Annotated in this window: 53 protein-coding genes, 2 tRNA genes, 1 pseudogene and 1 riboswitch (2 of these 57 only partly in view); of the genes and pseudogenes, 29 read left to right on the forward strand and 27 right to left on the reverse strand. The window is 60.2% G+C overall.

Annotated features, from left to right (window positions below; all coding sequences use genetic code 11):
• The 3 genes from HQ912_RS23820 to HQ912_RS23830 form a co-directional block, all read right to left on the reverse strand.
• A protein-coding gene (locus HQ912_RS23820; RefSeq protein WP_047229432.1) for a DUF1302 domain-containing protein crosses the window boundary here: on the reverse strand, positions 1-639 show its 5' portion. The gene continues 1,227 nt to the left of window position 1, outside the view; only the first 639 of its 1,866 coding nucleotides appear in the window; it begins with the start codon at positions 637-639; its stop codon lies off the left edge, out of view.
• A gap of 335 nt (positions 640-974) precedes the next feature.
• Positions 975-2,657, reverse strand: coding sequence for a fatty acid--CoA ligase (locus tag HQ912_RS23825; protein WP_076386273.1), 1,683 nt, complete (start codon positions 2,655-2,657; stop codon positions 975-977).
• A gap of 153 nt (positions 2,658-2,810) precedes the next feature.
• On the reverse strand, positions 2,811-3,440 hold the full coding sequence (locus tag HQ912_RS23830) for a LysE family translocator (protein ID WP_173407377.1): 630 nt from the start codon (positions 3,438-3,440) through the stop codon (positions 2,811-2,813).
• A gap of 140 nt (positions 3,441-3,580) precedes the next feature.
• On the opposite strand from HQ912_RS23830, the gene HQ912_RS23835 reads away from it, so the two are divergent.
• From HQ912_RS23835 to HQ912_RS23845, 3 genes are all read left to right on the forward strand, one after another.
• Complete coding sequence (locus HQ912_RS23835; RefSeq protein WP_173407378.1) at positions 3,581-4,546, forward strand: 2-hydroxyacid dehydrogenase; 966 nt, start codon at positions 3,581-3,583, stop codon at positions 4,544-4,546.
• 33 nt (positions 4,547-4,579) lie between these two features.
• Entirely contained in the window at positions 4,580-5,578 is a 999-nt protein-coding gene (locus tag HQ912_RS23840; protein ID WP_173407379.1) for a class I SAM-dependent methyltransferase, read from the forward strand.
• 51 nt (positions 5,579-5,629) lie between these two features.
• Positions 5,630-5,750: riboswitch (yybP-ykoY riboswitch) on the forward strand.
• A 90-nt stretch (positions 5,751-5,840) separates the two neighbouring features.
• Positions 5,841-6,425 (forward strand): TMEM165/GDT1 family protein, encoded by a 585-nt coding sequence (locus tag HQ912_RS23845; RefSeq protein ID WP_047229427.1) that lies wholly within the window; start codon positions 5,841-5,843, stop codon positions 6,423-6,425.
• Between the two features lie 195 nt (positions 6,426-6,620).
• On the opposite strand, the gene HQ912_RS23850 is transcribed toward HQ912_RS23845, so the two are convergent.
• On the reverse strand, positions 6,621-7,436 hold the full coding sequence (locus HQ912_RS23850) for a M48 family metallopeptidase (RefSeq protein WP_047229426.1): 816 nt from the start codon (positions 7,434-7,436) through the stop codon (positions 6,621-6,623).
• Positions 7,437-8,739: 1,303 nt separating this feature from the next.
• Here HQ912_RS23850 and HQ912_RS28215 point away from each other — a divergent pair.
• Positions 8,740-8,934, forward strand: a pseudogene (locus HQ912_RS28215) (HAMP domain-containing protein); the annotation flags it as partial.
• Positions 8,935-9,048: 114 nt separating this feature from the next.
• Positions 9,049-9,792 (forward strand): methyl-accepting chemotaxis protein, encoded by a 744-nt coding sequence (locus HQ912_RS28220; protein ID WP_372241397.1) that lies wholly within the window; start codon positions 9,049-9,051, stop codon positions 9,790-9,792.
• Positions 9,793-9,922: 130 nt separating this feature from the next.
• On the opposite strand, the gene HQ912_RS23860 is transcribed toward HQ912_RS28220, so the two are convergent.
• Genes HQ912_RS23860 through HQ912_RS23870 form a run of 3 tightly spaced genes read right to left on the reverse strand, consistent with a single transcriptional unit; the run spans position 9,923 to position 11,037 of the window.
• Positions 9,923-10,546, reverse strand: a complete 624-nt coding sequence (locus HQ912_RS23860) for an SOS response-associated peptidase (protein ID WP_047229424.1) — start codon at positions 10,544-10,546, stop codon at positions 9,923-9,925.
• A gap of 35 nt (positions 10,547-10,581) precedes the next feature.
• A complete protein-coding gene (locus HQ912_RS23865) occupies positions 10,582-10,842 on the reverse strand; it encodes a putative signal transducing protein (protein ID WP_014340166.1) in 261 nt (86 codons plus the stop codon).
• A 12-nt stretch (positions 10,843-10,854) separates the two neighbouring features.
• On the reverse strand, positions 10,855-11,037 hold the full coding sequence (locus tag HQ912_RS23870) for a CPXCG motif-containing cysteine-rich protein (protein WP_047229423.1): 183 nt from the start codon (positions 11,035-11,037) through the stop codon (positions 10,855-10,857).
• 139 nt (positions 11,038-11,176) lie between these two features.
• On the opposite strand from HQ912_RS23870, the gene HQ912_RS23875 reads away from it, so the two are divergent.
• Positions 11,177-12,343 carry a 1-acyl-sn-glycerol-3-phosphate acyltransferase gene (locus HQ912_RS23875; protein ID WP_047229422.1) on the forward strand — a complete coding sequence of 389 codons (1,167 nt, stop codon included), beginning with the start codon at positions 11,177-11,179 and terminating at the stop codon, positions 12,341-12,343.
• A 99-nt stretch (positions 12,344-12,442) separates the two neighbouring features.
• Here HQ912_RS23875 and HQ912_RS23880 read toward each other — a convergent pair whose 3' ends face one another.
• The gene (locus HQ912_RS23880; protein ID WP_047229421.1) at positions 12,443-12,724 is read right to left on the reverse strand and encodes a hypothetical protein; all 282 of its coding nucleotides are present in this window, start codon (positions 12,722-12,724) and stop codon (positions 12,443-12,445) included.
• A 332-nt stretch (positions 12,725-13,056) separates the two neighbouring features.
• Between HQ912_RS23880 and HQ912_RS23885 the strand changes: the two genes are divergently transcribed.
• On the forward strand, positions 13,057-13,263 hold the full coding sequence (locus tag HQ912_RS23885) for a hypothetical protein (RefSeq protein ID WP_047229420.1): 207 nt from the start codon (positions 13,057-13,059) through the stop codon (positions 13,261-13,263).
• Positions 13,264-13,391: 128 nt separating this feature from the next.
• Here HQ912_RS23885 and HQ912_RS23890 read toward each other — a convergent pair whose 3' ends face one another.
• Positions 13,392-13,976, reverse strand: a complete 585-nt coding sequence (locus tag HQ912_RS23890; RefSeq protein ID WP_047229419.1) for a YajG family lipoprotein — start codon at positions 13,974-13,976, stop codon at positions 13,392-13,394.
• Between the two features lie 205 nt (positions 13,977-14,181).
• On the opposite strand from HQ912_RS23890, the gene HQ912_RS23895 reads away from it, so the two are divergent.
• Both HQ912_RS23895 and mqo read left to right on the forward strand, forming a co-directional pair.
• Positions 14,182-14,415 carry a hypothetical protein gene (locus tag HQ912_RS23895; protein ID WP_047229418.1) on the forward strand — a complete coding sequence of 78 codons (234 nt, stop codon included), beginning with the start codon at positions 14,182-14,184 and terminating at the stop codon, positions 14,413-14,415.
• 737 nt (positions 14,416-15,152) lie between these two features.
• Complete coding sequence (gene mqo, locus HQ912_RS23900; RefSeq protein ID WP_047229417.1) at positions 15,153-16,661, forward strand: malate dehydrogenase (quinone); 1,509 nt, start codon at positions 15,153-15,155, stop codon at positions 16,659-16,661.
• A 117-nt stretch (positions 16,662-16,778) separates the two neighbouring features.
• Here mqo and HQ912_RS23905 read toward each other — a convergent pair whose 3' ends face one another.
• Both HQ912_RS23905 and HQ912_RS23910 read right to left on the reverse strand, forming a co-directional pair.
• Positions 16,779-17,066 (reverse strand): PA4642 family protein, encoded by a 288-nt coding sequence (locus HQ912_RS23905; protein ID WP_047229416.1) that lies wholly within the window; start codon positions 17,064-17,066, stop codon positions 16,779-16,781.
• 63 nt (positions 17,067-17,129) lie between these two features.
• Positions 17,130-17,615 (reverse strand): hypothetical protein, encoded by a 486-nt coding sequence (locus HQ912_RS23910; RefSeq protein ID WP_047229415.1) that lies wholly within the window; start codon positions 17,613-17,615, stop codon positions 17,130-17,132.
• A 297-nt stretch (positions 17,616-17,912) separates the two neighbouring features.
• Here HQ912_RS23910 and dauA point away from each other — a divergent pair, with 297 nt between their 5' ends.
• Positions 17,913-19,652 (forward strand): C4-dicarboxylic acid transporter DauA, encoded by a 1,740-nt coding sequence (gene dauA, locus HQ912_RS23915; RefSeq protein ID WP_047229414.1) that lies wholly within the window; start codon positions 17,913-17,915, stop codon positions 19,650-19,652.
• Positions 19,653-19,780: 128 nt separating this feature from the next.
• Here dauA and HQ912_RS23920 read toward each other — a convergent pair whose 3' ends face one another.
• Positions 19,781-20,254, reverse strand: a complete 474-nt coding sequence (locus HQ912_RS23920) for a WbuC family cupin fold metalloprotein (protein ID WP_173407380.1) — start codon at positions 20,252-20,254, stop codon at positions 19,781-19,783.
• 3 nt (positions 20,255-20,257) lie between these two features.
• Complete coding sequence (locus HQ912_RS23925) at positions 20,258-20,815, reverse strand: hypoxanthine-guanine phosphoribosyltransferase (RefSeq protein ID WP_047229412.1); 558 nt, start codon at positions 20,813-20,815, stop codon at positions 20,258-20,260.
• A gap of 175 nt (positions 20,816-20,990) precedes the next feature.
• On the opposite strand from HQ912_RS23925, the gene upp reads away from it, so the two are divergent.
• Together upp and HQ912_RS23935 are read left to right on the forward strand one after the other, a co-directional pair.
• Positions 20,991-21,629 carry a uracil phosphoribosyltransferase gene (gene upp / locus HQ912_RS23930; RefSeq protein WP_030138594.1) on the forward strand — a complete coding sequence of 213 codons (639 nt, stop codon included), beginning with the start codon at positions 20,991-20,993 and terminating at the stop codon, positions 21,627-21,629.
• 2 nt (positions 21,630-21,631) lie between these two features.
• The gene (locus HQ912_RS23935; RefSeq protein ID WP_076386292.1) at positions 21,632-22,906 is read left to right on the forward strand and encodes a uracil-xanthine permease family protein; all 1,275 of its coding nucleotides are present in this window, start codon (positions 21,632-21,634) and stop codon (positions 22,904-22,906) included.
• A gap of 129 nt (positions 22,907-23,035) precedes the next feature.
• Here the strand turns inward: HQ912_RS23935 and hemH are convergent, their stop codons facing one another.
• Both hemH and HQ912_RS23945 read right to left on the reverse strand, forming a co-directional pair.
• A complete protein-coding gene (gene hemH, locus HQ912_RS23940) occupies positions 23,036-24,061 on the reverse strand; it encodes a ferrochelatase (protein ID WP_047229410.1) in 1,026 nt (341 codons plus the stop codon).
• 13 nt (positions 24,062-24,074) lie between these two features.
• On the reverse strand, positions 24,075-24,974 hold the full coding sequence (locus tag HQ912_RS23945; RefSeq protein WP_173407381.1) for a TIGR01777 family oxidoreductase: 900 nt from the start codon (positions 24,972-24,974) through the stop codon (positions 24,075-24,077).
• Positions 24,975-25,170: 196 nt separating this feature from the next.
• Between HQ912_RS23945 and HQ912_RS23950 the strand changes: the two genes are divergently transcribed.
• The 6 genes from HQ912_RS23950 to HQ912_RS23975 all read left to right on the forward strand — a co-directional run bounded on the left by HQ912_RS23950 (position 25,171) and on the right by HQ912_RS23975 (position 30,896).
• Positions 25,171-26,157, forward strand: a complete 987-nt coding sequence (locus HQ912_RS23950) for an NAD(P)/FAD-dependent oxidoreductase (RefSeq protein WP_047229408.1) — start codon at positions 25,171-25,173, stop codon at positions 26,155-26,157.
• A 170-nt stretch (positions 26,158-26,327) separates the two neighbouring features.
• On the forward strand, positions 26,328-27,290 hold the full coding sequence (locus tag HQ912_RS23955) for a YbgA family protein (protein ID WP_047229407.1): 963 nt from the start codon (positions 26,328-26,330) through the stop codon (positions 27,288-27,290).
• Positions 27,290-28,228, forward strand: coding sequence for a MerR family transcriptional regulator (locus HQ912_RS23960; RefSeq protein WP_047229406.1), 939 nt, complete (start codon positions 27,290-27,292; stop codon positions 28,226-28,228). Before HQ912_RS23955 ends, HQ912_RS23960 begins: the two co-directional genes overlap by 1 nt.
• Entirely contained in the window at positions 28,229-29,662 is a 1,434-nt protein-coding gene (gene phrB, locus HQ912_RS23965; RefSeq protein ID WP_076386296.1) for a deoxyribodipyrimidine photo-lyase, read from the forward strand.
• A 126-nt stretch (positions 29,663-29,788) separates the two neighbouring features.
• Entirely contained in the window at positions 29,789-30,562 is a 774-nt protein-coding gene (locus HQ912_RS23970) for an SDR family NAD(P)-dependent oxidoreductase (RefSeq protein ID WP_173407382.1), read from the forward strand.
• 28 nt (positions 30,563-30,590) lie between these two features.
• Positions 30,591-30,896 (forward strand): YkgJ family cysteine cluster protein, encoded by a 306-nt coding sequence (locus HQ912_RS23975; RefSeq protein ID WP_076386300.1) that lies wholly within the window; start codon positions 30,591-30,593, stop codon positions 30,894-30,896.
• A gap of 99 nt (positions 30,897-30,995) precedes the next feature.
• On the opposite strand, the gene HQ912_RS23980 is transcribed toward HQ912_RS23975, so the two are convergent.
• The 6 genes from HQ912_RS23980 to hemA all read right to left on the reverse strand — a co-directional run bounded on the left by HQ912_RS23980 (position 30,996) and on the right by hemA (position 36,377).
• Positions 30,996-31,514 carry an acyloxyacyl hydrolase gene (locus HQ912_RS23980; protein ID WP_047229402.1) on the reverse strand — a complete coding sequence of 173 codons (519 nt, stop codon included), beginning with the start codon at positions 31,512-31,514 and terminating at the stop codon, positions 30,996-30,998.
• Between the two features lie 113 nt (positions 31,515-31,627).
• Positions 31,628-32,419 (reverse strand): glutamate racemase, encoded by a 792-nt coding sequence (murI, locus tag HQ912_RS23985; protein WP_139051144.1) that lies wholly within the window; start codon positions 32,417-32,419, stop codon positions 31,628-31,630.
• Positions 32,412-33,170: a molybdopterin-synthase adenylyltransferase MoeB gene (locus HQ912_RS23990; protein WP_047229400.1), complete on the reverse strand. Its 759-nt coding sequence runs from the start codon at positions 33,168-33,170 to the stop codon at positions 32,412-32,414. Before HQ912_RS23990 ends, murI begins: the two co-directional genes overlap by 8 nt.
• A complete protein-coding gene (gene prmC / locus HQ912_RS23995) occupies positions 33,164-33,994 on the reverse strand; it encodes a peptide chain release factor N(5)-glutamine methyltransferase (protein WP_076386306.1) in 831 nt (276 codons plus the stop codon). The genes HQ912_RS23990 and prmC overlap by 7 nt, the downstream gene beginning before the upstream one ends.
• A 14-nt stretch (positions 33,995-34,008) precedes the next feature.
• The gene (gene prfA / locus HQ912_RS24000; protein ID WP_047229398.1) at positions 34,009-35,091 is read right to left on the reverse strand and encodes a peptide chain release factor 1; all 1,083 of its coding nucleotides are present in this window, start codon (positions 35,089-35,091) and stop codon (positions 34,009-34,011) included.
• Positions 35,088-36,377, reverse strand: a complete 1,290-nt coding sequence (gene hemA, locus HQ912_RS24005; protein WP_047229397.1) for a glutamyl-tRNA reductase — start codon at positions 36,375-36,377, stop codon at positions 35,088-35,090. The genes prfA and hemA overlap by 4 nt, the downstream gene beginning before the upstream one ends.
• A gap of 171 nt (positions 36,378-36,548) precedes the next feature.
• Here hemA and HQ912_RS24010 point away from each other — a divergent pair, with 171 nt between their 5' ends.
• From HQ912_RS24010 to ychF, 8 genes are all read left to right on the forward strand, one after another.
• The gene (locus HQ912_RS24010; protein ID WP_047229396.1) at positions 36,549-38,273 is read left to right on the forward strand and encodes a tetratricopeptide repeat protein; all 1,725 of its coding nucleotides are present in this window, start codon (positions 36,549-36,551) and stop codon (positions 38,271-38,273) included.
• 4 nt (positions 38,274-38,277) lie between these two features.
• Complete coding sequence (gene lolB, locus HQ912_RS24015; protein WP_047229395.1) at positions 38,278-38,895, forward strand: lipoprotein insertase outer membrane protein LolB; 618 nt, start codon at positions 38,278-38,280, stop codon at positions 38,893-38,895.
• Position 38,896: 1 nt separating this feature from the next.
• Complete coding sequence (gene ispE / locus HQ912_RS24020) at positions 38,897-39,748, forward strand: 4-(cytidine 5'-diphospho)-2-C-methyl-D-erythritol kinase (RefSeq protein ID WP_107322926.1); 852 nt, start codon at positions 38,897-38,899, stop codon at positions 39,746-39,748.
• A gap of 36 nt (positions 39,749-39,784) precedes the next feature.
• Positions 39,785-39,859: transfer RNA gene (locus tag HQ912_RS24025), tRNA-Gln, on the forward strand.
• 47 nt (positions 39,860-39,906) lie between these two features.
• A complete protein-coding gene (locus HQ912_RS24030; RefSeq protein ID WP_003171603.1) occupies positions 39,907-40,848 on the forward strand; it encodes a ribose-phosphate pyrophosphokinase in 942 nt (313 codons plus the stop codon).
• A gap of 143 nt (positions 40,849-40,991) precedes the next feature.
• Complete coding sequence (locus HQ912_RS24035) at positions 40,992-41,594, forward strand: 50S ribosomal protein L25/general stress protein Ctc (RefSeq protein ID WP_076386312.1); 603 nt, start codon at positions 40,992-40,994, stop codon at positions 41,592-41,594.
• Positions 41,595-41,761: 167 nt separating this feature from the next.
• Complete coding sequence (pth, locus tag HQ912_RS24040; protein ID WP_003185374.1) at positions 41,762-42,346, forward strand: aminoacyl-tRNA hydrolase; 585 nt, start codon at positions 41,762-41,764, stop codon at positions 42,344-42,346.
• A gap of 22 nt (positions 42,347-42,368) precedes the next feature.
• Positions 42,369-43,469, forward strand: coding sequence for a redox-regulated ATPase YchF (gene ychF / locus HQ912_RS24045; protein WP_047229391.1), 1,101 nt, complete (start codon positions 42,369-42,371; stop codon positions 43,467-43,469).
• Positions 43,470-43,628: 159 nt separating this feature from the next.
• Here ychF and HQ912_RS24050 read toward each other — a convergent pair whose 3' ends face one another.
• From HQ912_RS24050 to HQ912_RS24075, 6 genes are all read right to left on the reverse strand, one after another.
• Positions 43,629-45,176: a TerC family protein gene (locus tag HQ912_RS24050; RefSeq protein WP_047229390.1), complete on the reverse strand. Its 1,548-nt coding sequence runs from the start codon at positions 45,174-45,176 to the stop codon at positions 43,629-43,631.
• Positions 45,177-45,550: 374 nt separating this feature from the next.
• Positions 45,551-46,576, reverse strand: coding sequence for a sensor histidine kinase (locus HQ912_RS24055; RefSeq protein WP_173407383.1), 1,026 nt, complete (start codon positions 46,574-46,576; stop codon positions 45,551-45,553).
• 9 nt (positions 46,577-46,585) lie between these two features.
• Positions 46,586-48,046, reverse strand: a complete 1,461-nt coding sequence (locus tag HQ912_RS24060; RefSeq protein WP_173407384.1) for an ATPase domain-containing protein — start codon at positions 48,044-48,046, stop codon at positions 46,586-46,588.
• Positions 48,043-48,477 (reverse strand): hypothetical protein, encoded by a 435-nt coding sequence (locus HQ912_RS24065; protein ID WP_260990053.1) that lies wholly within the window; start codon positions 48,475-48,477, stop codon positions 48,043-48,045. The genes HQ912_RS24060 and HQ912_RS24065 overlap by 4 nt, the downstream gene beginning before the upstream one ends.
• A gap of 174 nt (positions 48,478-48,651) precedes the next feature.
• A complete protein-coding gene (locus tag HQ912_RS24070) occupies positions 48,652-50,814 on the reverse strand; it encodes a methyl-accepting chemotaxis protein (RefSeq protein WP_076386320.1) in 2,163 nt (720 codons plus the stop codon).
• 533 nt (positions 50,815-51,347) lie between these two features.
• The gene (locus tag HQ912_RS24075; RefSeq protein WP_076386322.1) at positions 51,348-52,565 is read right to left on the reverse strand and encodes an MFS transporter; all 1,218 of its coding nucleotides are present in this window, start codon (positions 52,563-52,565) and stop codon (positions 51,348-51,350) included.
• A 327-nt stretch (positions 52,566-52,892) separates the two neighbouring features.
• Here HQ912_RS24075 and HQ912_RS24080 point away from each other — a divergent pair, with 327 nt between their 5' ends.
• The 3 genes from HQ912_RS24080 to ggt form a co-directional block, all read left to right on the forward strand.
• Positions 52,893-54,950 (forward strand): methyl-accepting chemotaxis protein, encoded by a 2,058-nt coding sequence (locus HQ912_RS24080; protein ID WP_173407385.1) that lies wholly within the window; start codon positions 52,893-52,895, stop codon positions 54,948-54,950.
• Positions 54,951-55,053: 103 nt separating this feature from the next.
• Positions 55,054-55,130 (forward strand) — tRNA-Met (locus HQ912_RS24085).
• A gap of 143 nt (positions 55,131-55,273) precedes the next feature.
• Positions 55,274-56,332, forward strand: the 5' portion of a protein-coding gene (gene ggt, locus HQ912_RS24090) for a gamma-glutamyltransferase (protein ID WP_047229384.1). 783 nt of this gene lie beyond the right edge of the window; only the first 1,059 of its 1,842 coding nucleotides appear in the window; the start codon lies at positions 55,274-55,276; the stop codon falls past the right edge of the window.

Genomic DNA, 56,332 nt, shown 5'->3' on the forward strand with positions numbered 1-56,332 from the left:
CTGGGACACATAGAACATGTTGACCGGAATCAGGCCTTCCTTGACCTCGGCACCAGGACGACGGAACGCCGACACGTCGACCGGGTTGATCGAGTTGATCCCGCCCTGGATGAAGGTACTTTCACCCCAGCTGACCACCTGTTTACCCAGACGAACCGAACCCGGCTGATCGCCAATGGCGTAGTTGTGGTAGATGAAGGCATCGAGGATCTGCCCGCCGGAAGACTGGGCGCCTTCCTTGCGGTTAGTGTCGCTGATGTCCTTGTACAGGCGATGTTCGTCCTTGAGTTCGAAGTCGTACCAGTACTTGCCGCGCACAAACACGCCGGTATCGCCGTACTTGAGTTCCAGGTCGTGGATACCCTTGAAGATCTTCGAAAAGGTTTCCCCGCGCTTGAAGTTCAGGTGACCGTCGTCGGAGGTCTGGGACAGGCCCTTGCCGCCGTTGTTGACGCCGATCAGGTCCCTGTTGGCCTTGGCCGTGGACCAGCTTGCGCCGACCGACAGGGACGAGTCGAACTGGCCCTCGATTTCACCGATGTTGAAACTGACGCCGAATGCTGGCCCGGCGAGCGAAGAGGCGAGACTGACCGCCAGAGGCAGTTTTGCCCGGCGCCAGAACGTGTTTGCTGAGGTCATCGACGCTACTCCATGTGCTTTTATTTTTATGGCAGTCAGTATTTTCCAAGAACACTTTCAACGGCTGGGAATGGCAACGTTCCACCCCGTTCAAAGTCGCATCGCCCGTTTAGTGCGTGCGCCCCGTTCTTGAAAATCCTTAAACGGACTATAGCCAGCAGGTAGTACGGCTTGATCCCTCTAAAGTGTGATTTGCAGCCCGCGACCACTCTGGAACAGTCCTTTCGCCAGGCCGACAGATGTCGGCACGGCAAGGATGGCTGAAATTTTCGGTTTGACAAGGCAAGCGCTTGCTTGGTGGGGCTGCCGTGCCCTTTTGGACACGGCAAAAACGTTTAAAGCGTCGACAGGAAGGTGCTGTTATTGCTCTGCCATTCGGTGACGTCGATGCGGATACGCTTCTTGTCGAGCTTGCCGACGCTGGTCTTGGGAATTTCCGTAACAAGGGCGATCTGGCTCGGGATCGCCCACTTGCTCAGGTGCCCCAATTCGACGAACGGCTTGAGATGTTCCTTGAGCTCGCGAGCCCCGATCTGATGCCCTTCGCGGATGACCAGCAAGGCAAATGGGCGCTCGCCCCACTGCGGATCGGGAATCCCCACCACTGCTACTTCGCGTACCGCCACGTGACGGCTGATGAGGTCTTCCAGGTCCAGGGACGAGATCCATTCACCGCCAGTCTTGATCACGTCCTTGATGCGGTCGCGAATATCGATCACGCCCATGCTGTCCAGCGTGGCGACATCGCCGGTGTGCAGCCAGCCGCCGGCCCAGAGCTCGGCGCCCTTCTGCGGCTCGTTGAAATAACCCTCGGTGAGCCACGGTGCGCGCAGCACCAGCTCGCCCTGGGTCTCGCCGTCAGCGGGCAGGAAATGCCCCTCGGCGTCGACAATCGCCGCTTCCACCAATGGCCCTGGTACGCCGGCCTTGATCCGGTAGGTGATGCGTTCGTCTTCGCTGCCGGCCATCAATTCGTCGTTGAGGTGGGCGCAGGACACCAGCGGGCCGGTTTCCGACATGCCATAGGCGGCGGTGAGCTGGATGCCCCTGGCCTTGGCCGCTTCATACAGGCTGCGGTTCAGGGCGCTGCCGCCGATGACGATTTTCCAGCCAGCGAAATCGGTGTCCTGGGCGCCCTTGGCATTGAGGACCATTTGCAGAATGGTCGGCACGCAGTGGGAAAAGGTGACTTTCTCCTTGCGCCACAACTGGACCAGGAATTCGGGGTCATAACGGCCGGGGTAGACCTGCTTGAGCCCGAGCATGGTCGCCACGTACGGCAGGCCCCAGGCATGGACATGGAACATCGGCGTAATCGGCATGTACACGTCGTTGGTGCCCAGCAACCGCACACTGTCGATGGCGCCCATGATGGTCGACACGCCCATGGTGTGCAGCACCAGTTGCCGATGGGTGAAATACACGCCCTTGGGGTTGCCGGTGGTGCCGGTGGTATAGAACGTGGTGGCGACCGAGTTTTCGTCGAAGTCCTGGAAATCGTAGGCGGGGCTGGCGGCGGCGAGCAGTTGTTCGTATTCGCCCACCAGGTTCGGCAGGTCGGCGGTTTTTTCAGGCAGGTCGGTCAGCAGGAGGGTTTTTTCTACGGTCGTCAGGTGTCCGGCAATCGCCTGGTACAAACCGACGAACTCGCTGTTGACCAGCACGAAGCGGTCTTCAGCGTGATTCATGGTGTAGAGGATCTGTTCCGGTGACAGGCGCACGTTGATGGTGTGGATCACCGCGCCGATCATCGGGATCGCAAACATGCATTCCAGGTAGCGATGGCTGTCCCAGTCCATCACCGCCACGGTATCACCGGCCTTGACCCCGGCCTCGGTCAGCACATTGGCCAGCCGCGCGACGCGTTCGATCAGGGTCGGATAGCTGTAGCGCAACTGGTCGCGGTAAATGATCTCGCGGGTTTTCTCGTAACGCGCACCGGACATCAGCAGCCGCTTGATCAGCAGCGGGTATTGATAAGCGCCTTCGGCTGGAGGAATAACGCGAGTCTGCAACATAAGAGTCCCTTTTCTGACTGCACGGTCTTGGCTGGAAGTAAGCACTGTAGAGCGCCGGTACGCGGATCAAATCAGCCAAAGGAATGATTTGATCCGCCCGCAAATACTAGCCTTGAGCCATATACCGTCACCTGCAGTCAGGAGTCGGGGCGATCAACGCATCTCGGTAAACGCCAATTTGACGCCAATGGCAACGAGTACCGCGCCCATGGTCCGGTCGAACCAGTGGCCCATGCGGGCGAACCCGGCGCGCACTCGCTGCTGGCTGAACAGCATGGCCACCAGACAGAACCACACTGCCGTCGCCGCCGCCAGGTAAACGCCGTAGCCGGCCTGGATTGCCAGGGGGGTATGAGGGTTGATGACCACGGTGAACAGCGACAGGAAAAACAGCGTCGCCTTGGGGTTCAGGCCGTTGGTGACGAAGCCCGAGGTGAACGCGCCACGGGCGGTACGTTGGCCGGCCTCCTCGTGCAGGTTGTCAGCCGTCGGCTTGACCGGTTGCGCCCGCAACGCCTTGAAGCCGATGTACAGCAGGTAGGCGGCGGCGGCCCATTTCAGCGCGTTGAACAGCACGATCGATTGCGACACGATCAGGCCAATGCCCAGCAGCGAATACCCCACATGCAGGAAAATCGCCGTGCCCACACCCAGCGCAGTCCAGGTTCCGGCGCGGCGACCATGGGTCACGCTCTCGCGCACCACCACGGCAAAATCCGGCCCGGGGCTGGCCACGGCCAACAGGTGGATCAGGGCGACGGTGAGGAATTCGGTGAGGTACATGGGGACTCCTTGGCTAGCTCAATCTCAAGACAAACATCAACTGTGAGTGAGGGGCTGTGTGGGAGCAAAGCTTGCTCCCACACACATCTGATAGGCTCGCCACATTACGCCTTCGATTCCAGCGATAAAAGGTACAGCTGATGACGAACAACGGCCGCGCAGTTTTCCTCGACCACCCTTCCCTGGACCTCGGCGATCTGGACCTGGGACCACTGCGCAACTGCTTCAGTGAACTGCAACTGTTCGCCCGCACGAGCCGGGATGAAGTGAGCGAGCGGCTCAAGGGCGCCACGGTGGCGATCACCAACAAGGTCGTGATCGATGCGACCGCCATGGCCGCCAACCCCGAGCTGAAGCTGATCCTGATCAGCGCCACCGGCACCAATAACGTCGACCTGGACGCCGCGCGCCAACACGGCATAACAGTGTGCAACTGTCAGGGCTACGGCACGCCGTCGGTGGCCCAGCACACGATCATGCTGCTCTTGAATCTGGCGACGCGCCTGGGTGATTACCAAAAAGCAGTCGGCGCAGGTCGGTGGCAGCAGGCTTCGCAGTTTTGCCTGCTGGACTATCCCATTGTCGAACTGGAAGGCAAAACCCTCGGGCTGTTGGGTCATGGTGAACTGGGCAGCGCCGTCGGACGACTGGCCGAGGCCTTTGGCATGCGCGTGCTGCTGGGGCAGATCCCCGGACGCCCTGCCCGCCCCGACCGCTTGCCTCTGGATCAACTGTTGCCGCAGATCGATGCCCTGACCTTGCACTGTCCTCTCAACGAACACACGCGCAACTTCATCGGTGCCCGGCAACTGGCGCAGCTCAAACCCGGCGCCTTTGTGCTCAACACCGCCCGCGGCGGCCTGATCGACGAACAGGCCCTGGCCGATGCCTTGCGCAGCGGCCATTTGGGCGGCGCGGCCACCGATGTGCTGAGCGTGGAGCCACCGACCCAGGGCAATCCGCTGCTGGCCACCGACATTCCTCGCTTGATCGTCACGCCCCATAACGCCTGGGGCAGCCGCGAGGCGCGGCAACGGATCGTTGGCCAACTGACGGAAAACGCCCAAGGTTTTTTCAGCGGTACAGCGCGGCGAGTCGTCAGTTGATAAACTGCCGCACTTTTTTTCAAGGAGCAGACCATGGATCCGCGCAGTGAAGTACTGCTTCGTCAGGCCGAGTTATTTCAGGGTTCGGTCCTGCTGGCCGGCCTGCCCGCCGACGATCTGCTCGGTCGCTTGCCCCAAGCCCATGGCTGGTGCTGGCACGCCGGTGATCAGGCCGCGCTGGATGCCCGTTTCCCCGAGCGCAGCGACTTTGGCGTGAACGTGCCGGCCCGTGAGTTCGAGACCGCCGTGGTGTTCCTGCCCAAGGCCAAGGACCTGACCGACTACATCCTCAACGCCGTGGCCTCGCGCCTGGCCGGTCGCGAGGTGTATCTGGTGGGGGAAAAGCGCAGCGGCATCGAAGGCGCGTCCAAGCAGCTCAATGCCTTCGGCAAGCCGCGCAAGCTCGACAGCGCGCGCCATTGTCAGCTATGGCAGGTCACCGTGGCCGACGCCCCCGAGGCCAAGCCTTTGGAAAGCCTCGCCCAGACCTACGAGCTGCCCCTGGCCGAAGGCGCACTGAAGGTCATCAGCCTGCCGGGGGTGTTCAGCCACGGTCGCCTGGATCGCGGCAGTGCGCTGTTGCTGGAACACCTGGATAAACTGCCCAGCGGCCACCTGCTGGACTTCGGTTGTGGCGCCGGGGTGCTGGGGGCAGTGGTCAAGCGTCGCTATCCGCACAACACCGTCACGCTACTGGACGTGGATGCGTTCGCTGCCGCCAGCAGCCGCCTGACCCTGGCCGCCAATGGTCTGGAGGCCGAGGTGCTGACCGGCGACGGTATCGACGCCGCGCCCATGGGATTAAGCGCGATTCTGAGCAACCCGCCGTTCCATGTCGGCGTGCACACCGACTACCACGCCACAGAAAATCTGCTGCGAAAAGCAGCGAAACATCTGAAAAACGGCGGCGAACTGCGCTTGGTGGCAAACAGTTTCCTCAAGTATCAGCCGCTGATCGAAGAGCATCTGGGCGTGTGCGCGATCAAGGCCGAAGGCCAGGGTTTTCGCATCTACCGGGCCAAGCGCGGCTGAAGCAAATTTAAGAAACAGCACTTGCCCAATCGGATTTGCCTAGGCAGAATCCGCTCCGTCCTAGGGGAGTAGTCTCCCGCGAGCGCCACGCTCGCCCGGCATACGTCAACATACTTGGTCAGCAGACCATGGCGTATGCGGCCCAAGCGTCCACGCAGATGGTCGCTGGGTTTGACAAGACCTATGACACGCACACCTTACCCGGGGCGGGAAGGCTGTACGTGTCATAGCCGTGTCGACCCGCCCCTCTAGGAATCACCTGATGCTGGACTCTTTCCTCGTACCTACCGCTATCGTTGCGCTGGCCGAAATCGGCGACAAGACGCAACTGCTCGCGCTTATTCTCGCGGCTCGCTTTCGCAAACCCTGGCCCATCATTGCCGGCATCGTTGCCGCGACCTTGGCCAACCATGCGGCAGCCGGCGCGGTGGGAGCCTGGGTCGGTAGTATTTTCTCGGACGCGGTCCTGCACTGGATCCTGGCGGTGAGCTTTGCCGCCACGGCGCTGTGGACGTTGGTGCCGGACAAACTGGACGATGACGAAGCCAGTACGGCCCGCAAGTTCGGGCCTTTCCTGACCACGCTGATCGCGTTCTTCCTGGCAGAAATCGGCGACAAGACCCAGATCGCCACAGTGATGCTCGCCGCGCAGTACCCGGAACTGTGGCTGGTGATCATCGGCACCACCGTGGGCATGCTGATTGCCAACGTGCCGGTGGTCCTGGCCGGTAACTTCGCCGCTGAAAAGCTCCCCCTGACGCTGATCCGCCGCCTGGCCGCCTCGGCGTTCTTGGTCCTGGCGATCGTGGCGGTGTACAAGGCGATGCAGAGCAGTGGGTGGGTTTGATCGGGTAGGTGAGTAATACCGCGTTATCGTTCATCGCGAGCAGGCTCGCTCCCACACTGGCTGCGGGTACTCACAAGAATATCGAACACGGTAAATCCCTTGTGGGAGCGAGCCTGCTCGCGATGAACGATAACGCGCTCAGATTGAAGTCTGCGTCGCCTCTGTCGCGAGCAAGCTTTGCTCCCACAACGATGGTTACTTTCTGGCCTGCTGATACAGCGGCATCACCTTCGGAATCGCCGCCTGCAACGAAGCGATCCGGCTGCTGGAGGACGGGTGGGTGCTCATGAATTCCGGCGGCGCGCCTTCCGAAGCCTTGGCCATCTTGTTCCACAACGTGATCGCGGCATTCGGGTCGTAGCCGGCGCGAGCGGCCAGTTCCAGGCCGATCAGGTCGGCTTCGTTCTCATTGCCGCGACTGTTGGGCAGGGTCATGCCGTAGTTGGCCACGGTATCGGCCAGTGCCAGGCTGTCCTGGCCCAGACCGAACAATGCACCGGCGCCCTGCTTGGCCATTTCGATGCCGTAGGCCTTGGACATCGCTTCGCGGCCGTGCTCGCGCAAGGCGTGAGCGATTTCGTGGCCGATGATCGCGGCAATTTCATCGTCAGTGAGCTTGAGCTTGTTGATCAAGCCGGTATAGAAAATGATTTTGCCGCCGGGGCCGCAACTGGCGTTGAGCTCATCGCTCTTGATCAGGTTCACTTCCCAGTTCCATTGCGCCGAATCCGGGCGGAACACAGGTGCCTGAGCAATCAGCCGACTGGAGATGGCCTGGACGCGCTTGGCATCGCTACTCGTCTTGTCCAATACACCCTTGGCGCTCGCTTCGCCCATGGTCTTTTGGTAGGACTGGGCATACATCTGATTGACCTGGTCGGTGGACAGCATGCTGAACATGTATTGCTTGCGCTCCACGCCCACGGCTCCGCCGCTGGTAGTGTTGACCGACTGGCAACCGGCAAGCAGCAAGCCCACACTCAGTGCACTCACCATCAATATCTTGTTCATGTAAGAAGCTCCCTGGAAACGTGGGCGTATCCTAGGCGCTGATTTGTATCGGCGCCAGATACATAGCGTGGGATTACAGTTTTTTCAGACAGACCCTACTCCAGTCCATTTACGACACCCACAAAGCCAAAACAGTCATCCGACGAACAGCACCTCATGCTGGGCCAAAGAATCGCCGATACAGGCTTCAGACGTCATTCCCGCGTCCGGAGCCTTTATGAAATTCAAATCGATCCAGTTTTCCGTGGCCGCTCTGGCCGGCGCCATCATCCTCAGTGTGGTCGGTGCCCTGGTGCTGTACGCGCTGTTTGCCGGCGCCCGCACCCAGGACATGGTGCAACAGCGGACCAAGGCGCAGTTCGAGCATCTGATCGAACAACGCCTCGACGCGCTCGCCCGCACCCAGGCCAGCCTGATCCAGCGAGAACTGGAGGCACCGCTGTTGCTTGCCCGGGGCCTGGCGACCACCAATGCCTTGATGGGCATGAACGGCCCGGACGGCAACGCACAACTGAAGGTGCCCCGCGAGCAGATGATCAGCCTGCTGCGCGAAACCGTGGTGCGCAACCCGAAGATTCTCGGCGCCTACATCGCCTGGGAACCGAACGCTATTGACCACGACGACGCCAATTACGTGAACAGCCCGGTGCTGGGCATGGAAACCGACGGGCGCTTCCTGCCATGGTGGTTTCGCAACCAGGACGGCACCCTGGGCCTGGAAAAGCTCGCCGATGTGACGGACCAGAAACTGCTGTCCACCGGTATTCGCGCCAGTGAGTACTACCTGTGCTCCCGGGACAGCAAGAAAGCCTGCGTGATCGACCCGGCGCCTTATCGCGTTGGCAACACCATGACCATGCTCGCCTCGTTCATCGAGCCGATCATGGTCGATGGCAAGTTCCAGGGCATCGTCGGCGCCGACCTGTCGGTGAACTTCATCCAGGACATGCTCGTCGCTGCCGACCGCGAGCTGTATGAGGGCGCCGGGGAAATGGCGTTGCTCTCCAGCAACAACCGCTTGGTGGCCTTCACGAAGGACCCGTCCAAACTGGGAGAAAAGGCCAGCGACCTGCTGGACGCCAATGAACTGGACAACCTGTCCAAGCTCAGCGTCGGCCAGGTACGTTACGACGTCGATGAAGCCCATGGGCATATCGAGGTGTACATGCCGTTCGGCATCGGTGAAACCCAAGCCCGTTGGACGCTGATGCTGCAACTGCCACTGGATGCGGTGATGGCCGAACTGCAAGCGTTGCAAAAAGACCTGGATGCGCAACGCCAGACCGACATCTTCGGCATGGCCATGGTGGGCCTGGTGATTGCCGGCATCGGCCTGCTGGTGATCTGGCTGGTGGCCCACGGCATTGCCCGTCCCCTCAAGCAAATGGTGGCGATGCTCGATGACATCGCCCAGGGCGAAGGCGACCTGACCCGTCGCCTGGTGAGCGACCGCGCGGATGAACTGGGTGCGATCGCCAAGGGCTTCAATACCTTCCTGAGCAAGTTGCAAGGGATGATCACCCAGGTCGTCACCTCGGTGCAGAGCGTCAGCGATTCCTCGGAGCACACTGCCGACATCGCCATCCGCACCAACCAGGGCGTGCACAAGCAAATGGTGGAGATCGATCAGGTCGCCACCGCCGTGCACGAGATGACCGCCACCGCCCAGGACGTGGCCCGCAACGCGACCCAGGCCGCCCAAGCCGCTGGTCACGCAGACCAGGCTGCCAGCCAGGGCATGCAGATCGTGCGGGACACTTCCACCTCCATCGGCGCCCTGGCCGTGGAAATCGGCAAGGCCGTGGGCGTGGTGCAGGCTCTGGCCAAGGACAGCGAGAACATCAACGCGATTCTCACCGCCATCCGCGGGATCGCCGAACAGACCAACCTGCTGGCCCTCAACGCGGCCATCGAAGCAGCTCGCGCCGGTGAACAGGGACGTGGATTTGCGGTGGTGGCCGATGAGGTGCGCAATCTGGCGCAGAAAACGCAGCAGGCCACTGAAGAAATCCAGACGATGATCCAACAGTTGCAACAAGGCACCCGGGATGTGGTGCGGGTGATGGAAGACAGCCAGCACCGCACCGATGAAAGCGTGCAACACGCAGCGAAAGCGGCCCAGGCCCTGGAGACCATCACCCAGGCGGTATCGGTGATCAACGACATGAACACCCAGATCGCCAGCGCCGCCGAGGAACAAAGCGCGGTGGCCGATGACATCAACCGTAACGTGATCAACATCGGGCAAGTGGCAAATGAAGTGGCGGGCGGCGCGGACGAATCCAGCGCGGCCAGTGCGGATCTGACCAAACTGGCGGAGCAGCAGCGGCGGTTGATCAATCAGTTCAAGGTTTGATCCTAGGGCCCCATCGCGAGCAGGCTCGCTCCCACAGGGGGCGGGGGGGTGAACACCATTTCTGTGTATCCCCCAGTCCAATGTGGGAGCGAGCCTGCTCGCGATGGGGCCAGCACAGGCGCCTCAACACTCAAGCCGGAGTCAGGCACTCCGGCCCGTTGAGCTTCGGATCATTGACCATGTTGGCCAGTACCCGCTCGCGCAGTGCCGCCGGTTCACTGGCCAGCAAGCCTTGCAATACATGCAGTGGCGTCTCGGGATCGAGCCACAGGCGCTGGCCCTCTTCATCGAGGATCAACGGCCGACGCTGCCCTGCCGCCGGCTGGGTGATGACTGCGGTGCTCAGCCACACCTGTTCCTGCACGGGATAGGCTTCCCAGATCGCGGCGAAAAACAACGAAGAGCCCTCACCCGGCGTCAACCAGTAAGGGCGTTTGCGCGTGCCACCGCGCCATTCATAGAAGCCGTTGGCCGGCAGCAGGCAGCGGCGCAGGCGCAGGGCCTCACGAAACATCGGCTGCTCGGCCACGGTTTCGGCCCGGGCGTGGGCCGGGGTACGGGACAGGTCGGTCAGCCAGGGCGGCGTGAGGCCCCAGCGGGCCCGGGCCAGTTCGCGCTGCCCCTCAGCGCCGGCGCGCAGCATCAGCACCGAATCGTTGGGCGAAATATTCCACTGGGCCTTCTGGTCGGCGGGGAAGCCGGGCAAGGCCGCAAAGGCGGGGTTCCAGCGAAACAGGGCATAACGTCCACACATGGGGCAACACGACTCTTGATCAAACGGTCGCCAGCCTAACAGACCAATGTGCCGGGGTAACTGTCCGGCTCATCGCCGGGCAATGGCAACGCGGCATTGTAGGCGGCGATCAGCTCCCGGGCGTATTGCGCCTGGTCGTCCTCCACCGCCAGTCCCAGCAGGCCATACATCGGCAACTCGCCGGCGCCGCCCACCAGGTCACGGCCCACCAGGTGGGCGGTGATGCCTTCGCTGGCGAGCATGCCCTGGAGCAGTTCACCTTCCATCAGGTTTTCCAGCTCGTAGATTCGCTGCATGGACGTCCCCCATCATTCGTTTTCACTGAAGACTTCCAGATGCCATTCTTCATCGTGGACCTGCAGGACAAATGTTATCGGTCGGCAACAGACCTGACAGTCCTCGATATAGGTCTGATCACCGCCGGACAGGTCCACCAGCGTTTCCACTTCCTCACCACAATACGGACATTCATACGGAGCGGTTTCCAGCATCGCGGTCTCCCAGGTGACTTGTGCGTATAATCGCCGGTCTATTTGCAGGGCTATTTTTGTCTGGCGGATCTTCCAGGCCGTGCCCTGTCGGTTTTTCGATCGAACCTTTACTTACCCTAGCCGTTTCCTACAAGAGAGCATGATGGGCGAATTCGATGCCATCCGACCTTACGACGACAGCGAAGTCCCAGCGGTGCTGGCACGGCTGCTCGGCGACAAGGCGTTTCTAGATATCCTCACCCACTTCCGCTTCCCACGCCTGGCCGGGGCTTTCGGCTGGATGCTCAAGCCTCTTATAGCGCAAAGGTTGCGTCGTGAGTTCGCCGGCGTGACATCGGTCGCCACTTTGCAGGACAAAGTGGAGTTCTATGTCGACCACACGATCGAGCGTGCCACCGATGGCGTGACCTACACCGGGGTGGAGCAATTCAAATCCGGTAGCGCGTACCTGTTCATCGCCAACCACCGCGACATCGTGATGGACCCGGCCTTCGTCAACTACGCCGTGTACCACGCCGGCTTGCCGACGCCACGCATCGCCATCGGCGACAACCTGCTGCAGAAGCCCTTTGTCAGCGATCTGATGCGTCTGAACAAAAGCTTCATCGTGCACCGCTCCATCACCGGACGGCGGGAAAAAATGGCCGCGTACCAGTTGCTCTCGGCCTATATCAATCACTCGATCCGCAACGACTGCGCCTCGATCTGGATTGCCCAGGCCGAGGGTCGGGCCAAGGACGGTGACGACCGCACCGAATCGGCGATCCTCAAGATGTTCCACATGAGCCGCAAGGACGAACCCTTCGGCGAGGTCATCCAGTCGCTGAACCTCACGCCGGTGTCCATCAGCTACGAATACGACCCGTGCGACCAGGCCAAGGCCCGCGAGCTGTACATCCGCGCCACCACCGGCACCTACACCAAGGCACCGGGCGAAGACGACGTGAGCATCGCCAAGGGCATTACCGGCTACAAGGGGCGGGTCCACGTGAACTTCGCCGCGCCGATCACCGAGCTGTTCGAGGACACCAAGCAACTGGCCCAGGAAATGGACCGGCAGATTCTCGGCGGCTACCGCCTGTTCCCGGTGCATTACCTGGCTTACGCCCAATGGGCCGACGCCGACCCGCAGTTGCAGGTGCCGACAGCGGCCGAGGTGTTTGGCGCCGATGAACTGGCCAAGGCCCAGGAAGAATGGCAGCGCCGGCTGGACGCTTGCCCGCCGGAGCACCGCCCATTCCTGGTGCTGCAATACGCGACACCGGTGCGTAATCAGTATCGGGTCAAGGCGGGATTGGCGCTTTAAGCGACGCCTGTCAAAAAGATCGCAGCCTTCGCCAGCGCCTACATGAATCGATTGTTCATCTTGTAGGCGATGGCGAAGGCTGCGATCTTTTTTTATCCATCAGAACTGGGTGCTGACCCACGACACCAGCAGTGCCAGGCCCAGGCAGGCAAAGCCGAAACGGTAGAAAAACCGGTTCATGCGCTGGGTCGCCAGGTCCAGCAAGGCTTCGAATCGCTCGTCGCCGTCGCTCTTGCGCGCCTCAAGGCAGGCCCGCGCCCGTTGTTCACGGCGGCGCGTGGCATGCAGCACCCAACCGCCCGGGCAGGCAAACAACAATGCGAGCAGGTTGATCAGTTTGGCGGGGTGAGCAGCGAACAACGAAAACAAATGCAGCGACATCACAAACCTCAAGCAATAAACGGACAGGACGCGCCCGGGACCTACGATCGGCGTGAATTCTACCGAAAGCGCCCTCGCCTACTGCACTTTTTCCGACCAATAACGATCAGTTGGGGCGATGGCGCGCAGACTTTGTGGCGAGGGGATTTATCCCCGCTCGAGTGCGCAGCGCTCGCAAACGCTTAAGCAAGGCAGACGTCCCAGGGGCCGCTTCGCGACCCAGCGGGGATAAATCCCCTCGCCACAGGTTCAATCCGGCTAATTCCAGGCGTCACGGTTTCGTCATCTGAATAGGCCACCCTGTCGCCCTTCAAACCTGCCCGGAACCCACCATGCTCCACGCCGAAAACCAGGATCGTCTCTATCTCATCAGCCCGAGCGACGAACAACAGAACCTCGTCGGCAGCCTGTCCTTCAACGTACAGGATCGGCATTGGCTGGTGTATTGCGCCCTTGGCGGCCATCAACACGCCGACCTTCCGGAGACCGATCTGCTGACCGGTATCAGTGTGCTGGAGCTGTATTCCCAGGCTGCATGAAGGTTTCTTGCTTGCAAAAAACTGTGGGAGCGAGCCTGCTCGCGATAGCGGAGTGTCAGTCACCTCAATGTTGACTGATCCGCCATCGCGAGCAGGCTCGCTCCCACAGGGGTTACGGAACGTCCTACTTACTCAGCCAGCACCTGACCAATGGTCGGGTCCTTGAACAGGCGTGTCAGGGCGTCGCTCAACACGTCGCTGACCAGCTTGGTGTTGGTGTCCTGGTTAGGCGCCATGCCGAAGCGCTGGTCCAGCGAGGCACCGTAACGACCGCTGTAACGACGATTGGCGTTCTGCACCTCGGAGCGGAAGGTCGCGCCGATGGTGGCTTCGGTCACATACATACCTTCCTTGGGCGACTGGTACTTCAACTCGGCCAGGGTGACGGTCAGTTGCGGTGCATTCATCGCGTTGGCGGTAGGGGTGAAGCCCAGCAAACGTACCGCCGCTTCGGCCTGGGCCTGCAGCTTGGGCAAAATCTGCGCGCCCTGCACCGTGATCACACTGGTTTCCGGGTACAGCCCGCCGCGGGTGCCGAGGGTCGGCGACGGACGACCGTCCACCACCCGTACCACCACCGGCTGGCCGCGGCCCACGGGCGCCAGCTGGGCGTTGAGCTTGGGCTCCGGGTTAAGTTGTTGCGGGCTGTGGGCGCAGCCGACGAGGGCCAGACTGGTCACAGCGATCAAACCGAACAACAGGCGTTGCAACATGCTCTTCTCTCCAGAATCGGGCACAAACAGGCCAGCAGTATAGCGGTGCGCCATGGCGGTGAACTAGCGCTGCACGATGAATACTCAAATGTCTGACACTCCATGGGAAAACCGGTTCGTGTCATGCCATTGTCATGATCCTTACACCGGCATGTCATGGCCTCCTGTCAGCCTTGGCACAAGCTCCCCGACACGGTGTCCGACCATGCGTTTTCTCATTTCCCTGTTCACCCCGCGCCCACAGCACCGCTGCTTCGCCCTGCTGGACCGCAACGGCCGTTGCCAGGCATTCAAGCAATGCAACCTGCAGCCCATGGGTGAAGGTTGGGTGGAAATCGAAGAGATTCGCTTGAACTGGCTGCACCAGCCATTGCCCGCCAGCGCCCGCGTGCAAACCCTTGGCGCTCGCCCACGCAACCGTCAACTGTTGGCCGTCTGACCGGATGGCTAATAAAAGTCATTAAACACGACCATTTCCCTGCGTTTCTTCGATACAATCTGCCCCCGATTATAAGGACGTCTCCTGATCGGGCCTCGCAACACCGCTAATGCGCTTGTATTGGCACCCCGCACCGCCCACAGAGAGCCGCCCACACAGATCGAGTGAAGCTGGCGCGCTTGCTGTTTTTCAAGCAAATCACCACTTTTCGCGAATCTGCAGAGCTGTCATTACGCTCGGTCACTGAGCTGTCTGCCCGTTTTGCCTGTCATGTATTACATGGGGGCAAACCAAACCGGGCGCGGTGCCAGGCTGGGACAGCCCTTTTTTGAGGTTCACGTCTTCAAAAGAGCGTGAAAAAACGGGTTTTCACAACTTCACGAGAGTGTGGCGAGCAAATGAATAGTTTTGCGTCTGAACAAGCACCATTAGCGTCTGAAACAGCCCAACGACACAGGACCGCCTATCGTTCAAGAACCGGCGCCTGAAGCCTGTCCGCTACGGATTTGGTTGCACGAACGGATGTCTCGGCCATAAGTCGAATTGCCTGCCCGGCGCTTAAATGAGTTCATGGGACTCTGAGGCCAGGCTGCATGCATCCGCAGTAGTTGCGAAAAATTGCGAAGATTCGGACATGGCGATCCTGGCCATGGATACCTGGGGCGCAACTGACCTGCCCCGCCACTCCTGGCCGCCATGCCGACAATTTGGTGCTGCAGATTTTGGAGACGCGTTAAATGGCGCATAACGAAGCAGTCGATGTAGTTCTGGTAGGGGCCGGCATCATGAGTGCCACCCTGGCCGTGCTGCTCAAGGAACTCGACCCCGCGATCTCGCTGGAAGTCGTCGAGTTGATGGATTCCGGTGCCGCGGAGAGTTCCAACCCGTGGAACAACGCCGGCACCGGCCACGCCGGGCTGTGTGAGCTGAACTACACGCCCCAGGCGGCCGATGGCAGTGTCGACATCAAGAAAGCCGTGCACATCAACACCCAGTTCGAGGTGTCGAAGCAGTTCTGGACGTACCTGACCAAAAAAGGCACGTTCGGCTCATCCAAATCCTTCATTGCCCCCGTCCCGCACCTGAGCTTCGTGCAGGGTGAAAAAGGCGTGTCGTTCCTGAAAAAGCGCTTTGAACTGATGCGCCAGCATCACGCCTTCGCTGACATGGAATACACCGAGGACAAGGCCGTGATGGCCGAGTGGATGCCGCTGATGATGCCGGGCCGGCCAGCTGACGAAGTCATCGCCGCCACCCGCGTCATGAACGGCACCGACGTCAACTTCGGCGCCCTGACCAACCAGTTGCTCAAGCACCTGACCAGCGCCCCGGACACCCAGGTCAAGTATTGCAAGCGCGTCACCGGCCTCAAGCGCAACGGCGCGGGCTGGACCGTCAGCATCAAGGACGTCAATTCCGGCAGCAGCCGTGACGTCGATGCCAAGTTTGTCTTCCTGGGCGCCGGTGGGGCGGCATTGCCGCTGCTGCAAGCGTCGGGCATCGAAGAAAGCAAAGGCTTCGGTGGCTTCCCGGTCAGCGGCCAGTGGCTGCGTTGCGACAACCCGGAAGTGGTCAAGCATCACCAGGCCAAGGTCTACAGCCAGGCCGCCGTGGGCTCGCCACCGATGTCCGTGCCGCACCTGGACACCCGCGTGGTCGATGGCAAGAAATCCCTGCTGTTCGGGCCATACGCCGGTTTCACCACCAAGTTCCTCAAGCATGGTTCGCTCATGGATCTGCCGCTGTCGGTACGTGCCGGCAACATCGGCCCGATGCTGGCCGTGGCCCGGGACAACATGGACCTGACCAAGTACCTGATCAGCGAAGTGATGCAGTCCATGGAGCAGCGCCTGGAATCCCTGCGTCGCTTCTATCCCGAGGCGAAAGCCGAGGACTGGCGCCTGGAAGTGGCCGGCCAACGGGTTCAGATCATCAAGAAAGACCCGAAGAAAGGCGGTGTCCTGCAGTTCGGCACCGAACTGGTGGCGGCCAAGGACGGCACCCTCGCCGCCTTGCTCGGCGCCTCGCCCGGTGCTTCGGTGACCGTCTCGATCATGCTGGACCTGATCGAGCGCTGCTTCCCGGACAAAGCCAAGGGAGAATGGGCGAGCAAACTCGCTGAGATCTTCCCGGCGCGGGAAAAAGTGCTGGAAACCGACGCGGCGCTGTATCGCAAGGTCAATGCGCAGAACAACGTCGCCCTGGAACTGGTTGAAGAAAGCAGCGAGACACCCAGCTTCGCTTGATTCTGCCGGATAAAAAAACGCCCCGTTCTTTCTGAGAACGGGGCGTTTTTTTATGGGAGAAGCTGTCGTGGCGAGAGGGCTTGCTCCCGCTGGCCTGCGAGGCAGGCCGCTTAGTAATCAGCCACGAGCCTTGTTGATCAACTCGATGTACTCCTCGGCATTACGCTGGTCCTGGATCAGCGCCACGAAATCGTTGCCATGCTCATCCTTGCCATTGAGGTCGTAGCCGGCCTCGACGAAAAACGTCAGAAAGCGCTCGAAGTCGTCGACCCGCAGGCCACGGTAGGCCTTGATCAGTTTGTGCAGCGACGGCGAAGTGGCATCGACCGGATCGAAATTGAGGAACAGCTTGATCTGCTCATCGCCAATCTCGTCACCAATCACTTGTTTCTTGTCTTTACGCATTGCCGGGCTCCAGCTCGCACAGTTCACGGGGGCGGGCAGTTTACCCCCGGCAGGCCTCGGGGCTCAACGCGGGCGTACAGCACCGGTGTGCAGGTCGGCCCAGATATGGCCGTTGGCGTAGCTGAGGAACTGCACGTACACCGTGTCGCTGCGCAGCAGATCGATCACCACTTGATACTGGGCCTGTGGATAAGACAGGGTCAGAGTCTTGCTCGCCTCGTCGAAGGCAGGTTTTTTCAGGCTTTTGCTTTCGCCATCGAAGTTCAAGATCACCTGGTTGAGGGTGGCGCCTTTGTTCAGGGGTTTACCTTTGAGGCGCACCAGCAACGGCGATGTAACCGGTATCGGTTGCTGGTTGGACTGACGCTGATTGCCCAGCACCACCGAATACTCGGTGACCTGGAGCAATTGCTGGTGTTCGGGTTGCTCCTGACGTACCGCCAGATCGTCGGGGGGCAGAAATTGACTGTGCATCGGTGCGCCAACGGCCGCCCACGACAGGCTGGACATCAGCAGCAGAGCGGCGCAGCGGCGGGTCAGTACACTCATGACAGGCTCCAGGATCTTGGCCCGGCACTCTAGCATGAGCCCAGGCGGTAAAAATAACGATCCAGGTCAATACATCCGCGCCACGAGCACGGCATACTCAAGGAGCCATCAGCCCTCGCATCACATGATGCCCCTTGTGGCGAGGGGATTTATCCCCGCTGGGCTGCGAAGCAGACCTAAACCGGATACTCGGTGAATCAGACAGATCACCCAACCCGACGGGGATAAATCCCCTCGCCACTGGTTAGGTGTTTGCCGGGTATTTGGTATTTGCCCCGCTCATTTCGTGGAGTGCCCATGTCCTTCTCCGCCCCACCGATATTCGCCGCTTGGCGCCAAACCTGGCGCGCCGGTTACACCCTTGAGCGCCTGCGCGGCGATCTGGTGGCCGGGCTGACCGTCGGCATCATTGCCATCCCCTTGGCCATGGCCCTGGCAATCGCCGTCGGCGTGCCGCCGCAGCATGGCTTGTACACGGTGCTAGTGGCCGCCCCCCTGATCGCCCTCACCGGCGGCTCGCGCTTCAACGTGAGCGGGCCGACAGCGGCGTTCGTGGTGATCCTGCTGCCCATTACCCAGCAATACGGCCTGGGCGGCCTGCTGCTGTGCACGATGCTGGCGGGCATGATCCTGATAGCGCTGGGCCTGATGCGGGCCGGGCGGCTGATCCAGTACATTCCTTATCCGGTCGTTCTCGGTTTTACCGCTGGGATCGGCGTGGTCATTGCCACCCTGCAACTCAAAGACCTGTTGGGCCTGACCACTGTCGGCAACGCCGAGCATTACATCGAGCAATTGGGCGCCTTGATCACGGCGCTGCCCAGCGCCCGGCTCGGCGACGGCCTTATCGGCCTCATCTGCCTGGCGGTATTGATTGTCTGGCCGCGCTGGGTGCCGCGTGTTCCGGGACATCTGGTCGCCCTGTTGGTGGGTGCGCTGTTGGGGCTGGCGCTGGAAAGCGGCGGCTGGCAAATCGCGACATTGGGCGAACGTTTCAGCTACGTGGTCGACGGCATCAGTTACCCCGGCATCCCGCCATTTTTGCCGAGTTTCGACTGGCCTTGGAATCTCCCGGACAATCAGGGCCGCTCCTTGGAACTGTCCTACGATCTGATCCGCCAATTGCTCGGGCCTGCCTTTGCCATCGCCATGCTCGGTGCCATTGAGTCGCTGTTGTGCGCGGTGGTGGCCGACGGCATGACCGGCAGTAAACACGACCCCAACGCCGAACTGATCGGCCAGGGCCTGGGCAATCTGGTGGCGCCACTGTTCGGCGGCATCACTGCCACGGCGGCGATTGCCCGCAGCGCCACCAATGTGCGCAGCGGCGCGTTTTCGCCATTGGCCGCGATCATTCACAGCCTCGTGGTGCTGGGGGCGATTGTGCTGCTGGCGCCGTTGTTCAGCTATCTGCCCATGGCAGCGCTGGCGGCATTGCTGGTGATGGTGGCCTGGAACATGAGCGAAGCCGGACACGTGCTGCACACCTTGCGTATCGCCCCACGCAGTGACGTGCTGGTGCTACTGACCTGCCTGAGCCTGACCGTACTGTTCGACATGGTCCTGGCCGTCGCCGTCGGCCTGCTGCTGGCCGCCGGGCTGTTCATCAAACGCATGAGCGAGCTGACGGACACCGCCGAACTGCCGCGCCATTTTCATCAGGCCCTGCTGGAGATGCCCGAGCACGTCCGCTGCTACGCCATTCGCGGACCGCTGTTTTTCGGCGCGGCAGAAAAGGCCCTGGATGTGCTGCGCAAATTCGATCCGGGGATTCGGGTGATGGTGGTGGAAATGAGCGCCGTGCCGATGCTGGACATGACTGCGCTGGCGGCTTTTGAAAGTATCCTCAAGGACTACCGCAAGCAGGGCATCGGCCTGATTCTGGTGGCAACCGCGCCACGGGTACGCCTGAAGTTGCGCCGCGCCGGCATCCATCGCGAGCAGCGCCAACTGGCGTATGTGCAGACCCTGGAGCAGGCACGGGCCAAAAGCGAAAAATGGCTCGCCGGTAGCGCTGCACACTCGAGCCCGGCCTGATTGATCTGTTGCCACACAGCTTTTTGTGGCGAGGGAGCTTGCTCCCGCTTGGGTGCGTAGCATCCACCTGCAATTGGGGCTGCTGCGCAGCCCAGCGGGAGCAAGCTCCCTCGCCACAGAAGCACCGCTCAGTCGAACTGAGCGCGCATCCAGGCCTGGTACTGCGCCACCCCCGCCTCGCCTTCGCGGGGCGCCCAGGGGGCCAGTTCGCCATCGCCCACCGGGCGGTAAGGCCCGGCCTTGCACTCGAACATCAGGCTGTCGGCTTCCAGCACCACTAAACCGTGGTAAACGCCGGCCGGTAGGTCGACACCAAGGCAATCGCCACCGGCCTGCAGGATTCGCTTGTCCACCACCATCCCGGTTTCATCAAAGATCAACACACCGAGCCGGCCCTTGAGCACCAGCAGGGTTTCAGCCTTGTCGGCGCTCAGGTGGCGATGCGGCGGGATGTAAGTGGACGGCTGCAAGCCAACCGCCATGCGATGGCAAGGCTCGTCCATCTGATGAAAATTGTGGTGTTGGCGCCCGCGAGGACTGGCCGTGGCTTTCTCGGCCAGTTCGTTGAACAGCGCTTGATCCAGAAAGCCCGGCTGGTTCATCGATTACATTCCTTTGACGGCGAAAATACCGTTGGCATTGCGCCAGTAACCTTTGTAGTCCATGCCGTAGCCGAAGATGTAGCGGTCAATGCACGGCAGACCGACGAAATCGGCTTTCAGGTCCGGACGGGCCTTGCGGTCATGGTCCTTGTCGATCAGCACGGCGGTGTGCACGGCGCGGGCACCGGCGTGTTTGCAGAAGTCGATGATGGCGCCCAGGGTGTGACCTTCGTCGAGGATGTCGTCGATGATCAGCACGTCACGGTCGATGAACGATACTTCCGGCTTGGCTTTCCAGAACAGGTCGCCACCGCTGGTTTCGTTGCGGTAACGGGTGGCGTGCAGGTAGGACGCTTCCAGCGGGAAGTTCAGGTAGGTCAGCAGCTTGCCGGAGAAAATCAGCCCACCGTTCATGACGCAGAACACCACCGGGTTGGAATCGGCCAACTGGTCGTTGATTTGCGCGCCGACACGGGCGATGGCCGCTTCGACTTCGGCTTCGGTGTACAGGCAGTCAGCCTCTCGCATGATTTGACGGATATGCTCGAGATCAGCGGACATGGCGCTCTCCAGGGGAGGTTGGGGGAGGGACGGGGTCGGAAAAGCGGGCAAAGGTACGCATCCCGCCCGGCCAGATCAAGCGTTTGTGGACTAACGTTCTGTATTGTCTATAGGACAACACCCTCGGATAGATTAATCTAGGCCGGTTTTTTTGCCCGCCGCCGGAGCTTTCCCCATGCCCATCCTCGAGATCCGCCACCCGCTGATCAGACATAAACTCGGCCTGATGCGCCGCGCCGACATTAGCACGAAGAACTTCCGCGAACTTGCCCAGGAAGTCGGTGCACTGCTCACCTACGAAGCCACCAAGGACCTGCCGCTGGAGTCCTATGAAATCGACGGTTGGGCGGGCACGGTCCAGGTGGAAAAAATCGCCGGCAAGAAAATCACCGTGGTGCCGATCCTGCGTGCCGGCATCGGCATGCTCGAAGGCGTGCTGAGCCTGATCCCGGGCGCCAAAGTCAGCGCCGTGGGTGTGGCCCGCAACGAGCAGACCCTGCAGGCGCACACCTACCTGGAAAAACTGGTGCCGGAAATCGACGAGCGCCTGGCAATGATCATCGATCCGATGCTCGCCACCGGCAGCTCCATGGTCGCCACCATCGACCTGCTGAAAAAAGCCGGTTGCCGTGACATCCGCGCCATGGTGCTGGTGGCGGCCCCCGAAGGCATCAAGGCCGTGGAAGACGCTCACCCCGACGTCACCATCTACACCGCTTCCATCGACCAGAAACTCAACGAACATGGCTACATCATCCCGGGCCTGGGCGATGCCGGCGACAAGATCTTCGGCACCAAGCAGAAGGACGCTTGAGCATGCAGGATGAGTTCAACGATCCGCTCTGGCGCCAGGTATTGTCTGGCGCGCAGATGCTGTTCGTCGCCTTCGGCGCGCTGGTACTGATGCCGCTGATCACCGGGCTGGACCCGAACGTAGCGCTGTTCACCGCGGGGCTAGGAACAATCCTGTTCCAGATCGTCACCGGGCGTCAGGTGCCGGTGTTTCTGGCATCGAGCTTTGCCTTCATCACCCCGATCATTCTCGCCAAGGGCCAGTTCGGCCTGGCCGCGACCATGGGCGGGGTGATGGCGGCCGGTTTCGTCTACACCTTCCTGGGCCTGGCGGTGAAGGTCAAGGGCACCGGATTTATCGACCGTTTGCTGCCGCCGGTGGTGATTGGGCCGGTGATCATTTCCATCGGCCTGGCCATGGCACCGATTGCCGCCAACATGGCCATGGGCAAGGCCGGCGACGGCACCGAGCTGATTGCCTACCAGACGGCGATGCTGATCTCGATGCCGGCGCTGCTCACCACCCTGATCGTCGCGGTGTTCGGCAAAGGCATTTTCCGCCTGGTGCCGATCATTTCCGGCGTGCTGGTGGGCTTTGCCATGGCGTTTTATTTTGGTGTAGTGGACACCGCCAAAATCGCCGCCGCGCCATGGTTCGCCTTGCCGAACTTCACCGCGCCGGAGTTCAACTGGCAAGCGATCCTGTTCATCGTGCCGGTGGCTTTGGCGCCAGCCATCGAGCACATCGGTGGGGTCATCGCCGTGGGCAGCGTGACCGGTCGCGACTACCTGAAAAAACCCGGCCTGCACCGCACCCTGCTCGGCGATGGCATCGCCACCACGGCAGCTGGCCTGTTCGGCGGCCCGCCCAACACCACCTACGCCGAAGTCACTGGCGCGGTGATGCTGACCAAAAACTACAATCCGAAAATCATGACCTGGGCGGCGATCTTCGCCATCAGCCTGGCGTTCATCGGCAAGTTCGGCGCGCTGCTGCAAAGCATCCCAGTGCCGGTGATGGGCGGGATCCTGTGCCTGTTGTTCGGTTCGATCGCGGCGGTGGGCATGAACACGCTGATCCGCCACAAGATCGACCTGAGCGAAGCGCGCAACCTGGTGATCGTTTCGGTGACGCTGGTGTTTGGTATCGGCGGTGTGCTGGTAGGCACCGGCACCGGCCCGGACGACTTCGGCCTCAAAGGCATCGCGCTGTGCGCGGTGGTGGCGATCGCCCTGAACCTGATCCTGCCGGGCAATGACGGTTGGAAGCAGAAGAAGGCGGATGAGCCGCTGATCTGACTCAAGCTTGAAGTTTTGTGCTGCCAGTCAGATAGCTATCGCGAGCAGGCTCGCTCCCACATCAGCGGATCTTTGAACACTCGAGATCCATTGTGGGAGCGAGCCTGCTCGCGATTGGGCCCTTGAATTTTACAGAGCGATCGGTGCCCGCTCGCACAGGGTGCTCAACGCCTGCGCCCATTGCACATCATCATTGAGACACGGCACCAGCACCAACTCCTCCCCGCCCGCCTCACGAAATTGCTCGCGCCCGCGATCACCGATTTCTTCCAGGGTTTCGATGCAGTCGGCCACAAACGCCGGGCACATCACCAACACTTTTTTCACGCCACTTTTAGCCAGTTCATCCAGGCGCGCTTCGGTGTAGGGTTCGATCCACTTGGCGCGCCCCAGTCGCGACTGGAACGACACCGACCATTGGCCATCCTTGAGCCCCATGCGCTGGGCGAATAGGTCGGCGGTGCGAATGCATTGCGCGCGGTAACACGTAGCCATGACCTCAGGCGGCGCATTTTTGCAGCAGTCGGCGTCCTTGAAGCAATGGAAACCCGTGGGGTCGAGCTTGGTCAGGTGCCGCTCGGGCAAACCATGGAAGCTCAACAGCAGGTGGTCGTAATCCTGCATCAGATACGGCTTGGCGCTGGCAACCAGGGCGTCGAGGTATTCCGGCTGATCGTAGAACGGCTGGAGAATCGAGAACTGCACATCGAGCTTCTTCTCGCGCACCACCCGCTTGGCTTCTTCGATCACCGTGGTGACTGTGCTGTCGGCAAATTGCGGATACAACGGCGCCAGCGTGATCTTCTTGTGGCCCTGGCTTGCCAGGCGCACCAGGGTCGACTCAATGGACGGCTCGCCATAACGCATCGCCAACTCAACCGGCCCCTGGGTCCATTGCGCAGTCATGGCTTGTTGCAAGCGACGGCTGAGCACCACCAGCGGCGAGCCCTCGTCCCACCAGATCGACGCATAGGCATGGGCCGATTGCTCGGGGCGCTTGATCAGGATCAGCGACACCAGCAAGCGCCGCACCGGCCACGGCAGGTCGATGACGTAGGGATCCATCAAAAACTGATTGAGGTAGCGGCGCACATCGGCCACCGAAGTAGAAGCAGGCGAACCCAGATTCACCAGAAGCAACGCGTGATCGGTCATGCAACGTCCTATTTCAAAGGCGGTCCGACAAATCGTCGAGAGCCGCATGCAAATCAGTGAACCGGAAAGTGAAACCCGCCGCCTGCAATCGGGCCGGCGTTGCGCGCTGGCCGCCCAGCAACAGCAATGACAATTCTCCCAATGCGACCTTCAGCGCCAGTTCCGGCATCGGCACCACGGCCGGCCGATGCAGCACGTGCCCCAGGGCCTTGGCAAAATCGCGGTTGCGCACCGGGTTCGGCGCGCAGGCATTATAAGGACCGCTGGCCTCATCGCGGTGCAGAAGAAAATCAATCAGAGCGATTTGATCGGCAATGTGAATCCACGGCATCCACTGCCGGCCATTGCCAATACGCCCGCCCAACCCCAGTTTGAACGGCAGCAGCAGCCGCGACAAAAAGCCGCCCTCGGCCGACAGGACCAGACCGGTGCGAACCAGTACCACCCGTATGCCCATGGCCTCGGCGCGCTGCGCGGTTTCCTCCCAGGCGATGCACAACTGGCTGGCGAAGTCCTCGCTCATCGGTCCCGAGTCCTCGGTCAGCTCACGTTCGCCACCGTCGCCGTACCACCCCACCGCGGAACCGGAAATCAATACCCCGGGTTTGTGTTCGCTACGCTCCAGCCAAGCCAACAACGCTTCTGTCAGGGTGATGCGACTGCTCCACAACAACTTCTTGCGTTTATGGCTCCAGGGTCGATCCGCAATCGGTGCCCCCGCGAGGTTGATCACCGCATCCACCGGCTCGGCAATCTCCTCGAGCCTGGCGACACCCCGCACTTGCGCGCCGCAGATCTTCGCCACGTCTTCGGGGCGACGACTCCACACCGTCAAGCGATGGCCCTGCGCCAACCAGTGGCGGCAGAGCTGACGTCCGATCAAACCAGTACCGCCGGTCAGCAATATGTGCATGAAGTGTTCCTCGCATCGCGTTTTACCCAGCCCATTAGTCTATTTTTATAAGCAGGGATTTTTCGTATCAGGCAGGGTCTGTGTTTAACAATAGGTCACCCTGTCAAAACGCGAACGGTAAAACTTATACCAAAAACCCTAATTGTACAGGTTTAAACGACGGCGTAGTCTGTACAGAAAGGTAAACGAGGCCCTCATGACTGTACCTATCGCAATCATCGGCACCGGCATCGCCGGACTTTCAGCCGCCCAGGCCCTGACGGAGGCCGGGCATGTCGTTCAACTCTTCGATAAAAGCCATGGCAGTGGCGGACGCATGTCCAGCAAGCGCAGTGATGCCGGCGCACTGGACATGGGCGCGCAGTATTTCACTGCCCGCGATCGCCGCTTCGTGATGGAAGTCCAGCGTTGGCAAGCCCAGGGCTGGGCGGCGGAATGGACACCTCAGCTTTATCATTTCAAGGATGGGCAACTGAGCCCGTCGCCGGATGAGCAGACCCGCTGGGTCGGCACCCCGCGCATGAGCGCCATCACCCGTGCCCTGCTTGGCGAGTTGCAGGTGCAGTTCTCCTGCCGCATCACCGAGGTGTACCGCGGTCAGGAACATTGGCACTTGCAGGACGCGGAAGGTTTCACCCACGGCCCCTTCGGCCAGGTGGTGATTGCCACGCCCGCGCCCCAGGCCACGGCATTGCTGGCGGCCGTGCCAAAGCTGGCCGCAGTGGCGGCGGGCGTGAAGATGGACCCCACCTGGGCCGTGGCCCTGGCCTTCGAAACACCGCTGGATACCTCCATGGAAGGCTGCTTCGTCCAGGACAGCCCCCTCGACTGGCTGGCTCGCAACCGCAGCAAACCGGGGCGCGACAGCACGCTCGACACCTGGGTGCTGCACGCCACCAGCGACTGGAGTCGCCAACACATCGACATGGCCAAGGAAGCGGTGATCGAACACCTGCACGGCGCGTTCGCCGAACTGCTGCACAGTGCTATGCCTGCGCCCAGCTTCAGCGTGGCCCATCGCTGGCTTTACGCGCGCCCCGCCGGCAACCATGAATGGGGCGCCTTGGCCGATGCCGACCTGGGTATGTATGTCTGTGGCGACTGGTGCCTGTCCGGTCGTGTCGAAGGTGCTTGGCTAAGCGGTCAGGAAGCCGCACGCCGTCTGCACGCCAGCCTGCAATAGAACGCGCCAGCCTACGTCACCCGCTGCTGTCGAAACAGGCAGCAGCCTGTCTGCGCAAAAACCACATCGCCCCACACGCAAAAGCGGTTGACTTGTGCGCGTTCGGATCTATGATGAAAATATTGTACACAAATGTTATTTTGTACAAGATTTGAAATCAGAGGTCGCCCATGCCCCATGATGCCGTCGTCAAACCGAAAATCGCTATCAGCGCCTGCCTGATGGGCGCTGAAGTTCGCTTCAACGGCGGACACAAGCAATCGCAGCTATGCAGCCGTACCTTGGTCGACTACTTCGACTTCGTGCCGGTCTGCCCTGAAGTCGCCATTGGCCTGGGCATCCCCCGCGAGCCGATCCGGCTGGTGGGTAATCCCGAACGGCCTGACGCGGTTGGTACGGTCAGGCACGACCTCAATGTAACCCGGCCATTGGCCGCTTACGGAGAGCAGATGGCCGAGGAACTGGATGACATCTGCGGCTACATCTTCATGCAGAAGTCGCCGTCCTGCGGACTGGAGCGGGTCAAGGTCTACGATCACAACAGCGTGCCACAGGACGGCGGCGGACGCGGCATCTATGCCCAGGCGTTTTGCGAGCGCCACCCCGACTTGCCGGTGGAGGAAGACGGTCGCCTGAACGACCCGGTGCTGCGGGAAAATTTCCTGACCCGGGTATTTGCCTACGCGGCCTGGCAACCGCTGCGCCGCAAAGGCCTGACACGCCGTGACCTGATCCACTTTCACTCGCGCTACAAATATCTGTTGATGGCCCATAACCCGGTGCAATACAAGGCCTTGGGCAATCTGTTGGGCAACATGGGCAAGGCCGATCCTGACGAGCTGGGCGCACGCTACTTCAGCGCCTTGATGGCTGCTTTGAAGAAATGCGCCACCCGCCGCACTCACACCAATGTGCTGCAACACCTGAGCGGTTACCTCAAACGCGCCATCAACGCCGAAGACAAGCAGGAAGTGCAACACCTCATCGGGCAATACCGCCTCGGCATCGTACCCCTGGTAGTTCCGCTGACCTTGCTCAAGCATCACTTGCGCCTGCATCCCGATCCCTATCTGGCGCAGCAGGTCTACCTGCAACCACACCCGGAAAACCTCAGTCTGCGAAATGCCATTTGATGAAAAGCGAACCTGATTCCAGCGCCAGCGAAGACCTGGGGGCCGACTTCGCCAAAGCCCTGGCGCAGGGCTGGCTGCCCATACGCGAAGTTGCCCGCCAAACCGGGGTCAATGCCGTCACGCTAAGAGCCTGGGAGCGCCGTTATGGCCTGATCGTGCCGCACCGCACCCCCAAGGGTCACCGACTGTTCAATGCCGATCATGTGCAACGTATCTTGAGCATCCTCACCTGGATCGATCGGGGGGTGGCGGTGAGCAAGATAAAACCGCTGCTCGACACACCGCAGCCGCCCAGTGAACCGTTGGAAAACGACTGGCAGCGTCAGCGCCACGCCCTGATGCTGGCGGTCACGCAACTGGCCGAGCGTCAGGTCGATGATCTGGTCAACCAGGCTATGGCGCTTTATCCGCCCTGGACGGTGTGCGAGCAGTTGTTGCTGCCTTTGCTGGCCGAACTGCAATTGCGCTGGCAAGGCCAGTTCGGTGCGCAGTTGGAGCGGGTGTTTCTGTACTCCTGGCTGCGCAGCAAATTCGGCAGTCGGATCTACCACAACAATCGTCAGTTGCGCGGTGCGCCATTGCTGCTGGTCAACCATTCGGACCTGCCCCTGGAACCCCAATTGTGGCTTAGCGCCTGGCTGGCCAGCAGCGCCGATTGCCCCGTGGAAGTGTTCGATGGGCCGATACCCGCAGGCGAACTGGCCTTGGCCGTCGAACGCCTCAAAGCCCGTGGAGTGCTGCTGTACTCCAGCAACGCGCTGAACCTGTCCCAACTGCCCAAGCTGATCAGTGGAGTGGATTGCCCGATCATCATCGCCGGCCCGGCCGCATCGATCCATCACGCCCGGTTATCCACAGGCATTTCGACCGACAACCTTACGTGGGCCGAAGATCCGTTATCGGCTTACCGCGAACTGAGTCGCAGAGCACTTATTTGAATGAAAAAACCCACGCAACTGATCTGGCTGCGCAGCGACCTGCGCCTGCACGACAACACCGCCCTCGCCACCGCAGCAGCCCGGGGACCTTGTGTGGCGGTGTACCTGCCGAGCCCGGAACAATGGCGCGCGCATGACGATGCACCGTGCAAGATCGACTTTTGGCTGCGTAACCTCGCCTCGTTGAGCACTGCCCTGGAGGCGTTGAACATCCCGCTGCTGATCCGCCACGCTGCACGCTGGGATCAGGCACCGCAGATTCTGCTCTCGCTGTGCCACGAACTGGCAATCGACGCCGTCCATGTCAATGAAGAATACGGCTTGAACGAAACCCACCGAGATGCCGAAGTTGCCCGAACGTTGCAGGGCCAGGGCATCGAATTTCACAGCCACCTCGACCAGTTGCTGTTCAAGCCCGGCAGTGTGCTGACCAAGACCGGCACCTATTTCCAGGTGTTCAGCCAGTTCCGCAAGGTCTGTTACAGCCGCCTGCACTTTTCGCTGCCAAGCCTGGTCGCCAAACCGGCCCGGCAGGCACCCACCGGCATTGTCAGCGACCCGGTGCCCACGCAAGTCGAAGGCTTCTCGCCTGCGAGTGAAACGCTGCGCGCCCTCTGGCCAGCGGGTGAAAACGAAGCCCGGCGGCGCCTGGACACCTTCGCTGAGCAACACCTCGATTATTACCAGAGCGAACGGGACTTTCCCGCCAGGCCAGGCACCAGCCAGCTCTCGGCGTACCTGGTGGCGGGTGTGATCTCGCCACGCCAATGCCTGCATGCGGCGCTGCAGGCCAACCAGGGTGAATTCGAGAGCGGAAATGTCGGTGTTGTGACATGGATCAATGAATTGCTCTGGCGTGAGTTCTATAAACACATTCTAGTGGGCTATCCACGGGTGTCTCGCCATCGCGCGTTCCGTCCGGAAACCGAAGCGCTGGCCTGGCGCAACGCCCCTGAAGAGCTGGAGGCCTGGAAACAGGCACGCACTGGCTTGCCGATCATCGACGCGGCCATGCGCCAGTTGCTGGAAACCGGGTGGATGCACAACCGTTTGCGGATGGTGGTGGCGATGTTTCTGACCAAGAACCTGCTGATCGACTGGCGCGAGGGTGAGCGCTTTTTCATGCAACACCTGATCGACGGCGACCTGGCCGCCAACAACGGCGGCTGGCAGTGGAGCGCCTCGACCGGGACGGATGCTGCGCCCTGGTTTCGGATCTTCAACCCCTTGAGTCAATCGGAAAAATTCGACCGTGAAGGATTGTTCATCAAACGCTGGTTACCTGAACTGAACGATCTCGATAAGCAACAGGTCCATAATCCAAACATGCAGGGCCGATTGTTTGGCGTGACGGATTATCCTCCGGCGATTGTCGACCTGGGTCAGTCCCGGGCTCGTGCATTGCAGGCGTTCAGAAACCTGCCAACTCGATAAGTGTAAAACCAAGAAATCGGGCGATCAGCGAACAGAAAAACACGGACCGTAAGATGCAATTTCAACCCTGCGGCCATACAGTCTTATACCAAACTCGTGCACTCTGCTCGGCGAAGGAAGTATGGAATGGGTCTAGAAACTCGTAAGCGATATTGGCTGACCGGCGCGGGCAACGGAATCGGCGTTTCGTTGGCCGAAGCGATACTCAAAACCGGCGCACACCTGGCCGTTAGCTCGCGCTCGTCGCGCTCGAGTGAAGACCTTTCGGCACGTTATCCGGGACAAGTACTGGCGGTGCCCGGCAACTTGACCGACAGCCAGACCGTACGCGAGATCGGCGAACAGATTGCCCGGCAGTGGGGCTCGCTGGACACCGTGATTCTCAATGCAGGAACCGCCGAATACATCGACGGCCAACCCGCCGACCCTTTGATCATCGAACACATTGTGCGCAGCAATCTGATAGCGGCCAGCTTCTGCATTCACACTGCCCTGCCATTGCTGCGTGCAGGCAACCGGTCCCATCTGGTGGGCATCGCCAGCCCGGCGACTTACCTGCCACCGTCATATAGCGAGGCCGACGGCAAAGGCATGCGTTTTCTGTTTGAGTCGGCTCGCGTCGAACTGGTGGCCGAGGGCATCGACGTGACGCTGGTTCATCCGGGCTTCGACAGCCCTTCGCTCAGTCTCGACGACTGTTTTCCGGCCCCAGTCCAGTGGACGGCCGAAACGGCGGCACATCACGTGCTGAAACAACTGGCCGAGCGCCCCCATGAAGTGGCGCTCCCCGTTTCGTCCATGACCGTACTCTGGCCGCTACCTTCATCGACCGAATCGATGCTCACTGACGTCAACTCAGATAAAGCGGGGAATGGGTGCCCGATCAAGGGCCAACCCTGAGGGGCGCGGTTGCCTTACACTGCGCGCCATGAAAACCATCCCTGTCCATCAGATCCCCCAGCCTGCCGTCACTTGTTCGACGTGCGCGGCGTGCTGTTGCCAACTGGAAGTCATGCTGATCACTGACACTGGCGTGCCCGAACGCTTTATCGACACGGACGAATGGGGTGGAGAAGTGATGTTGCGGCTCGACGATGGTTGGTGCGCGGCGCTGGATCGCGACAGCATGAGGTGCACGATCTACGAAAAACGCCCGCTGATCTGCCGCGAGTTCGAGATGGGCGCGCCGGAATGTATTGAAGAACGCAAAGGGATTGCGACTGCGTATCGGTAGCCCGTGGGAGCGAGCCTGCTCGCGATAGCGGTAGACCAGTCAATATGAGGTTGTCTGATACTTCGCTATCGCGAGCAGGCTCGCTCCCACGGGTTTGGGTTACAGCGGCATCGTGTAGTGCAGCGCGTAACTTTCGACACCGTCGTTGGTCGACTTGATGCCGGCGTTGGAGTAATGAGTGGCGCGAATACCCACTTCATGTCCACCGTTGAAGCGCAGGCCGAAACCAATGCGGTCCTCGAACTGAAAAGCCGTACCGAGCTGGTTGTTTTCCACTTGGGTATTTTCAAACAACGCAACACCGATACCCGCCTCGATGTAGGGTTTTACGTTTTGACCGGCAAACTCATACACAAAGACAGGCGAGAACGACAGGCTGTGATTGCTGGAGGCCTCATCCCCTTCCCAATACGTGTAAGCGCCGCTCCAATAGCCGGTCAGGCGACCTACATCACTCTGCAACCAGCTCTTGTCCCAATCGAACTGCATACCCAAGCGGTAAGTCATGGTCGACTCGCCGGTCTGGCCCACCCCAAACTCCACACCTGCCGCTTGTGCGGAGTAAGTGTGCCCCAACAATGCAGCCGCAAGTGCGGCCAAGCAGAATAAACGCTTCATTAGAAACATCCTTTTCCGAACAGACTTAGTTAGTTTTGTTACAAACAGACAAAGCTATAGAAATCCGCGTTAAAACAGAAGTTCAGCCTGATTTAGGTATTTTTCAGGTTTTTTTACAGACTGAAGCTTCGCACAACGCCGGACGAATTCCATAGCGTTGGTAGGATTTTTCTTAAATGTATCGGATCTGCGCTACTCCAGAATCGCGTTTCGCTGGCGGGACCGGCGGCCAGGAGGCCGCGTTCAGCGAGCAGGCGTTGAAGTTGCCGGGCAACGGCGGCCCCCGTGTCGATCAGGCTGATGTGCGCGGGGACCATGTGCTTGAGCAATGGCTTGAGGAAGGGATAGTGCGTGCAACCCAGGATCAGCGTGTCGCAGCCGGCGGCCAGCAAAGGTTCGACATAGCCCTGCAGCAATTGACGCAAAGCCGGGCTCTGGAGATCGCCTGCTTCGATCAGCTCTACCAGCCCGGGGCACGGCTGGGTGATCACCTGCACATCGGTGGCGAACCGATCAAGTAACGCGGCGAATTTGGCGCTTTGTAATGTGCCAGTGGTTGCCAGCACACCGACAATGCCACTTCGAGTGGCGGCCGCCGCCGGTTTGACCGCCGGCTCCATGCCGACAATGGGCCAGTGGGGATAATCGCGACGCAAATCGGCGACCCCGGCAACCGTCGCGGTATTGCAAGCCACCACCAGCGCCTTGGCGCCCTGCTGATGGAGAAAGTTGGCGATGATTGCGCAGCGCTGCCGGATGAATTCCGGGGTTTTCTCGCCGTAGGGAATATGCCCACAGTCTGCAACGTAGAGCAGTGACTCATTGGGCAACAGCCGACGGATCTCCCCCAGCACCGACAGCCCGCCGACACCCGAATCGAACACACCGACCGGCGCTTCACTCATGCTGGCTGCCACCGCAGACGCTGCACCCCGGATCACGCTTGACCCTCAGCTCACGAAAACGGCTGCCCAAGGCGTCGATCAACAGCAGGCGCCCCACCAGTGGTTCGCCGAAACCGGCCAACAGTTTCAAGGCTTCAAGGGCTTGCAGACTGCCCACCAACCCCACCAGCGGCCCGAGCACACCGGCTTCGCTGCAGGTCAACTCGGCTTCACTGCCGTGGCCGTAGAGGCAGTGATAGCAGGGGCTTTCCGGGCGGCGTGGATCAAACACCGACAACTGCCCTTCCAGGCGAATCGCCGCACCGCTGACCAGCGGTTTGCCTGCAGCGACACACGCCGCATTCACCGCTTCGCGGGTGGAGAAATTGTCGGAACAGTCCAGCACCACATCCACTGCCGCAACGGCAGCAGACAGGCTGTCTTCATCCATGGCCTGTGGGTGAGGCACCAGGCTGATTTCAGGGTTGAGCGCCGTCAGGCGACGCATCGCCGAATCGACCTTGCTCAGGCCCACACTGTCGGTGTCGTGGATGATCTGGCGTTGCAGGTTGGTCAGGTCGACCGTGTCAAAATCCGCCAGGTGCAACTCACCGACGCCAGCAGCGGCCAGGTACAACGCCACCGGAGCGCCGAGTCCGCCGAGGCCGACGATCAATACGCGGCTGTGCTTGAGTCGCAGTTGCCCGTCGATGTCGACGTGCTGCAACAGAATCTGCCGGCTATAGCGCAACAGCTCCTGATCGTTCAGCACGGCAGGCGCCCCAGGCTGATGCGCTCATGCCCACCCAGGTCCTGGCGGCTGTGGACTTCAGTAAACCCTTGGGTTTGCAGCAGATCACGCACCGCGTCGGCCTGATCGTAACCGTGCTCGAGCATCAACCAGCCACCCGTTTCAAGATGATCGGGGGCCTGGGTGATAATTGTGCGCAAATCATCAAGCCCGTCGTGCCCTGCCACCAGGGCACTGGCCGGCTCAAACCGCACGTCGCCCTCGGCCAGGTGAGGATCGGTGGCGGCTATATAGGGTGGGTTGCTGATGATCAGCTCAAAACGCTCACCGTCCAAAGCGCTGAACCAGTGGCTGCTCAGCACCGTGACGTTGCGCAGGTCCAGGCGCTGGCGATTGCGTTCGGCCAGGGCCACCGCCTCCAGCACACGGTCGACCGCGGTGACTGTCCAGGCCGGGCGCTCGCTGGCCAATGCCAGGGCAATCGCGCCGCTGCCGGTGCCCAGATCCAGAACCCTCGCCGGTGCGGCCGGCAGCAAGGCCAGCGCGGTTTCCACCAGCAGTTCGGTGTCGGGACGCGGAATCAAGGTGTGGGGCGCCACTTCCAGGTCCAGGTTCCAGAAGCCTTGCTGCCCGAGGATATAAGCCACTGGCTCGCCAGAACGACGGCGGCGCAGGTATTCAGAGAACACCAACGCCGCTTCGCTTGGCACGATTCGCTCGGGCCAGGTGTGCAGGAAGCTGCGGGACTTGCCCAGTGCCGCGGCCAGCAGCAATTCGGCATCCAGTCGGGACGTGGGCGAATCCGGCAGCTCGGCGGCGCGTAACAAACTGGCGATGATGGTCATATGTTCACCTGTGCTTACTCGCCAATCGCGGCCAACTGGTCGGCCTGGTATTCGGCCAGCAACGGTTCGATCACTGCATCGACGCCGCCGGCGAGAATTTCGTCCAGCGAATACAACGTCAGGTTGACTCGATGGTCGGTGACCCGCCCCTGGGCAAAGTTGTAGGTACGAATCCGCTCCGAGCGATCTCCAGAGCCCACCAACAGCTTGCGTTCGCTGGCGATGGCGTTGGCCGCAGCACTGGTCTGTTGATCGTTGAGCTTGGCCGACAACCACGACATGGCACGCGCACGGTTCTTGTGCTGGGAACGCTCCTCCTGGCACTCGACCACAATGCCCGAAGGCAGGTGAGTGATACGGATAGCCGAATCGGTCTTGTTGACGTGCTGACCGCCCGCACCCGAGGAGCGGTAGGTGTCGACCCGCAGGTCCGCCGGGTTGATCTCGATGGCTTCCTGCTCGTCCGGCTCGGGCAAAACCGCCACGGTACAGGCCGAAGTGTGGATACGCCCCTGGGATTCGGTGGCCGGGACACGCTGCACGCGGTGGGCGCCGGATTCGAATTTCAGCTTGCCGTAGACGTTGTCACCTTCGACCCGGGCGATGACCTCTTTATAGCCACCGTGTTCGCCTTCGTTCTCCGAGAGGATCTCCACCCGCCAGCCGCGACGCTCGGCGTAACGCGAATACATGCGGAACAGGTCCCCGGAGAATATCGCCGCTTCGTCGCCGCCGGTGCCGGCACGGATCTCGAGAAACACATTGCGACCGTCATTCGGATCCTTGGGCAACAACATGCGTTGCAGGTTGCTTTCAAGCTCGAGCAACTGCTCCTTGGCTTCACGGACTTCCTCGACCGCCATTTCGCGCATGTCCGGATCGCTGTCCTTGAGCAACGCCTGGGCGCCTTCAAGGTCGCCCTGCACTTTGAGCAACTGTTTATAGGTGGCGACGATCGGCTCGACTTCGGCGTATTCCTTGGAATACGTGCGGAACTTGTTCTGGTCGGAAATGACTTCACCATCGCCCAGCAGGGCGGTCAGTTCCTCGAAACGGTCCTGGAGAATGTCCAGCTTATTGAGCAGTGACGCTTTCATTGCGATTTTTTATCCGAAAAACTATCCGGTGAACCCTCACCGAGGGCAAAGAGTTCCTGGGCCATGGCCAACGCATCGAGGCGGCCTTCGGCGGTCAGCTTCTTGAGCTGGACACTGGGCGCGTGAAGCAATTTATTGGTCAGGCCGCGAGCCAGTTGCACCAGCACCTCTTCGGCGCTGCCACCGTTGGCCAGCAGGCGCTGGGCCTTTTGCAGCTCTTCGTCGCGCAGGCGTTCGCTCTGCTGACGATAAGCCTTGAGCACATCCACCGCCGCCAGCTCGCGCAGGCGGACCATGAAATCCTCCGCGCCGATGGTGATCATTTCTTCGGCCGCCTGGGCCGCCCCTTGCCGGCTCTTGAGGTTCTCGGCGACCACTTCGTGCAGGTCGTCGACGCTGTACAGATAAACGTCGTCGAGCTCGCCCACTTCCGGCTCGATGTCCCGGGGAACGGCAATGTCCACCATGAAAATCGGCTTGTGCTTGCGCAGTTTCAGGGCGCTTTCCACTGCGCCTTTGCCCAGGATCGGCAACTGGCTGGCGGTGGAGCTGATGACGATGTCACTGTGCACCAGCTCGGCCGGGATGTCCGAGAGCAGCACAGCATGGGCGCCGAACTGCTCGGCCAGGGTACTGGCGCGCTCCAGGGTACGGTTGGCAACCACGATACGCTTGACCCCCAGGTCGTGCAGATGGCGCGCGACCAGGGTGATGGTCTCCCCCGCGCCGATCAGTAGCGCCTGGCTGCGTTGCAGATCGCTGAAAATCTGTTTCGCCAGGCTGACCGCGGCAAATGCCACGGACACCGGGTTTTCGCCGATGGCCGTGTCGGTGCGCACCTGTTTGGCGGCATTGAACGTAGCCTGGAACAAGCGCCCCAGCAGAGGCCCGACCGTGCCGGCCTCACGGGCCACGGCATAAGCCGACTTCATCTGGCCGAGAATCTGCGGTTCGCCCAGCACCAGCGAATCGAGCCCGGAGGCAACGCGCATCATGTGACGAACGGCCGCATCGTCTTCATGCACATAGGCACTGGCGCGCAGCTCTTCAAGACTCAGATCGTGATATTCGGCCAGCCAGCGCAGCACGGTATCGGCCGAAATGTGATCCTGCTCTATATAAAGCTCGCTGCGATTGCAGGTGGAGAGGATGGCAGCCTCGCGGCTCTCGGTGAGTCGGCAAAGCTGCTGCAGGGCCTCAACCAGTTGCTCAGGCGTAAAGGCCACGCGCTCGCGGACGTCTACGGAAGCAGTCTTGTGGTTAATACCAAGTGCAAGGAAGGCCATTCAAGGTCGCTGATAGTGACGTGAAGCCGGCAATTGTCCTACTTCGCCAGATTCAGAACAACCACTCGATATCTATCGCCCTGCCCCGTGCCGTAAATCGACGGGCCGGTTATGTTTGACCGAAGGCTGTGTCATGATGATCCGACCGCAGGTTAGTCGTCCTTTTCCTATATGAATAGATCTTCCGCGTTGCTCCTCGCTTTTGCCTTGCTCGGCGGCTGTCAGTCCATGGCCCCCGTGTCGACAGACGGTACGCCGCCGGTCGAAGACAGCACCCAGGCCCCTGAAAAGCCCAAGGTCTATAGCTCATTCAGCGAAGAAACCATTTTCAGCCTGTTGAGCGCCGAACTGGCAGGCCAGCGCAATCGCTTCGACATTGCGCTGGACAACTACGTCACCCAGGCCATCAACACACAGGACCCGGGCATCTCCGAGCGGGCGTTTCGCATTGCCGAATACCTGGGTGCCGACCAGCCCGCCCTGGATACCGCACTGATCTGGGCCAAAAACGCCCCGCAAGACCTCGAAGCGCAACGCGCCGCCGCCGTGCAACTGGCCCGGGCCGGACGCTACGACGATTCCATGGTGTATATGGAGAAAGTCCTGCTGGGCAAGGGCGACACCCATTTCGACTTCCTTGCGCTATCAGCAGCCGATACCGACCAGGAAACCCGCGACGGCCTGACTAAAAGCTTCGACCGACTGCTGCAGCGCCATCCCGATAACGGTCAACTGATTTTCGGCAAGGCCCTGCTGCTGCAACAGGATGGTGACATCCAGGGCGCCCTTTCCCTGCTGGAAGACAACCCGCCGCAAGCGGGCGAAGTGGCGCCGATTCTGCTGCGCGCTCGCTTGCTGCAAGGCGCGAACCGCGGCGACGAAGCCCTGCCGCTGCTGGAAAAAGCCATCAGGCAATACCCGGACGACAAGCGCCTGCGTCTCACCTACGCGCGCATGCTGGTGGAAAACGACCGCATGGACGACGCCAAGGTGGAGTTTTCCAGCCTGGTCCAGCAGTACCCTGAAGACGATGAATTGCGCTATTCCCTGGCGTTGGTCTGCCTGGAAGCCAAAGCTTGGGAAGAAGCCAAGGGTCACCTGGAAGACCTGATTGCGCGGGGAACGCATGTCGACTCCGCCCACTTGAACCTGGGCCGCATCGCGGAAGAACGCAACGACCCCGAGAGTGCACTGCTCGAGTACGCCCAAGTCGGCCCAGGCAACGATTATCTGCCGGCCCAGTTGCGCCAGGCCGATATCCTGATGAGCAACGGCAAAACGGCCGAGGCCCAGAGTCGCCTCGCCGTGCAGCGGGACACCCAGCCGGACTACGGCATCCAGTTGTATCTGATCGAGGCTGAAACCCTGTCGGCCAATAATCAGGGCGACAAAGCCTGGACTGTGCTCGATCGGGCGTTGAAGCAGTACCCGGACGACCTGAACCTGTTGTATACCCGCGCCATGCTGGCGGAGAAACGCAATGACCTGGCGCAGATGGAGAAAGACCTGCGCCTGATCATCCAGCGCGACCCCGACAATGCCATGGCCCTCAATGCCCTGGGCTACACCTTGTCCGATCGCACCACCCGATACGCCGAAGCCAAGGTGCTGATCGAACAGGCCCACCAGCTCAACCCGGAAGACCCGGCGGTGCTCGACAGTCTTGGCTGGGTGCATTTCCGCCTGGGCAACCTCGACGAGGCCGAACGCCTGCTGCGCCAGGCCCTGGAGCGCTTTCCCGACCAAGAAGTCGCCGCGCACCTGGGCGAAGTCCTGTGGGCCAACGGCAAACAGCGCGAAGCCCGGCAGATCTGGAGCAAGTTCCTCAAGGAACAGCCCGACAGCCCCATCCTGCGCAGCACCATCAAACGCCTGACCGGATCAGAGACCCTTTAAAATTATGCTTTTGCGCCACTTCATCGTTTTCAGCTTTATCGCCCTGCTCGCCGGTTGCGCCGGCTTCGGCGCCCGAGAATCCGTCCAGGGCCACGGCAACACGGCCCAATGGCGAGAGCACAAGGAACAACTGAGCGGTCTCGACGGCTGGCAGATCGATGGCAAGATCGGCATACGCGCACCGAAAGACTCGGGCAGCGGCACACTGTTCTGGCTGCAACGCCAGGACTACTACGACATTCGCCTGTCCGGCCCGCTGGGTCGTGGCGCGGCGCGCCTGACCGGCCGACCAGGCCAGGTTTCGCTGGAAGTGGCCAATCAGGGTCGCTACGAATCACCCTCGCCGGAAGCCTTGCTGGAAGAACAACTGGGCTGGAAGCTGCCCGTATCCCACCTGACCTGGTGGGTTCGCGGCCTGCCGGCACCGGACAGCAAAAGCCGCCTGACCCTCGATGCCGACAGTCGCCTGTCCAACCTGGAGCAGGACGACTGGCAGATCGAATACTTAAGCTACGCCGAGCAAAACGGGTACTGGTTGCCCGAGCGCATCAAACTGCACGGCAGCAACCTGGACGTCACGCTGGTGATCAAGCAATGGCAGCCGCGCAAGCTGGGGCAATGACATGACCGCTGCACGCCTGACCCTGCCCTCCCCGGCCAAGCTCAACCTGATGTTGCACATCCTGGGCCGTCGCCCGGACGGCTATCACGAGTTGCAGACGATTTTTCAGTTTCTCGACTACGGCGATGAAATCACCTTTGCCGTGCGCGACGACGGCGTGATTCACCTGCACACCGAATTCGAAGGCGTTCCTCACGACAGCAACCTGATCGTCAAAGCCGCGAAAAAACTTCAGGAGCAATCCGGGTGTTCGCTGGGCATTGATATCTGGATCGAAAAAATCCTGCCCATGGGCGGCGGCATCGGCGGCGGCAGCTCAAACGCGGCAACGACTTTGCTGGGGCTCAACTACCTGTGGCAGCTGGGTTGGGACGCTGATCGCCTGGCTGCATTGGGCCTTACGCTGGGCGCCGATGTGCCGGTTTTCGTACGAGGCCACGCGGCTTTTGCCGAGGGCGTCGGGGAAAAACTCACACCGGTAGAGCCCGAGGAACCCTGGTACTTGGTGCTGGTGCCGCAAGTATCTGTAAGTACAGCAGAAATTTTTTCAGATCCACTGTTGACACGTAACTCTCCTCCCATTAAAGTGCGCCCCGTTCCCAAGGGAAACAGTCGAAATGACTGCTTACCGGTGGTAGCAAGGCGTTATCCAGATGTTCGTAACGCTTTGAATTTGTTAGGTAAATTTACCGAAGCAAAACTCACCGGAACTGGAAGTTGTGTGTTTGGGGGCTTCCCAAGCAAAGCTGAAGCTGATAAAGTCTCGGCCCTTCTGACAGAGACCCTTACAGGGTTTGTAGCAAAAGGAAGCAACGTTTCGATGTTGCATCGCAAGCTGCAAAGTCTGCTCTAACGGAATCGAGTGCTGGGCACTCGAAGCAACAGATACAGGGGCGTCGCCAAGCGGTAAGGCAGCAGGTTTTGATCCTGCCATGCGTTGGTTCGAATCCAGCCGCCCCTGCCATTTTCCTATACTCATCCAGGTATACCCTCAGCCTTCAGGTACTGCGCGTGTCCAAGATGATGGTCTTTACGGGGAACGCTAACCCCGATCTGGCTCGGCGTGTTGTACGTCAGCTGCATATCCCTCTCGGTGACATTTCTGTCGGTAAGTTCTCCGACGGCGAAATCACTGCCGAGATCAATGAAAACGTTCGCGGTAAAGACGTCTTCATTATTCAGCCGACTTGCGCTCCGACCAACGATAACCTGATGGAACTCGTCGTGATGGCTGATGCCTTCCGCCGCTCCTCGGCTACTCGTATTACTGCTGTTATTCCTTACTTTGGTTATGCCCGTCAGGATCGCCGTCCGCGTTCCGCACGTGTGGCAATCAGCGCGAAAGTCGTGGCTGACATGCTTACCGTAGTCGGCATCGATCGTGTGCTCACGGTCGATCTGCATGCTGACCAGATTCAAGGCTTCTTCGATATTCCCGTGGATAACATCTACGGCTCCCCGGTCCTGGTGGATGACATTGAAGATCAGCGCTTCGAAAACCTGATGATCGTGTCCCCGGACATTGGCGGCGTCGTGCGTGCACGGGCCGTTGCCAAATCCCTGGGCGTTGATCTGGGTATCATCGACAAACGCCGTGAGAAAGCCAATCACTCCGAAGTGATGCATATCATCGGCGACGTCGAAGGGCGTACCTGTATTCTGGTCGACGACATGGTCGATACCGCCGGCACCCTGTGCCACGCGGCCAAGGCCCTGAAAGAGCATGGCGCTGCCAAGGTCTTTGCCTACTGCACACACCCTGTGCTGTCGGGCCGAGCGATCGAAAACATTGAAAATTCCGTGCTGGACGAGCTGGTGGTCACTAACACCATCCCGCTGTCCGCTGCAGCACAAGCCTGTGCGCGTATCCGCCAACTGGATATCGCACCGGTTGTTGCCGAGGCGGTTCGCCGCATCAGCAATGAAGAATCGATCAGTGCGATGTTCCGTTAAGGGCCCTGCCCTTTCCATTACATCTCGTTGACGAAAAGCGCCCCGCCCCGACATTACCTGCCGGGGCGGGGCTTTTTTGCCCATATCGCCTTTAGCGCTGGTCGCAAGCGCTGGGGTGAATGTGGTTACTTTGGAGATACAACATGAACGAATTTACCCTGAATGCTGAAGTGCGTTCCGACCTGGGGAAAGGTGCGAGCCGCCGCCTGCGTCGTCTCGCAAGCCTGGTTCCAGCTGTAGTCTACGGTGGCGACAAAGCCCCTGAGTCCATCAGCATGCTGGCCAAAGAAGTTGCCAAACTGCTCGAAAACGAAGCGGCCTACAGCCACATCATCGAGCTGAACGTTGGCGGCACCAAGCAAAACGTCGTGATCAAAGCCCTGCAGCGTCACCCGGCCAAAGGCCACGTGATGCACGCTGACTTCGTACGCGTTGTTGCCGGTCAGAAGCTGACTGCTGTTGTTCCAGTGCACTTCATCAACGAAGCTGCTCCGGTCAAGAAAGGCGGCGAAATCTCGCACGTAACTTCCGAGCTGGAAGTTTCCTGCCTGCCGAAAGACCTGCCTGAATTCATCGAAGTCGACCTGGCTGACGCCGAAATCGGCACGATCATTCACCTGTCCGACCTCAAGGCCCCTAAAGGCGTTGAGTTTGTTGCCCTGGCGCACGGCGATGACAAGGCTGTTGCCAACGTCCACGCTCCACGTGTTGCTCCAGAAGCGACTGAAGAAGAAGCTGCAGAGTAATTTCACTCTGTCGCCGGAGTGACCGGAAACATCGCGGACTGGAACGTAGCGAGACAGCGGGCGAGAACGCGAAGTTTACTTAACGGTAGATCCGCCATTTTCGTCTCACTGTCGCAACACCGTTTGAGCGCGACGTTGTTATCCACACTCCAGGAAGGGCCCCTATCGTGACTGCCATTAAACTGATCGTTGGCCTGGGAAATCCAGGCGCTGAATACGAACAGACCCGGCATAACGCAGGGGCCCTTTTTGTTGAGCGCATCGCGCACGCACAAGGCGTCAGCCTGGCGGCCGATCGCAAATATTTCGGCCTGACCGGGCGTTTTTCACACCAGGGTCAGGATGTTCGTCTGTTGATTCCCACCACCTACATGAACCGCAGCGGCCAGGCCGTGGCGGCATTGGCCGGTTTCTTTCGCATCAAACCTGAAGAAATCCTGGTGGCCCACGACGAACTCGACCTGCCTCCGGGCGTCGCCAAGCTCAAGCAGGGCGGCGGCCATGGCGGTCACAACGGGTTGCGCGACATCATCGCGCAACTGGGTAATCAGAATACCTTTCACCGCCTGCGGCTCGGCATCGGCCACCCGGGCGTTGCCAGCATGGTTTCAAATTTTGTCCTGGGTCGTGCGCCTCGCGCCGAACAGGAAAAACTCGATGCCAGCATCGACTTTGCCCTCGGCGTGCTGCCGGATATCCTCGCCGGTGAATGGAACCGCGCGATGAAAAACCTGCACAGCCAGAAGGCCTGACTCTACTCCGAGGGGAAACACCATGGGATTCAATTGCGGCATCGTCGGCCTGCCTAACGTCGGCAAGTCCACCCTGTTCAACGCCCTGACCAAGTCCGGTATCGCGGCCGAAAACTTCCCCTTCTGCACCATCGAGCCTAACAGCGGCATCGTGCCGATGCCCGACCCACGCCTGGAAGCGCTGGCGGCCATCGTCAATCCCAAGCGCATCCTGCCGACCACCATGGAATTCGTCGACATCGCCGGTCTCGTCGCCGGTGCCTCAAAAGGTGAAGGCCTGGGTAACAAGTTCCTGGCCAACATCCGTGAAACCGATGCAATCGCCCACGTGGTGCGCTGCTTTGAAGATGAGAACGTCATTCACGTCTCCAACAGCGTCGACCCCAAGCGTGACATCGAGATCATCGACCTTGAGCTGATCTTCGCCGACCTCGACAGCTGCGAGAAGCAACTGCAGAAAGTCGCTCGCAACGCCAAGGGTGGCGACAAGGACGCAGTGGTCCAGAAGGGTCTGCTGGAGCAGTTGATCGCCCACTTCACCGAAGGCAAGCCCGCGCGCAGCCTGATGAAGAACATGAGCACCGATGAGAAGCTGGTGATCAAAGGCTTCCACCTGCTGACAACCAAGCCGGTCATGTACATCGCCAACGTCGCTGAAGACGGTTTCGAGAACAACCCGCACCTGGACGTGGTCCGGGCCATCGCCGAAGAAGAAGGCGCCATGGTCGTTCCGGTCTGCAACAAGATCGAAGCGGAAATCGCCGAGCTGGACGATGGTGAAGAGAAAGACATGTTCCTCGAAGCCCTGGGCCTGGAAGAGCCCGGCTTGAACCGCGTGATCCGCGCCGGTTACGAAATGCTCCACCTGCAGACTTACTTCACTGCCGGTGTCGAAGAGGTCCGCGCCTGGACCGTACGCGTCGGCGCCACTGCCCCGCAAGCCGCTGGCGTGATCCACACCGACTTCGAAAAAGGCTTCATCCGCGCCGAAGTCATCGCCTACGCAGACTTCATCCAGTACAAAGGTGAAGCCGGCGCCAAGGAAGCTGGTAAATGGCGCCTGGAAGGCAAGGAATACATCGTCAAGGATGGCGACGTGATGCACTTCCGCTTCAACGTTTAAGAGAGCCCGTGGAATCACACGGACTTCCCTGGACGAAAAAATCCCCGTAATCATGACTGATACGGGGATTTTTTTCGTCTCGGGATTTTCACCGGTGACAGAGACTCGCCATACGCTTCAAACAAACGAGGCCGCGGATGCGGCCCCAATTCTTCCACGTTAGCTTTTACGCAACAGCACCCTCGTCACCCGACGCTCTTCAACCTCGACAACGGTCATGCTCCACTCTTGCCAATCGAGTTTGTCTCCGATGATGGGCAAGCGGTCCAGCAAGCTCATGACCAACCCGGCGAGCGTCTGATAGTCATCCGTCGCTTTTGCCTGGAAGCCGATGTGTTCGCGAACCTGGCTGAGATTCAGCGCACCGCTGACCAGAAATCCGTCATCCTGGGCCACGATGTTCGGACCTTCTATTTCACTGGCATCGGGCAGTTCACCCGCGATGGATTCGAGAATATCGGTCATGGTGAGAAGACCAATGAAATCACCGAACTCGTTCACCACGAAGGCGATGTGGGTCGACTCTTTGCGCATCTGTTCCAGCGCGTTGAGAATCGTGAAGTTGTCCAGCAGGTTGATGGCCTTGCGAGCCATGGCTTCCAGATTCGGCTCGTTACCCGCCAACAGCTCCTTGAGCAACTCCTTCTTGTGGATGAACCCCAGAGGCTCATCCACACGGCCTTCGCGGATCAACGGCAACCTGGAATACGACGAGTGCATCAGCCTGGTGCGGATCTCGTCTGGGGAATCGGCCAGGTCGAGGTGGTCGATTTCCGCACGATGAGTCATGACACTGCGTATTGGGCGCTCCGCCAACTGCAGCACGCCACTGATCATGACCCGCTCACGTCGGTGGAAGACCTGTTCGGCTTCGTCGCCTGACAGCATGTCAGCGATCTCTTCACCGACTTCATCAGCCCCCAACTTGTGCCCACCCAGCAAACGCATGACCGCATGGGCAGTGCGCTCGCGCATAGGGCGATGCCCCTGCATGCTCTTCTTGCGACGAGAGCGAGCCAACTGGTTGAACAGTTCGATCAGGATCGAAAAACCGATTGCGGCATAGAGGTAGCCTTTCGGAATGTGGAAGCCCAGGCCCTCAGCCGTGAGGCTGAAGCCGATCATCATCAGAAAGCCCAGACAGAGCATGATGACGGTTGGGTGGCTGTTGACGAACTGGGTCAGGGGCTTACTTGCGATGATCATCAGGCCGATGGAGAAAATCACCGCGATCATCATGACCGATAGATGTTCCACCATGCCCACGGCCGTGATCACGGCGTCCAGGGAGAAGACCGCGTCCAGCACCACAATCTGCGCAACGATAGGCCAGAACATCGCATAGGCGGCGTTACCTGTACGCTCGGTGACATGCCCCTCAAGTCGTTCATGCAACTCCATGGTGGCCTTGAACAACAGGAATACACCACCGAACAGCATGATCAGGTCCCGGCCCGAGAACGTCTTGTCGAAGACCTCGAACAACGGCTCGGTCAGGGTCACCATCCAGGAGATGCTGGCCAGCAGGCCAAGGCGCATCAACAATGCCAGCGACAGGCCAATGATACGGGCACGATCGCGCTGCTCCGGCGGCAGCTTGTCAGCCAGGATGGCAATAAACACAAGGTTATCAATGCCGAGCACCAGCTCCAGCACGATCAGGGTCAGCAGGCCGAGCCATGCCGTCGGATCAGCAATCCATTCCATAAGGGTTATTCAACCTCTCGTAGAGTCGGGGCGAAAGGTGCCAGGGAAAGAAGCTTTATCGAGCGGATAGAGCAAGGCATGACTTGGGAGGCGACACCGTTGGTCTCACTGGGAGAAATCGATGAGAAGCCTACGGATGGGATTTGGATATCCAGCGATCCAGAAAAACCGGATAAACGCTGGGTAACGCAGAGCGGACTTGTAGAGGGCGCGGATTGAAAAAAACGACTGGGAGGCTCCAGAAGGGTGTTCATATAGACCTGAAAATAATTGGGGAGGTGATCCTATAATGTTTCCGAACGCGTCATACGCATCGAATTATTACAGAATCTGACATCCCCGCACGCGGCGGCAGATGGGACGACTGCGCAGCTTCATGGATTTGCCAACGGCAACCTCACCACGAACTCGCTCCCCTTGCCATCCCCCTCACTCTTGCCGACCACTGTGCCACCGTGGCTTTCGACCAACTCGCGCACCACCGTCAAACCAATGCCCAGGCCAACGCCGTTGAAGCCGATGGCGTGAACATCCTGCACAAAGGGTTCAAAAATAAACGGCAGCGCCTTGGCCGAAATACCTATGCCGGTATCACGGATGCTGACCTGCAAGACACTCCCTTCGACGGTAACCGACAATTCGACGGTGCCGCCCACAGGGGTGTATTTGACCGAATTACCCAGCAGGTTTCCGAGAATCTGAGCAAGCCGTACCGGATCGCCGTACACCAGCAGGGCACACTCGGGCAGTGTGGTGCTGAACAGCAAATTGCCGCTGACCATGGCCGGTTTACAGATATCGATGGCCTCGCGAACGATCTGCACCATATCGACAATCTGGCAATCGAGGCGAAACTTGCCGGTGCTGACGCGGGAGACATCGAGCAAGTCCTCCACTAATCGAGACATGTGCCGGACCTGACCTTCGATCAGCTTCTGCATGCGCGGCAACTCCTCACTGGGCACCCGCACCAGTCGGCCGGCAATCATGCTGATGGGCGTCAGCGGATGACGCAGTTCGTGGGCAACCAAAGCGAGAACGCTACGCTGGCGCTCCAGCGCCCGTTCGGCCGCGTCTTGCAGATGCTGCGCGCTAAGGGCGGCAATGACCAATTGCTCATTGGCCTCGCGCATCTGCCGATACAGTTGTTGTTCTGCCTGCGTGGAAGGTGGCTTTTCAGCCTCGGACTGGGCCGACAGGATCGCCAGGACCAGTTGCTGATTGGCCTCGATCAGTTGCTCGACATATTGCTTGTCGGCAAGTTGGGTGTTGGCGTCGTTCAGCTCCTTGCGCAGCGCGGCCAGCACCGCACGCGCCTCGACAGTTTTCTGGCCGAGCAGGAACAGCTCGCGAGCGGCCATCGCCTTCGCCTGCTCATTCCCGCCATTGGCCTCATTCATGATGATGCCTCATCCAGTACCTTTGCCAGACATCTGCCGGGTAGGCCGGCCTCCGAGCAAACCTTCCTGATCCGGCAACATGTCACCGATCTGCAAACCGCTATCGTCAATGCTGTAAAGGCGTAACTCATCGGAGTGAGCGCTGGCCCGCACCTTGACCACGGCCATGATGCGCAATAAACGGCTTTGCACTTCAATGTAGCGCTGAACGATGATTGCATCGGTGAGAAAAGCCGTGCCGTAAGGACTGAATCGCAGATCCGTGTAGCGATCCTCCAACTCCGAGGTCAGCAATACACTGACACCGGCGCTGGTCAACGCGGTGACCATGCGCGACAGCGACTCGCGAAAGTCTTCGCGAAAGGTCGGCGCCAGGGCCAGTTCGAACCCCGACAGCGAGTCAATCACCACCCGCGTGGCGTTCAGGCGAGCAATCTCGCTCAACAGCAACTGCACGATCTCGTCGATGGACAGATCTGGAGCACGGCTATCCACCAGCCCGACTTTGCCGCTTTTAATCAAGTTTGAGAGGGTGGCGTTCTGGGAGTGATTCGGGCGCTGCTCGAACACGGCGATCACGCCGTTTTCACCGTTTCGCGCGCCTTCAGCGAGAAACGATGCCGCGAGAATGCTTTTTCCAGAACCCGACGGGCCAGCAACCAACAGGGAGTAACCGCGCGGCAGGCCACCACCGAGCATTTCGTCGAGCTGTGGCACACCCATTCCCAAGCGTTTGATGGGGAACTCCAGCGGGGCTTCGATCGGATTGTAGGGCGCAGGGGCAAATACCTTGATTCCCGATGGGGCGATACGGAAAGTGTGCAGACCCGGCAGCGTTGGCTGGCCACGCATCTTCATGATTTCCATCTTGCGCACCATGGAATTGCGCTGAACGCTCTGGCGCAGCCAGATCAGTCCGTCGGCCACAGTGAAAATCGGGTTGGTATCGGTTTCGGTAAAGTACTCACCAATCAGGAAAGTCGTGGCCTGCCAAGTGGTCATCAACATGCCCAGTTGCTGGACGAACTGCGGCAAGTTGTTGTTCGGGTTGTCCTGGGTCTGGCTGGCCAGCACCACCGAGCGGAACGAGTCAACGAACACCAGCGCCGGGGAGTGCGCCTCCACCTCGCTGACAATGCGCCGCAGCACTTCGTCCAGATCCCCGGCCAGGGTATCGTCAGCCAGGTTGACGTAGCGGATCGAATGATTGATCGCGTCGCTGTCGAAGAAATCGAACTGCTGCTGATAGCGCAGCATCTTCAGTGGTGGCTCACCCAGCACGGTAAAAAACAGCGCCGGACGTGCGGGGGTCGCCAGGGCAAACATCATCTGGTGCGCGAGGGTGGTCTTACCGCAACCGGGTGGGCCGGCGATCAGATTGAACGAAAACTCCGGCAATCCTCCGCCCAAGACCTCGTCCAGTCCTGGCACGCCGGTGGCCAAGCGGTTGATAGTCACTTTGCTGCTCATGGCGAATTTTCCTGCGAAGGGGTGTCGCTCAAAGAAGAATCCCACACGTCACGAAGCAAACGTGCGGTAAGCGAGGGTCCGATCAGCGTGGTCAGCAACTCATAGAAAGTGGTCAGCAACATTTCACCGAAAAACCGCGCATCGGCTTCGCTTTGCTCAACAAGCACTGAATTCAGGGCGGTCAGAACCATGCCGGACGGCACCTTGTTGCAGGTGCTGGTCAGGCGCGGATGAGCGGAGCCACACAGATGCAGGCTACGGCGATACAACGCGATAACCCCTTGCTGACCAATGACGGGCGTCAGGGTCGCCTCTATATCCTGCAAGATGGAAACGATCGCGTGGGCGGTCTTTGCAATGTCAGCGTTGGGGCCAACGCGGTGCGCCAGAGAAGCTACGATCTGACGGCTCTCTTCGCTTAGCGTGGACATGGCTAACTGGTATCCGATGGGCGAGTATCGATAGTACACCCTCAAGGGCGTTACCGAGACCCTATTGGATAACGCAATGCAATTGCGATCACTCAAGAACCGGATTGAATCCGCAGCGAGGGAGCTGGTCCCTCGCACAATAAATCTGAGTGGAGCGCGTGGCCAGGAAACCCACTACCCCCTTTTGACTTTGAAGCGCCCCAGCACGCGCTGCATCAAAGATGCTCGCTCCGAAAGATCCTTGGCCGCCACCGCGCACTCTTGTGAGTTGGACTGGTTTTTCTGCGTCACTTCATCGATCTGCTCCAACCCGATGCTGGCCTGTTGCAGGCCTGAGGCTTGCTCGCTGGAAGCTTGATAGATCAATGAAACCAGGTTGGAAACAGCACTGGTTCCGCTGACGATGTTTTTCAGCGATTCGGCGGTCCGGCCTGCGATGATCATGCCGCGTTGCGTTTTGCTCGAGGAGTCAGCAATCAATGCAGCCGTCTGCTGGGCGGCCTCGGCGCTGCGGGCGGCCAGGCTACGCACCTCATCCGCCACCACAGCAAAACCACGCCCCAACTCACCTGCCCTGGCGGCTTCGATAGCCGCGTTCAACGCCAACAGGTTGGTTTGCGCGGCGATGTTGTCGATGGTGGTGATGATCGCGGTAATGTCTTTGCCCGAATTGTCGATTTCGGCCATGGCGGCAATCAGCTCACTCATCAATTTGTCGCTTTCCCCGGCATCGGCCCGTGATGCCTGGGACTGCTCATCGGCCTTTTTGGCATTGGCGGCGTTGTCCCGGGTCTGTGCGGCCATTTGTGTCATCACCGCGCTGATTTCAGTGATGGACGACGCGGAATTGGACGCCCCATCGGACAATGACTGGCTCAGGTCGGTAACCTGCGCCGAGCTGCCGGTGATCTGGGTGGCGCTGGCCTGAACTTCGCCAATCAGTTGGTTCAGATTACCCACCATCTTCTCCAGTGACTTGCCAAGGGTATCGTGGGGCGAGGACAACCGGACCTCCAGGTCCAGATCACCTTCGCTAATGCGCTCAGCCACCCTGACCTGCCGTTGCAGGCTTTCAGACATATCGTTGAGCGCGACAGACAACTGGCCCACTTCGTCCTCGGATTTCTGCACCAGGCGACGCGAGAAATCTCCCAGGCTGATGTTGGCTGCCAAGGCGGCGGCTTCGCGAATCGGCCCAACGATTTTTGCGGCGGCAAACCACAGGGCGACCAGCGCCAACAGCGAAACGCCCAGGCCAACCGACACCTGCCAGATGCTGTTGCTGATACTGCGCGCCTGTAACTCCTGCTCCAGGGCAATGGCCTGAGTCATGACCACTGCCTTTGGCAGGCGAATCAGCACCGCCCAGGGTTTGCCTGTGCGGCCCAGCTCAATGGGCATCAGCACTTCGATATGCTGGGTGTGCGGATTGAGCAGACCGTCACCACGGCCACTCTGGATATCGCGCAGTACTTTCTCCCAAGAGTCAGGCAACAAGGCCTTGATGGGCTGGCCGATCAGGTCGGTACGCTGACTGTCCGCGACCACCAGCCCCTGGTTACTCAGAATCGACACCGTGCCCTTGCCACCGTAGAGATCGGCCGACATCTGCTCGCTGAGTTTCTGGATAAAGTCGATATCGAAGTCAGCGCCGACCACGCCGTAGAACTTGCCATCGGATACGATCGGCACCGACAAAGTGGTCAGCCATACGTTTTTGCCCTGAACCACATAAGGAATGGGGTCCAGCACGCTTTCCTTCAGAGTGTCGCGTGGGCCGCTGTACCAACCCCCTTTGGGTACACCGTTCGGGTGGCGATCCGGGGAGTCATACTCGACCAATGGCTGTACTGCCACATGTCCGCCAGCGCTGCGCGTCCAGTAAGGCGTGAAGCGCCCGGTCAACGGATTACTGCCGTCCTGAGCATTGCGCAACACAAGATCCTGACCATCCAACGCGTCCGGTTCCCAGCAGGAGTAAGTGCCATTGAAGTCCGGGTTATCTTTTAGAACGCTGAGCAATACCGTGTTGATCTGCTCACGTCCCAACGCCAAAGGGCTCTGCGAAGCCTTGCTGGAGGCAAAGGTATTGGCCATGGTGCGGGCCGCATCCAGAGCATTTTGCAACTTGGCCTGAATGGCATTGGCACGGGACTCGGCCAGGTTCTGAATTTCCCGGATCGTTGATTCTTCAACCAACGCCGAGACTTCGGTCGCCACGTATTGTTCATTGGCCCTGGCGGTAAAGAGCCCGTAAATAACCAGGCTAATTGATGAAACAAACAGACATACGCCTGCCGTGACACAAATGCGTGCCTGCAACGACTTGAACTTCATATCATCCCCTGCCTGATTATTTTTATTGCCAACGTTTAAGACGACAGCCTCAAACTTGTGCACGACACGGCAAATAACAATCGCTCACGGCTGTTTACGCTGTCCACGAGGCAATCGCCTTGAACGGACGCGGCGATACAACTGCTTTATAAGTATTTGAAGCGTGGCAGGTAGGGGCGTGAGTCACCTCACCCGAGGGGTGAAGGTATTCAGATCAAGAGCCGAAGGCCTTATGTCCGAAGACAATAAGAGCGGCGGGTGGAAAGAATGTGGAAAGCTGCTTTCCGGTCACCCCAGCGGACTCCCTTGAAGATTGCCGCTGCGTCCATTCAATCCATCAACCACAGCAGCAAATTAACATGACCGACTTTTATACAAAATCAAACTTAAGACTTATACAAAACGGTACTTTAGTCGCGGTTCCAAGCAACTAATCAAATCGCTCTGGTGGGCGGGTATTTTTCAATGCTTTGAAATTCAGTTGTTTCGCAACGACCGGCGGGGCCCACTCGCCTCCGCCGGTTGAGTACACGTCAGTTTTTTCTGCTTTTGGGCAGAAAAATCGCCAGGGCTCCAAACAACGGCAAAAACGAGCACAACCAATACACATACTCGATGCCACGGATGTCCGCCAGATGCCCCAACAGCGCGGCGCCAATTCCGCCGAAGCCAAACATCAAGCCAAAGAACACGCCGGCAATCATGCCGACGTTACCCGGCACCAGTTCCTGGGCATACACCACGATGGCCGAGAATGCCGAAGCCAGGATGAAGCCGATGACCACGCTGAGAATGCTGGTCCACAGCAGGTCGACGTGAGGCAGGATCAGCGTGAACGGTGCCACACCAAGGATCGAGAACCAGATCACCGCCTTACGTCCGATCCTGTCGCCTATCGGACCGCCAAAGAAGGTCCCCGCCGCCACAGCGCCGAGGAACAAGAACAGATACAACTGCGACGACGCCACCGACAGGTCGAACTTCTCGATCAGGTAGAAGGTGAAGTAGCTGGTGAAACTGGCCATGTAGAAATACTTGGAGAACACCAGCAAACCCAGCACCGCCAATGCACTCAAGACCCGGCCCCTGGACAGACCATGAGTAGCCGCCTGGCCTTGCTTGAGCTTGAACAGGTTCAGGTGATTGGCGTACCAGCGGCTGATGCGGTACAGCACGAACAGCGCAAACAGTGCGAACAGGCCGAACCAAGCCACATTACCTTGCCCGTAAGGAACGATGATCGCCGCCGCCAGCAACGGGCCGAAAGCAGAGCCGGCGTTACCGCCGACCTGGAACGTCGACTGCGCCAACCCATAACGCCCGCCGGACGCCAGGCGTGCGACTCGCGAGGCTTCAGGGTGAAAGGTCGAGGAGCCAATACCGATCAGACCGGCGGCCAGCAGGATCATGGCAAAACTGCCAACCATGGACATCATCACGATCCCGATCAGCGTGCAGACCGTACCGGCCGGCAGCAGCCAGGGCTTGGGGTGCCGGTCCGTGTGATAACCCACCCAGGGCTGCAGCAGCGATGCCGTCAACTGGAAGGTCAGCGTAATCAAGCCAACCTGGGTGAAGGTCAGCCCATAACTGGCCTTGAGCATCGGGTAAATAGACGGTAGTACCGCCTGGATCAGGTCGTTGATCAAATGCGCCAACGCCACGGCACCGATGATGCGCATGACCAACGGGCTGCTTTGAGGTGTGGCAGGGATAGACGCGGTATCGACCTGGGTATCGCTGATAGCCATGGGAGTTTCCATACGGGGTTTGCACAGGAAGCGGATTCATCAATGTGCCATTTTTCGGTGCAGCAAGGCTATCCCCTTAGCTTGCTATCGACTTGAAATATTGTCAGCGAGCTCGGTAATAGCGCAAAGCCATGGTCTGAATCTTGCCTTGTTAACGGTCTACAACGCGGCCCCTTACAAAGGGGACCGAGAATGGGAAGTTTCGCTACAGAGCCAGCCTACAGAGCGGGCCTGGACAAACTTTCGAGGCCTTTTAAAAGGGCACCTGTTTCGGCACTGTGTCGAAACGCACAAAAATAGTGCAAAGGTGTTCAGGGGAGTATGGGCATGCAGGCTTTTCTATCACCGGGAATCAGGTTGCTGGGGCGTTTCGGCTTTGCCCGCAAATTTCAGTTGCTGTTCCTGCTTTTCATCCTGCCACTCATGGGCAGCCTGTGGATCATCGGCCAGGACTATCGCGACAAACTCAGCCTGATTTCCGAAGAGCGCGCCGGGGTTCGCCAGTTGCTGGCCCTGGATAACCTGGACAACCTGCTCGCCGCCCAGCGCAACCGCGCGGCCCGTTGGCGAGCCACGGAAACCAATCGCCAGGCAACACCCGCAACGCTTGCCGCGATGGCGGCTTTCGATGCCGTGCAGCCGGCCCTCAACCAGGCCGCCAATGATCTGGGCAGCACCTTGCAAACCGAAGGTGCCGAAGCCGACACCCTGGCTCGCTTCCAAACGCTGCAAACCAGTCTCAATGGTCTTGATTCGAAAAGCCTGGGCACCGTCGGTTGGTGGCCGGACGGCTATGACCGCTTCACTGCGGCCTTGAGTGCCCTGCAAGCCTTGCGCGAGCAGATCGTCATGGACAATCGCCTGACCCTCGCCTCCTGGCTGGAAACCTACCTGCTGATCCAGATCTCGACCCAGCAGACACCGGACCTGATCGAGCGGGTCGGTCGCCTGGCCAGCGTTGGCCAGGCCTCCGTTGTGTCGGGTCAGTTCACCCTGCAAAGCCGCCTGCAATTGCGCGACCTGCGCAGCCGGATCGGCGATGCCCGGGATCAACTGGTCAAAACCGGTGGAGTACTGCAGGCGCGCCTGCCGAACGAACTGCAAGCCTGGTCCGGACAATTCCAGGACAGCCTCAAGCATCTGGATTCCGGCCTGAAAGTCCTGGATGAAGGGGTCTTCGCCGGCTCCATCAGCCTCAAGCCGGAAGAATTCGAGAAACACATGGATGCGCTCCTGGCGGACTTGGCGACCTTGCGCCAGCAGTCTCTGATGGCTCTGGATGCGCGACTGGACCACTACCACTCCTCAGCCATCCGCCAGTTCACCCTGGTGGCCACGGTGCTGGGTTGTCTGCTGTTGGCCGCGCTTTACCTCTTCGTCTGCCTGCAAGCGTCCATCCGCCGCAGCGCCAGTGGCATCACATTACTGGCCGAAGCCCTGCGTGACGGCAACCTCAGTCTGCAAGTGCCGGTGCAAGGACGCGACGAACTGGCGGCCATCAGTACCGCTCTCAACGTTGCAGTGGTGCAGTTGCGCAACAGCCTGTTGGGTGTGGACCACGAAACGTTGCAGTTGAGCAATGCCGTTCGCACCCTCAACACGCACTCCAGCGGCGCCCTGGGCGAAGTCGAAGCCCAACAGATGCAGATCAGCCAGATCGCCGCGGCCGCCACGCAACTGGCCGCCACCTCTCAAGGGGTCGCCAGAAGCTGTGAACAGGCCTCCGACAGCGCCCAGCAGACCCGGCGTATCGCCGCCGACAGCAGCCGCGACAGTCAACGCACTACGGCGAGCATCCAGCAACTCAACCAGCGCCTCAACGAAACCGCCGCCGCATTGGGCCGGGTCAGCGAACAGGGGCAACAGATCCAGGTGGTGGTCGACACCATCCGCGGCGTAGCCGAGCAGACCAACCTGCTGGCCCTCAATGCCGCCATCGAAGCCGCTCGCGCTGGGGAACAGGGCCGTGGTTTCGCGGTGGTGGCCGATGAGGTACGCAGCCTGTCGCAACGCACCCAGTCCTCCACCCAACAGATTGCTGGCACCGTCGACAGCCTGCGCGCTACGGTCAACGAAGCGGTCAGCCTGATGGAAGCCGCATGCGGCCAGGCCCAGACCGACGCGCAAGCCGTTACCGGCCTTGGCGAGCGCCTGGGAGAAATTGCCAGCGCCGTGCAGAGCGTCACCGACACCCTGGCGCAAATCGCCACCGCGGTGGACGAACAAGCCAGCACCGCCGACGAGGTCAGCGGCAATATCCAGCAGGTCGACCAGGCGGCCATGCGATTGCTTGAAGGGGCACGCGCCGTGAACCTCGCGGCGGATACTTTGAGCCAGGGCAGCCAGGCCCTGAGCGCCAACACAGGGAGATTTCAACTCGGTTGACGGGTATTTGCGGCGAGGATTGATAAGCGGTTGAAAGCGCTGAGAAATATTTCAGATTTACGCTTGACACATCTTCGTTACCGGCGAATAATGCGCGCCACTTGGCTACATAGCTCAGTTGGTTAGAGCATAGCATTCATAATGCTGGGGTCCGGGGTTCAAGTCCCTGTGTAGCCACCAAGTACTAAAAACGGCTTATCGAAAGATAAGCCGTTTTTTTATGCCTCGATAAAAGCCGTCCCCCAAGTCCGCGCTGATTTGCGCCCGACGCCTCGCATCGCTACAGTCGATCCCTATCCCCTGGCCCACGGATGGAGCGACACATGCTTGCAGATCTGAAACCGAATCTTCATCGCCTGTCAGCCGTTTCGCTGCTGGCTGTAGCCCTGGCACTCGTTGCCTGTAAGGCCCCGTCCTCCTCCACAACCCCAGCATTGCCCGTCGCACCGGAGATCGCCTCCGGCTATCGCACCGACCTGCAGACCCGCCACGCTGACAAGCACATGGCCGCGGCGGCCAACCCGCTGGCGGCCGAAGCCGGGCGGCAGATGTTGCGGCGCGGCGGCTCGGCCATCGACGCGGCGATTGCCATGCAGGCGGTGCTGACCCTCGTGGAGCCGCAGTCCTCCGGGATCGGTGGCGGTGCATTCATCGTGTTGTGGGACGGCAAGGCAGTACGTACTTACGACGGTCGCGAAACGGCACCGGCCGGCGCCACCGAGAGACTTTTCCTGCAAGCAGATGGCAAACCCATGCCGTTTACCGCCGCGCAGATAGGCGGCCGTTCCGTGGGCACACCGGGCGTGTTGCGGGCACTGGAACTGGCCCATCGCAAACATGGCCGACTTGAATGGGCCACGCTGTTCGAGCCGGCCATCGCATTGGCCGAACAGGGTTTTGCGATCTCGCCCAGGTTGCACTCGATGATTGCGGCCGATGCGTCCCTGCCGGGGTCGCCGGACATGGCCGCCTATTTCCTGAACGCCGACGGCAGCCCGAAGGCGGTCGGCACACTGCTGAAAAATCCCGCTTTGGCCGACGTGCTCAAGCGCATCGCCCGCGAAGGTCCCGACGCCTTGTACAAAGGGCCGATTGCCGAAGAAATCGTCGCCAAGGTGCAGAAGCATGCCAACCCCGGCAGCCTGTCATTGAATGACCTCCAGGGCTACGCCGCCCGGGAACGTGCGCCGCTTTGCACTGACTACAAGCGCTGGCAAGTCTGTGGCATGGCGCCCCCGTCTTCGGGCGGGATCGCCGTGGCACAGATTCTCGGAACCTTGCAGGCATTGGAACAGCGCGACCGCCGCACGGCCCTCGCGCCCATGAAACCCGTCAAGACCGATAAACCCGCCGGCATTGAGCCGACGCCCGAAGCAGTGCAC

It is taken from the genome of Pseudomonas sp. MPDS, from assembly GCF_013283895.1.
Lineage (GTDB): Bacteria > Pseudomonadota > Gammaproteobacteria > Pseudomonadales > Pseudomonadaceae > Aquipseudomonas > Aquipseudomonas rhizophila.

Excerpts from the sequence above, each read along its gene's own strand:
- HQ912_RS23860 (WP_047229424.1), bottom strand. The coding sequence starts at position 10,546 with ATGTGTGGACGTTATGCCCTGTTTCGCTGGAACCCCGCCTTTGCGGCC.
- HQ912_RS24055 (WP_173407383.1), bottom strand. The coding sequence starts at position 46,576 with ATGAATGAGGCCAATGGCGGGAATGAGCAGGCGAAGGCGATGGCCGCT.
- ychF (WP_047229391.1), top strand. The coding sequence starts at position 42,369 with ATGGGATTCAATTGCGGCATCGTCGGCCTGCCTAACGTCGGCAAGTCC.
- prmC (WP_076386306.1), bottom strand. The coding sequence starts at position 33,994 with ATGACCATCATCGCCAGTTTGTTACGCGCCGCCGAGCTGCCGGATTCG.
- HQ912_RS23840 (WP_173407379.1), top strand. The coding sequence starts at position 4,580 with ATGGATCCGCGCAGTGAAGTACTGCTTCGTCAGGCCGAGTTATTTCAG.
- HQ912_RS23825 (WP_076386273.1), bottom strand. The coding sequence starts at position 2,657 with ATGTTGCAGACTCGCGTTATTCCTCCAGCCGAAGGCGCTTATCAATAC.
- HQ912_RS23920 (WP_173407380.1), bottom strand. The coding sequence starts at position 20,254 with ATGAACCAGCCGGGCTTTCTGGATCAAGCGCTGTTCAACGAACTGGCC.
- HQ912_RS24075 (WP_076386322.1), bottom strand. The coding sequence starts at position 52,565 with ATGGCTATCAGCGATACCCAGGTCGATACCGCGTCTATCCCTGCCACA.
- HQ912_RS24065 (WP_260990053.1), bottom strand. The coding sequence starts at position 48,477 with ATGTCCACGCTAAGCGAAGAGAGCCGTCAGATCGTAGCTTCTCTGGCG.
- mqo (WP_047229417.1), top strand. The coding sequence starts at position 15,153 with ATGGCGCATAACGAAGCAGTCGATGTAGTTCTGGTAGGGGCCGGCATC.
- HQ912_RS23980 (WP_047229402.1), bottom strand. The coding sequence starts at position 31,514 with ATGAAGCGTTTATTCTGCTTGGCCGCACTTGCGGCTGCATTGTTGGGG.
- HQ912_RS23955 (WP_047229407.1), top strand. The coding sequence starts at position 26,328 with ATGCCCCATGATGCCGTCGTCAAACCGAAAATCGCTATCAGCGCCTGC.
- HQ912_RS23830 (WP_173407377.1), bottom strand. The coding sequence starts at position 3,440 with ATGTACCTCACCGAATTCCTCACCGTCGCCCTGATCCACCTGTTGGCC.
- HQ912_RS23935 (WP_076386292.1), top strand. The coding sequence starts at position 21,632 with ATGCAGGATGAGTTCAACGATCCGCTCTGGCGCCAGGTATTGTCTGGC.
- prfA (WP_047229398.1), bottom strand. The coding sequence starts at position 35,091 with ATGAAAGCGTCACTGCTCAATAAGCTGGACATTCTCCAGGACCGTTTC.
- HQ912_RS23870 (WP_047229423.1), bottom strand. The coding sequence starts at position 11,037 with ATGCTGGAAACCGCTCCGTATGAATGTCCGTATTGTGGTGAGGAAGTG.
- HQ912_RS23850 (WP_047229426.1), bottom strand. The coding sequence starts at position 7,436 with ATGAACAAGATATTGATGGTGAGTGCACTGAGTGTGGGCTTGCTGCTT.
- ispE (WP_107322926.1), top strand. The coding sequence starts at position 38,897 with ATGACCGCTGCACGCCTGACCCTGCCCTCCCCGGCCAAGCTCAACCTG.
- HQ912_RS23845 (WP_047229427.1), top strand. The coding sequence starts at position 5,841 with ATGCTGGACTCTTTCCTCGTACCTACCGCTATCGTTGCGCTGGCCGAA.
- HQ912_RS24080 (WP_173407385.1), top strand. The coding sequence starts at position 52,893 with ATGCAGGCTTTTCTATCACCGGGAATCAGGTTGCTGGGGCGTTTCGGC.
- HQ912_RS23890 (WP_047229419.1), bottom strand. The coding sequence starts at position 13,976 with ATGTTGCAACGCCTGTTGTTCGGTTTGATCGCTGTGACCAGTCTGGCC.
- HQ912_RS23970 (WP_173407382.1), top strand. The coding sequence starts at position 29,789 with ATGGGTCTAGAAACTCGTAAGCGATATTGGCTGACCGGCGCGGGCAAC.
- HQ912_RS23835 (WP_173407378.1), top strand. The coding sequence starts at position 3,581 with ATGACGAACAACGGCCGCGCAGTTTTCCTCGACCACCCTTCCCTGGAC.
- HQ912_RS23885 (WP_047229420.1), top strand. The coding sequence starts at position 13,057 with ATGCTCCACGCCGAAAACCAGGATCGTCTCTATCTCATCAGCCCGAGC.
- HQ912_RS23905 (WP_047229416.1), bottom strand. The coding sequence starts at position 17,066 with ATGCGTAAAGACAAGAAACAAGTGATTGGTGACGAGATTGGCGATGAG.
- hemH (WP_047229410.1), bottom strand. The coding sequence starts at position 24,061 with ATGACCGATCACGCGTTGCTTCTGGTGAATCTGGGTTCGCCTGCTTCT.
- HQ912_RS23875 (WP_047229422.1), top strand. The coding sequence starts at position 11,177 with ATGATGGGCGAATTCGATGCCATCCGACCTTACGACGACAGCGAAGTC.
- hemA (WP_047229397.1), bottom strand. The coding sequence starts at position 36,377 with ATGGCCTTCCTTGCACTTGGTATTAACCACAAGACTGCTTCCGTAGAC.
- upp (WP_030138594.1), top strand. The coding sequence starts at position 20,991 with ATGCCCATCCTCGAGATCCGCCACCCGCTGATCAGACATAAACTCGGC.
- HQ912_RS24070 (WP_076386320.1), bottom strand. The coding sequence starts at position 50,814 with ATGAAGTTCAAGTCGTTGCAGGCACGCATTTGTGTCACGGCAGGCGTA.
- lolB (WP_047229395.1), top strand. The coding sequence starts at position 38,278 with ATGCTTTTGCGCCACTTCATCGTTTTCAGCTTTATCGCCCTGCTCGCC.
- HQ912_RS24035 (WP_076386312.1), top strand. The coding sequence starts at position 40,992 with ATGAACGAATTTACCCTGAATGCTGAAGTGCGTTCCGACCTGGGGAAA.
- murI (WP_139051144.1), bottom strand. The coding sequence starts at position 32,419 with ATGAGTGAAGCGCCGGTCGGTGTGTTCGATTCGGGTGTCGGCGGGCTG.
- HQ912_RS23975 (WP_076386300.1), top strand. The coding sequence starts at position 30,591 with ATGAAAACCATCCCTGTCCATCAGATCCCCCAGCCTGCCGTCACTTGT.
- HQ912_RS23910 (WP_047229415.1), bottom strand. The coding sequence starts at position 17,615 with ATGAGTGTACTGACCCGCCGCTGCGCCGCTCTGCTGCTGATGTCCAGC.
- HQ912_RS23950 (WP_047229408.1), top strand. The coding sequence starts at position 25,171 with ATGACTGTACCTATCGCAATCATCGGCACCGGCATCGCCGGACTTTCA.
- phrB (WP_076386296.1), top strand. The coding sequence starts at position 28,229 with ATGAAAAAACCCACGCAACTGATCTGGCTGCGCAGCGACCTGCGCCTG.
- HQ912_RS23925 (WP_047229412.1), bottom strand. The coding sequence starts at position 20,815 with ATGTCCGCTGATCTCGAGCATATCCGTCAAATCATGCGAGAGGCTGAC.
- HQ912_RS23880 (WP_047229421.1), bottom strand. The coding sequence starts at position 12,724 with ATGTCGCTGCATTTGTTTTCGTTGTTCGCTGCTCACCCCGCCAAACTG.
- HQ912_RS23945 (WP_173407381.1), bottom strand. The coding sequence starts at position 24,974 with ATGCACATATTGCTGACCGGCGGTACTGGTTTGATCGGACGTCAGCTC.
- dauA (WP_047229414.1), top strand. The coding sequence starts at position 17,913 with ATGTCCTTCTCCGCCCCACCGATATTCGCCGCTTGGCGCCAAACCTGG.
- HQ912_RS23865 (WP_014340166.1), bottom strand. The coding sequence starts at position 10,842 with ATGCAGCGAATCTACGAGCTGGAAAACCTGATGGAAGGTGAACTGCTC.
- HQ912_RS24060 (WP_173407384.1), bottom strand. The coding sequence starts at position 48,046 with ATGAGCAGCAAAGTGACTATCAACCGCTTGGCCACCGGCGTGCCAGGA.
- HQ912_RS23960 (WP_047229406.1), top strand. The coding sequence starts at position 27,290 with ATGAAAAGCGAACCTGATTCCAGCGCCAGCGAAGACCTGGGGGCCGAC.
- HQ912_RS23895 (WP_047229418.1), top strand. The coding sequence starts at position 14,182 with ATGCGTTTTCTCATTTCCCTGTTCACCCCGCGCCCACAGCACCGCTGC.
- HQ912_RS24050 (WP_047229390.1), bottom strand. The coding sequence starts at position 45,176 with ATGGAATGGATTGCTGATCCGACGGCATGGCTCGGCCTGCTGACCCTG.
- HQ912_RS24010 (WP_047229396.1), top strand. The coding sequence starts at position 36,549 with ATGAATAGATCTTCCGCGTTGCTCCTCGCTTTTGCCTTGCTCGGCGGC.
- HQ912_RS28220 (WP_372241397.1), top strand. The coding sequence starts at position 9,049 with ATGGTGGAGATCGATCAGGTCGCCACCGCCGTGCACGAGATGACCGCC.